Origin of the sequence: Enterococcus sp. UD-01, from assembly GCF_044909655.1 — a bacterium.
Classification (GTDB): domain Bacteria; phylum Bacillota; class Bacilli; order Lactobacillales; family Enterococcaceae; genus Enterococcus_L.
Genome location: NZ_JBIYEU010000002.1, coordinates 57,672 through 115,342 on the forward strand (window position 1 = coordinate 57,672; position 57,671 = coordinate 115,342).

Genomic DNA, 57,671 nt, shown 5'->3' on the forward strand with positions numbered 1-57,671 from the left:
GTATTATCAATTAACGGGTACAACTGAAGCAGATCTGCACAAACAATTTGAAGCAGAAGCAGAAGTCCGTACAAAAACAAATCTTGTGATTGAAGCAATTGCTAAAGCTGAAAACATTGAAGTTTCTGACGAAGAAATCGAAAAAGAAATTAACGATTTAGCAGCACAATACAACATGCCTGTAGAGCAAGTAAAACGTGCGTTAACAGAAGACATGTTAAAACATGACATCCGCATGAAAAAAGCAGTTGAATTGATTACCGAAACAGCGACTGAAAAATAATTAGATAGACTGTAAGAAGCATAGAGCGGGATTTTTCCGCTCTATTTTTGTGTACTCTACATAAAATAGAAGACTGGTGGAGAGCAAAAAAACTATTTTTTGAGTGCTTTTTTCTATTCTTCAATAAAAATACAAAAACGGTACTTCCTTTTATTCGTGCTGGTTACGCGCAAATAAAAGGAAGTACCGTTTTTCATCATTTTATCCTTTGTCAGTCATTTGTCGATCCAGCCACTGAACAAGTGATTGATAGACCTTCAATCCAGTGTCATTCGTTAAGTCGCTGTCAAAATCATGAGGCAGTTTTTCTACCTCTTCATAGGACGCATCAGCAAGCAGCTCACTAGCTTTTCTTGAAATAGCGACAGGAACATCCTGATCGGCGGCACTGTGAGTTAGAAAGGCAGGCGGCAAGCTTTTAAGCTCTGTTTCGGTAAGACTAAAGGTCGTTTTTTCATCGGGGGATTTTACCAAATAGCTTAGCCAATTACCGAATTGTCTGCCGGATAAATAAAGCGAAAAACGTTCATTAATGGAAATCGCTGTTGCCATCTTTTGACGAATCATCGCTTGAGCAGCCAATGGCGTAACCTTGGCAAATTGGTTATAATAACTACTAGGTTGATTGAACGCATCTGCAGTTAAATCATAGTAGCCATAAAAGCTGATTAAGCCTTTTTGTTCAGCCTTTGGACAACGGGCAGACAGCAAATAAGCCAGATAGCCACCGGCCGAACGTCCAAATAAAAAGTAATCAGGCTTTGATAAGCCCAGCTTTGTTTGATAATTTGCTAAAAACCAGTCGATCGCTTGTTCTAGGCATTCGTTGATTGTCGCTAATTTGGCTTCCGGTGCCAGTGGGTAATCAATTGTTAAGAGCTGGTAGCCGTTTTCTACAAGCAGTGTGCGGTATTTTTGCGGTAGATCATCACGGTCACCGTAAATTAAGCCGCCGCCGTGAAAATAAAGAATAGTTGCTTTGGCATTTTCAAGGGTTTCAGCAGCATAAAAAGTCATGGATAATTGTAGATCATTTAATTGGCTATAACAAAATTCTTGTTTTATCATGAAATGGCCTCCTTATTTTATAAGTGTAACAGACTCGTGCGATTTTGACATGAAAAGTGAAAAATAATGCCTGTCCGACAGGATTATTTCACTAACTTATTTCTTATTTTAACCTAAAAAGTTGGTACTATTATGTTTAAAGCGCACAAAGATGGCAGTTAATTTGTGAAATGTGGATAGTGTTTGAAAACGGGCAACCGCTTACAATGATTAAGATAACAAAAGAGGGAGATGTATCAAATGGATTTAAAAAAAGTTGTACAAGAAAATATCGATCTTTTATCTAGTATCGGTAATGATCCGACCGGAGGAATGACTCGTTTACTGTATTCTGATTCATGGTTGGAAGCACAAAAAGCGGTAAAGGAAAAACTAGAAGCTATCGGGATGACTACTTCATTTGATGAAATCGGCAACCTCTTTGGCAGAATCGAAGGAACAGAACAGCCGGAAGAAACTATTTTATCTGGTTCTCATATCGACACGGTTGTCAACGGCGGAACGCTGGACGGCCAATTTGGTGTGATCGCAGCTTACGTAGCGACTCAATATCTGTTGGAAACCCATGGTAAGCCAAAACGTTCTTTAGAAGTTATTTCAATGGCTGAAGAAGAAGGCAGCCGCTTCCCGACAGTATTCTGGGGCAGCAAAAACTTTGTCGGTGAAGCGAAAAAAGAAGACGTTATCGATATCGCGGACTTTGAAGGCTTAAAATTCGTTGAAGAAATGCGCCGTCACGGTTTTGATTTCAAAGCAGACGACAAAGCAGCACGCGACGACATCAAAGCCTTTGTAGAAATTCACATCGAACAAGGATCTGTTCTAGAAAAAGAAAAACTGCAAATCGGTGTCGTAAACAACATTGCCGGTCAAAGAAGATACACGATTGTCCTAAAAGGTGAAGCAAACCACGCAGGAACAACACCAATGGGCTACCGTAGAGATGCCGTATACGGCTTTGCTAAAATTTGTTCACAAGCCATTGATCGTGCTTTAGAAGTTGGCGATCCGCTTGTATTAACCTTTGGTAAAGTAGAACCAAAACCAAACACAGTAAACGTAGTACCAGGTGAAGTACTGTTCACAATGGACTGCCGTCACACAGACAGCGAAGAGCTAAAAGCTTTCACTAAGGAAATCGAAGATATGATGAGAAAAGTGGCAGCTGATCATGAGCTGGAAATCGATATTGACTTATGGATGGATGAAGCGCCGGTTCCGATGAACGAAGAAATTGTTTCAGCGATTGAAACAGCAGCCCAAGCTGAAAAAATGGCTTATAAAGTAATGCACAGCGGAGCAGGACATGATTCTCAAATTATCGCACCACATTTCCCAACTGCTATGATCTTTGTTCCAAGTATTGACGGAATCAGCCATAATCCGGCTGAAGCAACGGATATTGACGATTTAGTGAATGGCGTTAAAGTGTTGGCAAGTACCTTGTACGAATTAGCATACAAATAAGAAAGAAGGCAGTAAAATGGGTTACAAAAATAATCAAACAGGCTATCTTGACGGTTTATTATCTTCAAGAGCAGTGATCAAAAAAAATAATTATGCATTAATTCCACATGATGGATTGGTAAATAATGTGATTCCGGGCTTTGAAAATTGTGATTGTTCTATTTTAGGCTCAAAACAATTAGGCGCTAATTTTGTAGATTACATCATCACTATGCACAAAGACGGTAAAAATCAACGCGGCTTCGGCGGCGAAGGAATCGAAACAATCGTTTACGTTATTGATGGAAAATTAAAAGTAAGCGACGGTTCAGAAACGCACGAAGTAACCAAAGGTGGCTATGTTTATTTACCTGCCAGCACATTGATGTATTTAGAAAATGCTCAAGACGCTGACACAGAAATCTTCTTGTACAAAAAACGTTATCAACCGCTTGAAGGCTATGAAGCACATAAAGTGGTAGGAAACGTAAACGATATTCAACCAGTTGAATACGAAGGCATGAAGGATGTTTTGTTATGGGATTTCTTGCCGAAGGACTTAGGTTTTGACATGAATTTCCACATTCTTTCATTTGAACCAGGAGCAAGCCATGGCTACATTGAAACTCATTATCAAGAACATGGCGCTTACCTACTTTCAGGTCAAGGAATGTACAATTTAGATAATGAATGGATGCCGGTAGAAAAAGGAGATTACATTTTTATGAGCTCTTATGTACAGCAAGCAGCTTATGCTGTTGGACGTGATGAGCCGTTAATGTATGTTTATTCTAAAGATTGTAACCGTGATCCAGAAATTTAATTTGAAGAGGAAGTTTAAGAATGAATGAAACTGTTGTAGTGAAACCAGAAGAATTGCATGAATTGATTGAAAACAAATTAGTAAAAGCAGGGCTACACTCAGAACATGCAAATGAAGTGGCGACACATTTGGTTTTTGCAGATGCATGCGGTATCCATTCACATGGTGCTGTCAGAGTAGAATATTATGCGGAACAAATTGACAAAGGCGGCGTAACGCTTGATCCTAAGATTGAGTTTGAAGAAACCGGCCCAAGCTCCGGGATTGTCCACGGTAAAAACGGTGCTGGACAATACGTGGCAAACATCGGGCTTCAATACGCGATTGATATGGCGAAAAAATCTGGTGTGGCGGTTGTCGGTATCTCAAAAATTAGCCACAGTGGTGCACTGTCTTATTATGTAAAAAAAGCAGCGCAACAGGATTTAATCGCGATTGCAATGTGTCAATCTGATCCAATGGTTGTACCGTTTGGTGGGAAAGAAAATTATTTTGGAACGAATCCGATCGCTTTTTCAGCACCTAGAAAAGATCATGAGCCAGTTGTCTTCGATATGGCGACAACCGTTCAAGCATGGGGCAAAGTATTAGATGCACGTTCTAAAGACAAAGATATCCCGGACACCTGGGCAGTGGATAAGGATGGTAACCCTACAACAAATCCTCATAAGGTCAACGGCTTATTGCCGATTGCAGGACCTAAGGGCTATGGTTTAATGATGATGGTGGATATTTTATCCGGCATGCTGTTAGGCCTGCCGTTTGGTAAACACGTATCATCAATGTACGATGATATTACTAAAGGTCGTGACGTCGGTCAAATGTATATTTTGATTGATCCAAGTCGTTTCACTGATTTAGAAAGCTTTAAAGAATCTGTTGATACAATGGTTGCTGAGCTGCACGAAATCCCAGCGGCTGACGGATTCAAGCAAGTTTACTATCCAGGCGAAATCAATCAAATTAATTATGAAAAGTCGATGACTGATGGAATTGAAGTTGTTAAAAACATTTATGATTATCTAAAAAGCGATACCTTGCATTATGATCGCTATGAAAATACCAATGCATTTGGTGAAAAGAAATAAAGCAGAAAATCATTCGGGAATTGGCAAACAAAAAGTAAGCTCTTAACACTAATTAAAAGGAGGCGTTTCACAATGAGAGTAACGAAAAAAGATTTACATCAATTGATTAAAAACAAAATAGCGAAGGCCGGTTTATCAGATGAGCATGCAGAAATCGTCAGTGATGTGTTGACCTTTGCAGATGCAAGAGGCATTCATTCTCACGGCGCAATGCGTGTAGAATACTATTCTGAAAGAATTGCCAAAGGCGGAATCACTAGAGATCCGAAATTTTCATTTGAACAAACGGCACCAAGCTGCGGAATGTTTGAAGGCGATAATGGTTCCGGATTTGTCGCAGCAAAATTAGCGATGGATCATGCAATGGATATGGCAAAGAAAAATGGCGTAGCAATCGTTGGTGTACGCAACATCTCTCATAGTGGCGCGCTGGCTTATTATGTGGAAAGAGCCGCTAAAGAAGATTTAGTCGCTATTTCAGTTTGTCAATCTGATCCAATGGTCGTACCGTTTGGCGGAAGCGAACCCTATTTTGGTACAAATCCGATTGCTTTTGCAGCACCAAGTAACGATGATCGCATCATCACTTTTGATATGGCGACAACCGTTCAGGCATGGGGCAAAATTTTACATGCACGTTCTAAAAAAGAAGCTATTCCAGATTCATGGGCAGTAGATGAAAAGGGCAATCCAACCACTGATTCAATGGCGGTCAATGCCTTACTACCAATTGCAGGTCCTAAAGGCTATGGCTTAATGATGATGGTAGACGTTCTATCCGGCAGCTTGCTAGGCGTACCGTTTGGCAAACACGTTTCTTCGATGTATCATGATTTATCTAAGGGTCGGGAATTAGGCCAACTGCATATTGTAATTAATCCGGAATTCTTTATCGGTATTGATGCATTTAAGAAGAGTATTTCTACAATGCTTGATGAAATTAAAGAAATCCAGCCAAGTCCCGGCTTTACAGAAGTGAACTATCCGGGAGAACGTGGACGTGCCCGTGAAAAGAACTATGAAGAAAACGGAATTGAAATCGTGGACGATATCTATCAATATTTAATGAGTGATGATATTCATTATGATCGTTACGATCATAAAAATAAATTTGCGGAATAAATACACGCAAAAAAATAAATGGAGGAATTTCAATGCTGCATACAATTATTAAAGACAACAGCTATCAAGATTCAATCGTTTTAATGCTGTTGACCAATAAACTAAATACAATTGCCGGTGTGCATAACGTATCAGTAATGATGGGAACACCAGCAAACAAAGATATCTTCAAAACAGGCGGACTTTATACAGATGAGCTAGAAAAAGCATCATCTAACGATATGGTGATTGTCTTAGATATCGAAGACGATTCTTTAGTGGAAACAGTTTTAAAAGAAATCGATGTATTTTTAGAAGAACAAACCAAAGGCGGCGGCGATGCTTCTGGCGAAGAAGTCGTAAAAACATGGGACAAAGCCTTTGAACTTGGTAAAGACGCCGGTGTAGCTGTCTTTTCTATTCCAGGAACTCATGCAGCACTTGAAATTGAAAAAGCGTTGGACGAAGGCAAGCATGTATTTTGCTTTAGTGACAACGTAGCAATTGAAGATGAAAAACGTTTGAAAGAAAAAGCGCATGAAGCAGGGCTTCTATTAATGGGACCAGACTGTGGTACTGGAATTATCAACGGTATTCCTGTTGCCTTTACCAACGCGGTTCGTAAAGGTAAAATCGGCGTTGTCGGTGCTTCCGGAACGGGGATCCAAGAAGTAACCACGATTATCCACAAATTAGGCGGCGGTGTAACCAACGCAATTGGGACTGGCGGACGTGATTTGAAAGCTGAAATTGGCGGAATCACCTTAAAAGACAGCATCATGACTTTAGAAAAAGACCCGAACACAGAAGTGGTGGTCGTTATTTCTAAGCCACCTGCACCTGAAGTGCGCGATGAAGTCTTAAACTTATTAAGAAGTATTTCTAAACCAGCGGTAACCATTTTCCTAGGTGAAAAACCAACGGCTCATGAAGAAAATCTTTATCGTGCCTATACCTTGGAAGAAGCAGCGCAAATTGCTGTTCAGCTACTAAACCATGAAGAAGTGCATATGGTGGAAGAAACAGTAACTACACCTGAGCATTCTTTCAAACCAGAACAAAAATATGTTAAAGGCTTATATTCCGGCGGTACGTTGGCTTATGAAGCAGCTATGATGGTCAAAGAAGGCTTATCATTGACTGACGACGAGCATGCGCCAGAAGGCTTTATCTTAAAAAATCAAGGACATGAAATCATTGACTTAGGTGATGATGTCTATACTCAAGGCAAACCACATCCAATGATCGATCCGACAAAACGTAAAGAAATGCTGGAAGAAGTGGGTAAAGATCCTGAAACAGCTATCATTCTTTTAGACGTTGTTTTAGGTTATGGTTCTCACGCCAATATGGCACAAGAATTAGCGCCAACGATTAAAGAAATCAAAGCGGCAGCTAAAGCTGACGGTCGGGAATTATTCGTTATCGGAACAATTGTCGGAACAGACGAAGATCCACAGGATATTCATGAACAAGAAGCAATCATGAAAGACGCCGGCGTACTACTTTGTCAAAGTAATGCACAAGCTGTTCGTTTAGCTTTAGCAATCTTGGATCATCCATTAACGCAAGAAGCAAAAGCCATTGAAGCTACTCCAGAAGTAACGCCAGTTGCTATTGAGCCTACAGAAGAAATGTTGGCGTTATTAACCAACCAAGGCTTTATCAATATCGGTCTGCGCAGCTTCTCAGAAGCGATCATTAATCATGGCGGAAAAGTAGTTCAATACGATTGGCAGCCAGTTGCAGGCGGAAACATTACACTGCAAAAAGCATTACAATTCTTAAATAAAGTGGAATTAGGCAAATAAGAAAGGGTGACAAAAATGGCATATAAAACAATTGATGAAGCAAATCAAGCAGTAATAGCAAAAATTGTTGCTGGTTCTCCTTTTCTATTGGATGTAGTCCCAGCCAAATCAGTAATTAAAGAATTAAACGAAGGAAAGGTATTATTACATGCTGGCCCTCCGATCACTTACGATAAAATGGTAGACCCAATTCAAGGCGCTTGTGTGGGTGCAGCGTTATTTGAAGAATGGTGTGAAACAGAAGAAGAAGCAAGAAAAATGCTGGAATCCGGTGAAGTCAAACTAATTCCATGTCATCACGTAAATGCTGTTGGACCAATGGGCGGAATTACTTCTGCGAACATGGCTGTGTTAGTTGTAGAAAACAAAACAGACGGCAACCGTGCATATTGTACAATGAACGAAGGGATTGGTGCGGTATTACGTTTCGGCGCTTATTCTGAAGAAGTAATTACTCGTTTAAGATGGATGCGCGATACTTTGGCTCCTGTTTTAAGTGCAGCTTTAAAAACCAAAGAAGACGGCTTAAACGTGAATGTTTTAGTCGCAAAAGCCATTGCTATGGGTGATGAATTCCACCAACGTAATATTGCTGCATCATTAGCTTTCTTAAAAGAAATGGCACCAATTATTGTTGGACTAACAGAAATTGATCAGACAAAACGTGAAGAAGTGGTTCAATTCTTGGCTGACACAGATCAGTTCTTCTTAAACATCATGATGGCTTCTGCAAAATCTGTCATGGATGGCGCTAGACAAATTCAAGAAGGAACAGTTGTTACGGCAATGTGTCGAAATGGCTACGAATTCGGTATCCGTATTGCAGGTATGGGCGACGAATGGTTCACAGGTCCTGTAAATACACCTCAAGGACTGTACTTCTCAGGCTTTAGTGAAGCAGATGCTGCTACAGATATGGGTGACAGTGCTATTACTGAAACCTTTGGTGTCGGTGGTATGGCTATGATCGCTGCGCCAGCAGTTACTCGTTTCGTAGGTTCAGGCGGCTTTTACGATGCATTAAATACAAGTAACGAAATGACTGAAATCTGTATTGACTCCAACCCGAACTTCCCGGTACCAACTTGGGATTTCAAAGGGATCTGTCTAGGAATTGATGCTAGAAAAGTAGTTGAAACAGGCATCTTACCAGTCATCAACACTGGGATTGCCAATAAAAAAGCCGGCTTAGGTCAAATTGGTGCCGGTACGGTTACACCACCAATCGAATGTTTTGAAAAAGCTGTTTTAGCTTACGCGAAGAAATTAGGCTTTACAGAATAATAGACTCAATACAAAAGAAAGCGGTAGCTGGTGAGCAATTAAGCTCACCAGTCCCCCTTCTTTAAGATTCTTCCTTATAGATGATCCGACCTGAGAACACTCGAGGATCATTACTAAGCGAACTAAAAAGAAAAACTAAATCTCGTTAAAAGAACTACTTACTGACCGATTAAAGCTCTTTAAATAACCGATTTCAGTAGGCATTATTTGTTATGCTCTTATAACCTGAAAATGCTTATGAAAAGGAGTGCTTAAAACCAGATCAGGTCGTTAAAGACAAATCCAAGGAGGAATTATTATGGCAAATCGTGTTGTAATCGCATTGGGAGGCAATGCAATTTTAAGACCTAACCAAAAAGCGACACTTGAAGTACAGATGGATAACGTGAAAGTCAGTGCAGATTTAATTGCAAAAATTGAAGAGCTTGATTATGAAATCGTTTTGACGCACGGAAATGGCCCCCAAGTGGGAAATATTTTAAGACAAAACGAAGAAGCAAAAGACGTGGTACCTGCTTTACCGCTAGATGTTTGTAATGCGGAATCACAAGGCTTTATCGGCTACATGCTGGAACAATGCTTGAAAAATTCTTTGGAAACAAAAGGCTTAACCAGCAATGTTATCACGTTATTAACACAAACAGAAGTGTCACCAGAAGACACAGCGTTCGATCATCCGAATAAACCGATTGGTATTTTCTACTCTGAAGAAGAAGCCAAACAAATGGAAGCGGAAAAAAACTGGGTAATGATGGAGGATGCCGGCCGCGGCTACCGTCGGGTTGTACCTTCACCACAGCCAAAAGCAATTCACGGAGTAGAATCAATCGTTAATCTGCTAAATCAAAATACAATCGTCATTGCTGGTGGCGGTGGTGGGATCCCTGTCGTTCGTGGGGAAAATGGTTTATTAAGCGGTATTGAAGCCGTTATCGACAAAGACCGTACAGGGAAAAAATTAGCTGAACAAGTGGATGCGGATGTCTTTATGATGCTGACGGACGTAAGCAATGTTTACATTAATTACGGCAAAGAAAACCAAGAAAAACTTGAAACCATTTCTGTAAAAAAAGCACAGCAATATATGGACGAAGGACATTTTGCTGACGGCAGCATGGGTCCTAAAATGGAAGCCGCAATTGCTTTTGCGAAACAAGGAAAAACAGCGATTATCTGCTCACTAGAAGAAGCAGATCAAGCCTTATTAGGCCGAGCTGGAACACGAATTACAGGATAAAACAGACAAAAAGAAGAGAACGAAGTAAAACTATTTTTGGTTTTACTCCGTTCTTTTTTATGAACAAATGGTGGTCAAAAGTCAGGTACATCGGCAATTTCATAAAAACCGCCAATGCAAAAAGCGCATTTGTCGTTTTTTACTCCAATTGCTCGCACCTAAACAACTTTTGGTTCAACCTTTTTGTTAATGTTGATTTGAACGTTCTGAGAGTTCCAGAGCCAAGCGTAGATTTAAGCTGTTGGTTGGATCTTGGATATTTTTTCCCAGTAATTTTGCACAATGATCGATGCGGTACTTAATCGTATTACGGTGCAAATACATTTCCTTTGCCGTTTTTGAGATTTCACATTGAAAGCTTAAATAGCATTGTAAGGTTTTTCGTAGTTCTATATAAGAATCCTCCACTGGATAAGCCAGCTCTTTTAAGGTCGTTTCACAAAAATAGTGAATGTCCTCCAAATTCATCTTTTCAAAAAGACTCTTCATTCCCTTAGGATGGTAGTGGTGCGTCAGCGCTTCCTCGGTCAAGGTCTGCATTTCTTCATAAGCTGTTTTGGCTTCAATGAACGAATTAGCAATTTGTTCGGTCGTTTCATATAAATTACCAATAGCAAACGTTAACGTAATCGGCAGCTTGGCGGATAGCTCCTGAGAAACCTCCTCCAGAATTTTATCTAAATTATCCACCTTACTTTGAATTAAAATAGCAAAATGATTCGTGTTCTTGATTTCAAAAATACTGATATGCTTGATTCTAAGCGGCAAAGTTTCCTGCAGCCACTGGAGCGCAACGTTGCTTTCCTCCTGCTGATATTTAATTTTAGTGATCGTTGAAGAGGTTTGGCTGCAGGCAGCGTAAACAATTTGATAATGATTGCTTTTTTTCAGCCCATAATTTGCGCCTAAATCCAGCCAATCTCGCGGAGTCTGATGTGGTGTTTGCTGGTATTCGATCATTTGTCCCAGAAAATCACTCTTCAAAAAGCCCAAAGATTCTTGGATTTTTTGATTTTTATACAGCATAAATGATAGAACCAGACATGCCTGCTCAACCGCAAATTCCGACATTGGATAAGGCACCTGCTCAGGATTTAAAATCAACAAATAATGCGGAAAATAGCTGTTTACAGTAACAGTAAAGCCCGCTATCTGCAACGGCGTTTGATTTAAATCATCAATCACAAAAGAAACATTCTCATCTTCGCCCCAGTGTTCATACTTGCTGACCAGCTGTTCTACATAATACTCTGCAGGTTTTGAGGTTTGCGTAAAGTGTTTAGAATGTGCAATGACTTTACGGTAAGGACTCAATAAAATTACAGGAGAGTTAATCATTTTACCAAAATCTGCAATAAACCGTGCGACACTTACATCATGAATCAAAAGATCTGAAAAACGTTTTTGAATATCTAGAGCAAAGCTTAGCTGTTCAGTTTTTGTGTCCCAAAGATAATTCAATAGCTGATGCAACACAGCACCTAAAGGCTGTGTGCTAGGAATCTGAACAATCGGAAACTGCACCTTATTGGCATATTCGACCACGTCTGGATCAATCCGATCAATAAAGCGACCGACCTTAATCCCCATTCCACAAGCTTCTTGCTCCTTTAAAGAATCAATCAAAGGAATCAGCCCTTTTTGATTGTCTTTGTAAATCATCGCAGTGGTCAAAAGAAAAATCTTTTTAGGGATAAAATTGGCAACATCCGGCGTTTCTGAAATTTCGATGCTTTCAACTATAGTGTTTGCATGAGCAGGATGTGTTAATAATTTTAAATCTGAAAATCGGGGTATCTTTAATAAATCTTCTAAAGTTGTCAAAATGGAGCTCCTCCTAAACAAATAAAAAAGCGAAATATCATTAATTTGAACTCAGTCAATAGAAAGTACGTGAAAAGGTAAGTCCATCATTTACGACTTGCCGTTTTTTTGAAAATAAAAGTTATGCAGCTATTTGCACGCTAGCTCTATTGTATAGGATAGTCGATTTTGATTCAACAATGGCTTGTGCTGTGTGTCTAAAAAAAATAATATTTTGTTCTTAACAAACAATGACTTTTTGTGTTATAAAGGTACTATGGAAATAAAATGGAAAAGAGGAAAATATATGTTTTCAGAATTATCAATACCAAGCAGAACAATTATGACACCCGGACCCGTAGAAGCTCATCCGGCGGCTTTAAGAGCAATGTCAGCGTCAATTTTGGGTCAATTTGATCCCGCTTTCCTACAAATCATGGATGAAGTAAAGGAAATGATTAAAATTCCTTTCGGCACAAAAAATAAACAAGCCTTTGCCGTTGACGGTACTTCACGTTCTGGTTTGGAAGCTGCATTGATTGCTTTAATTGAACCAGGAGACAAAGTATTAATTCCGGTTTACGGCCGATTTGCTTATCTTTTGGGAGAAATTTGTGAACGTGCGCAGGCGGATATTCATTATTTGGAAAAAGAATGGGATGCACCTTTTGAACAAGAAGCTGTGATTAAAGCCATTGATGAATTTCAACCTAAAATTGTTGCGATGGTTCACGGCGAAACAGCCAACGGCCAAATGCAGCCTTTGGACAAAATCGGTCAGCATTGTCGTGCAAATAACATCTTTTTTGCCGTTGACATGGTGGCAACATACGGCGGCGTGCCGATTGAAGTGGATGCGTGGGGTGTAGATATTGCAGTTGCCGGCACTCAAAAATGTGTCAGCGTACCTTCAGGCTTATCTTTAATCACGTACAATGATCGTGTTGAAAAAGTACTCGATCAACGCTACCAAAAAGAGCTAGGCTTAAGCAAAGATATTCGTAATGAAAACCACATCAATAATAATTATCTTGATTTGAGCCAATTACAACGCTACTGGAGCGAAGAACGCATCAACCATCATACGGAAGCAACCAGCATGATTTACGGTCTGCATGAAGGGTTGAGAATGCTGATCAACGAAAGCATTGAAAACGTCTATGCCCGTCATGCTGAAAATGATCAAGCGATTGTTGCAGGCGTGAAAGCAATGGGCTTAGGCTTCTATGGTGATATGACCACTAAAATGCCGACTGTTACACCGGTAATGATTCCTGCAGGAATTGACGGCGAAGCGGTTCGTTCATTAATGCTGGACGAATTTGGCGTTGAGATTGCTTCATCCTTTGGTGCCTTACAAGGAAAAGTTTGGCGCATTGGAAATATGGGCTACAGCAGCCGTAAGTCAAATGTATTACATGTGCTTTCTGCGCTTGAAGGAGCGTTGATTTACTATGGCGCTGATATCAACAAAGGCGAAGCGGTTAAAGCAGCGTTAGCGGTTTATAAAAAATAGTTTTACGTCAATCAGTTTGTGTGACTGAATGTACCATTGTTCGGTTTGCACAAACTTTTTGACAAGTTTGTGAAAAATAATGATGCATGAAAGTTTGCTACCGCTTACAATTAATGCGAATAAGAAGTTGTTTTATTGGCTATTCGAGCACAAATTGCACAAACTCTTTGTGATTTTTGAAGAGCTATGTAAATAACAGTTGGAGGAAAAGACATGGATGCAAAAGTGAAGGGTACAGGAATGGATTATTGGAAAAAAATTATTATTTTATTATGTTCAGGATGGGTGACGATTTGGGTTTACCGTTCTGCATTAGCTCCTGCTTACCCGCAGATTAATGAATCACTTGGCGGTAATATCTCAGATACAGCGCTAGGTTCGATTTCAAGTTTTTACTTTTTTGGTTACGTAGCAATGCAAATCCCTGCTGGGTTTTTAGTTGATAAGATTGGAAAGAAAAAAGTATTGATTCCAGGATTTATTGTTTTTGGTATTGCCGCTTTCTTAATCTCACAAGCAACAAGCATTTCTATGATTTATCTTGGTAGTGTTTTAGCAGGTTTAGGTTGTGGTTCTTTTTACGGATCAGCTTACTCTTTGACTTCTCAAAACATTCCAAAAGACAAGAAGAGCTTCTCAACTGCGATTGTTAACAGCGGTTCAGCAGTTGGTTCAGGTTTAGGATTGATTTTATCAAGTTATTTAGTTGTTCAACAAAATCTACCTTGGCAAACAATGATGTACATTTCAGTTGTATTAATCATCTGTATGTTAGTAGCGTTTACAGCAATTATTCGTAACAACAAAGAAGATGCCGCATTCTTAGCGCAATCAGCAGCAGAAGAAGCAGCAAAAGAAGAAAAACCAGTTGTTAAAGAAAATGTTTCATTTAAGAAATTATTCTCACCAAAAATGTTATTTGCTTATATTTTATATTTTGCAACTTGTTACGCTTACTACATGACAGTTACTTGGTTGCCGAACTTCCTTGGTACTGAAAGAGGCTTTGAAGGAGCTGCAATTGGATTTTCTGCTTCTCTTGTAGCATTTGCTTCTATTCCTGGGGCATTGTTCTTCAGCCGTTTAGCGGATAAATTTATGCACAAAAAAGTACAATTTATCGTTGTTTTAGAATTCTTAGCTGCAGCAATGTTGTTATTGACGGTGCAAGCTTCAAATTCTACATTGTTATTAATTGGATTGATTTTATATGGATTTTTAGGTAAACTAGCTGTTGAACCAATTATCATTTCTTGGCTAGGTGAAAATGCGCCTAAAATCGGTATCGGTACAACTCTAGGGGTATTTAACTTCTTTGGAATGATGTCTTCTGTGATCGCGCCAGCTTTAACTGGTTCAATTTCCGATGCAACTGGTTCAAAAGTAATGGGCTTTTACATCGCTGTTATTTTACTAGTAGCAGGTACTGCATTATTCTTACTAGCAAACCTAGGCAAAAAGAAAGCAGAATCAACTGTTAAATAAATGTTTCATTCATGAGTAAAAATGATGTGTTTGACCTTTAAATAACTAAAAAGTTAGCGAAGATCAGACACGTCATTTTTTATAAAATTTTTTGGGGAAAAGGGTATAAAAAGTATGATTAAAAGTAAGCGTCAATTAAAAAAGGGAGAACAGAAATAAAAAGGCTGTCTTTATTTTCTTTTTTTATTGAAAGCGCTTAATAAGGAGGCGGAATAATGAAAAATACGGACTACCAGATTTCGGAGGAGGAACTAGAGCGCTACCACGATCGTGGGTATAATGAGGATCTGCTCCCAAAACCTGCATCCAAGCGAATGATGGGTGCAATGAATTATTTTACACTGTGGATGGGCTCGGTACATAATATACCGAATTACACAGCAGTCGGCGGCTTTTTATTTCTAGGCCTGTCGCCACTGAATATTATGTTAGCTTTAGTAATCAGTGCATTGGTAGTCGCGCTGTTTATGACCTTCAACGGCAGAGCTGGTTCGAAGTATGGTATCCCTTTTGCAATTCATCTGCGATCTACCTATGGCGATCTAGGGGCTAAGCTACCTGGCTTTCTTAGAGGCTGTGTGGCGGCCATTGCCTGGTTCGGATTGCAGAACTACACAGGCTCTTTAGCGTTACTCATTCTAATTGGTAAGATTTGGCCTGATTTCTTAACCATTGGAGGAACAACAAGATTCTTGGGTATTTCAATCCCGGGTTTACTTGCATTTACGATCTTTTGGCTAATCAATATGCTGATTGGCTTGGGCGGCGGTAAGATTTTAAATAAATTTACTGCGATTTTAAGTCCGCTAATCTATATTGTTTTCGGCGGGATGGCAATTTGGGCGATCAAGGTTTCTGGCGGTATCGGACCAATTTTAGCTTATGACGTTGCAGGAGCAACACATACCCATGCTCCCTTATTAGTATACTTTATGATTATTAACTCTGTCTTGGCTGTCTGGGCAGCGCCGGGTGCCAGTGTTTCTGATTTTACGCAAAATGCAAAATCAACTCGGGCACAAACAATTGGACAAACAGCCAGTCTACTAGTCGCTTATGGCATTTTCGCTTTTTCAAGTGTAGCGATTTTAATCGGCGGTTCGATTCATTATGGCATTGAAGAATGGAATATCCTGAATATTGTTGACCGTTGGGATAATTCATTTGCTATTATTGTGTCAATGCTAGTGTTCTTATTAACCACTGTATCTACAAATGCGACAGGAAATATTATTCCTGCTGCTTATCAGCTATGTGCATTATTCCCTAAAAAGCTTGACTACAAAAAAGGGGTATGGATTGCAGGTATTATTAGTTTTCTGATTATGCCATGGAAATTAATGGAAAATTCTGATAGTATTTTCTTATTCTTGAATACGATTGGCGCGGTTTTAGGTCCGGTTGCCGGTGTAATGATTGCCCATTATTATTTTGTACAAAAGCAATCGATTGATTTAGATCAGCTGTATATGGACCCAGCGGCGGATAATCAAAAAAATATTTACAAGGGTTTGAATAAGTCCGCCTATGCGGCAACAATTATTGCGTTAATCATTTGTTTAATCGGTAATTTTATTCCAGCATTGAGAGTGATTTCCGATGTGTCTTGGCTTGCCGGTTTTGCATCAGCGTTTTGTTTATATTTGGGCTTAAAAAAATTTTTATAAATTCATTGCAAAAATAGGAGGAACGAACATGAGTTATGATTTAGTAATCAAAAATGGATTAGTAATTTTGGAATCCGGTGAAGTCAAAACAGACATCGCAATTAAAGATGGTGTCATTGCTGCAATTGGAACAGATTTAGGCGATAGCGAAAAAGTCATTGACGCAGCTGGACTAGTTGTCAGCCCAGGAATGGTTGATGCCCATGTGCATATTACTGATCCTGGTGGCGGTTATCGTGACGAATGGGAAGGCTATGAAACAGGAACTGCTGCTTGTGCTAAAGGCGGCGTAACTTCCTTTATGGAAATGCCTTTAAATCAAGTACCTGCAACTGTAGACGGCAAGTCTCTTGAAGTGAAATATGAAGCAGGTAAAGGTAAGCTGAAATCTGACGTTGGTTCATTCGGCGGCTTAGTTCCTTATAACCTAGAAGGCGGTATTCAAGAATTAAATGACGGCGGCGTTGCAGCATACAAATGCTTTATGGCTACTTGTGGCGACAGAAGCATTGATGGCGACTTTATGAACGTAGATGATTATTCTCTTTATGAAGGAATGAAACAAATTGCTAAAACTGGTAAAGTGTTAGCTATCCATGCGGAAAACGCAGCGATTACCGATAAATTAGGTGAAATTGCTTATAAAAATGGCGAAACTACCTTAAAAGCTTATGTAGCATCTCGTCCAGTCTTTACTGAAGTTGAACCAATTCGTCGTGCGATTTTACTTGCTAAAGAAACTGGCTGTCGCATTCATATTTGCCACATCGCTTGTCCAGAAGGTGTTGCAGAAGTAACGAAAGCAAGAGAAGAAGGTGTAGATGTTACCTGCGAAACTTGTACACATTATCTATACTTTGACTTAGATGAATTAGATGCGATTGGACCAGTTGTAAAATGTTCACCGCCAATCCGCGACAAAGAAAACCAAAACGAAATGTGGAACAAGCTTTTAGCTGGTGAAATTGATTTTGTCACTTCTGATCATTCACCGTGTACGCCTGACTTGAAAGACAAAGAAAATGCCTTTGAAGCATGGGGCGGCATCTCCGGCGTTCAAAATAATGTAGATGTGCTTTATGACGAAGGGGTTCAAAAACGTGGTATGTCATTAAAACAATTTGCAGATATCATTGCAGCGAATCCAGCTGACCGTTATGATTTAAATCAAAAAGGCCGTATCAGCGTTGGGAAAGATGCAGACTTCGTATTCATTAAACCAAATGCACCTTATACACTAAAAGCAGAAGATTTAGAGTACCGCAACAAAATCAGCCCATATATCGGCCGTGAAATTGGTGCGCAAGTGGTTCAAACAATTTTAAGAGGAGAAGTGATTTACAGTCAAGAAGCTGGTGTCTCATCTGACTTTATTGGTGAGTTCATCAAAAAATAGCTCCTCGAAATCACTGTTACCAACAAACAAATAAATAAATAAATCAGGAAGCAATCAGACATAAGAATAGCGTTCTTTTCGTCTGGTTGCTTTTTCAATCGTTCTTATTTACGACTTTTTAATTGCTCAAGTGAAATGCTTCATTTGATAAAATCTGCTGAAGGTGATGTGATGAATATGGAAGAGGTAAAAAAAGTCGTTCCTTATTGGAAACAGATCATGTACATTTTAACAATCGGCTGGATCGTTATTTGGATATATCGCACCATTCTGACACCGATCTATCCAATAATCAGCGACTATTTTGGCGGAGCAACCAATGCTCAATTAGGAAATATCTCAAGTTTTTATTTTTTAGGCTATGTATGTATGCAAATTCCATCAGGCTTGCTGGTGGATCGATTAGGTAAGAAACAAATATTGATTCCTGGCTTCCTGTTATTTGGTGCAGGCGCCTTGATAGTAGGCATGGCTCAGAGCATCAGCATTGTTTTTATCGGGAGTGTTTTAGCCGGATTAGGCTGCGGTACCTATTATGGTGTGGCGTACTCTTTAACTGCAGAATATGTTCCAGCTTCAAAACGAAGTTTATCTACAGCAATTATTAACAGTGGAACAGCAATTGGCAGTGGGTTAGGGTTAGTTTCCTCCAGTTATTTAGTGGGCACGGGAAAGCTGCCTTGGCAGGCTTTGGTATTTGCAACGGTTGCTTTAATCTTATTAGCAATTCTTATGTTTTGGCGCTACATTAAAATGGAAAAACCAAAACAGTCAACAGCGGTGGTGAAAGAAAATCAACCAAAGCAGTCTTTATCATTGAAAGCATTGTTTAAACCAAGAATGATTTCTGCTTATATTTTGTACTTTTCTACGTTGTACACGTATTATTTAATTGATACCTGGCTACCAAATTTTTTAGAAACAGAAAAAGATTTTTCAGGAACATCTGTTGGCTTAGCTTCGTCATTGGTCTTTTTTACGGCCATTCCGGGCGCCTTATTCTTTAGCAGAATCGCAGATGAGCTGCCCAAGAAAAAGATTCAGTTGATCATTCTACTGGAAATTTTGGCGGCCGGCGTTTTATTTTTAACGATTACCACATCGAACCAAACACTTTTGGTCTTTGGAATTATGGCGTACGGCTTTTTTGGAAAATTGGCAGTTGAACCAATCATCATTTCTTGGCTGGGAGAAGGTGCTCCCAAAGGCGGCATTGCTACGATGTACGGCTTCTTTAACTTTTTTGGGATGTCGGCTTCGGTTATTGTTCCTTCTTTGACAGGAAAGATTTCGGATATTACAGGTTCTAAGCTATATGCTTTCTATTTGGCCATTATCATTATTGGTGTTGGCACGCTGTTGTTTTATTTGATTAATCGTGTATTTGTAAGACCAGAGGCAAAAAAATAAAACTACTTACAAGCTTCACTCTTTTTTCCTACTTGGTGAAAAGAGGAAGCTTTTTTAGTTGTACATAATATATAGAAATGAAAAAGATCTGTTTGGGAGTATATTAGATGAACTCTGGCTTTTTTTTCGTTATACTTATCTTAGGGAATGAGGTGAGTCAAATGAAAAAAACTGAAAAAATATACATGACGGCTCAACGAACAGGTTTTTCTTTAAAAGAATTGAAAGCTGAAATTGTGGATTGGCTGAGTTTTATCCGCATTTTAACAATTCCGGAAAATTGTTGGTTTAACGAAGAAAACATTGATTTCCTAGAAGTGTCTAAGCAGCTGCATGACTTGACAAAAAAAGAAGACATATGGATTAAAGTAAAAAGTCGGGATGGAGAGTTCCAGCTGCATATTGCTAATTTAAGTCTCTTTGAGCGTGCAATAGTTGAAAAAGAGCTTTTTTTGACTCATCAATTTATGATTGAAAACTATTTAGAAATGAAATTAAGCAGACATGGCGTGTACGGCTATATTCGTTCGCTGGATGAATTCTTATACAACAATGTAGAAAGAATTGAAAAGCGTGACTTTGAAGGCGCAGCTGAGATCAGCGCGTTGCCAAAGCGCTATAATGAGCAAAAAGAGATTATTATCGATTGTAATCAGTTAGCAGGATATGATGTTCATTTTAAAGGTTTGTGTTTAACCTCTTGCTGGAAAATGTATTATTCGAGTATCTATTTTCAGGTAATACCAAGAGCAATCTTTTTAGAAGTTCAACAGGTTGAAACCGTGAGAGAGCTGGACAATCACTTGATTGAAGTTACTCTTTTCAGCTCCCCGTTTAACTGGGATTTGCCGATCAATCAGAAATATCAGCGGCTTTTTAGAGATCAGATGGGTTTTGATCAGCTGGCTTGGACGAATGGGACTGGTGTATTACGTCCACCGTATATCGAGTATGCCTTTGTGAAAGACACGATCCAAACGGTACAATATCAGAATGAATATTTCCAGCCAGTTGAAAAAAAGGATGCTACGATGTTTGTCACAAGGAGTGAGGATTACTTAAATCAACGGTCAATAGTGAATCGCACAAGGGGAATATTAAATGCACAAGCGTATTTTCCTTGGATTGATGAAAAAAGTCGTAAAATGATGAATTATCGGGTACTGGATCCTGAAAAAGCGATTGATGGCGGACTTGGTGCTTATGAATTTTATATTCGTCAGTTTTTAGAGATTAATGTGTTGGATAAAAAGTATGAGGATTTTACTTCTGTTCTGCGCTTTTATTTACCTAAAGAAGCAATGAAGGATCTTCCGTTAGAGGCTTTATGGGATAAGTTATTTGATGTTAATATCAGTAATCTTAAGCAAAAGGAATCTTCCACGCGTTTTGATTTAAATAAAGCGAAGAATCATTTGCGGGTCGTTTTTTTGGATTATAGTCGTTTAGAAACAGTCAATCAGACCTTAGATAATAGTGAATAAGAGAAAAGCCCTGCAACTTTGAGTGACATTTCAAAGTTCAGGGCTTTTTCAGATAATCGTTGAGTCGATATCTATTACTAATTCTGCACCAGTAATAAAACTGGATTCATCACATGCAAGGTATATAATGCTGTTTGCTATGTTTTCCGGCTTGCCAAAAGATGCAAAAGGCACTGATTTTCGATAATGAGTACTCTTTTCCGGGAAAGCAAACTCTATTAAGGGTGTTTCAATTGTATTGGGACAAATTGAATTGATACGAACATTATTTACAGCAAAATCAATTGAAGTACGCTGAATAAGCGAACGAATTCTTTCTTGAGCAGCATTATATGGAGAAACGTTTTCTCCTTGATAACCTAAAATTGAAGCAACATGAACGATTGAGCCGCCGCCGTTTTTTAGCATAATTGGCAGGACTGCTTCTAAGCCGTAAACAATACTATTAATTTCATTCGCTTGAATAGAGAACCAATCTGCTGCTGTTGTGTCTAAAATTAATTTTGGAGAGGAGATTCCTGCGTTATTTACCATCACATCGATTGTTCCGTAGGTACGGGTGATCGTTGTAATTAGTTTTTTCCAACTGGACAAAGAGCTAGGATTATGAGTGATTGCTAAACCAGTGCCGCCGTTTTTAAGGATTTCAGCGAGGATAACTTCTGCTTTAAATTGTTGGCGCGCAGTACAAATAACCGTTGCACCTTCCTGTGCTGCAAAAAGAGCGGTTTTGTGGCCAATACTACTATTACTTTCAATAATCAATACCACTTTATTTGATAATTTTTTCATAAAAAAACCGCTATAATTAAAATTATAGTTATCCTTTCTGGTTTTTGAACAAAACCTGCTGTTTGTGAATGCTGGAATTTCACTGAACGCAGAACGAATTCAGATGAAAAACGTGATTTCTTAACTATAAGTTTAATATAGAATATTCATTTAAGCCACCAATAAGATTTGAAAATTAATTGTTTATTTAATAAAAATTTAGTCAGTTCAAATAAAAAAAGCAAAAAAAAACTGAAACAAAAGTAATAACTTTTATTTCAGCTTTTCTAATTGTGTTTGTGTTATTCAGCAATTGGTTTTTTTAAAAGTCCTAATACAAGCGCTGAAACAATCGTGCCAACGGCAATGAATAATAGATATAAAAGTGGATGAGTCAGTAATAAAGCTACGAAGATTCCACCATGAGGAGCTAATAGACGAATGCCAAAGCCGCCGACTAAACCGCCGGCCAACGCAGAACCGACGACAAAGCTTGGGATCGTACGAATCGGGTCAGCAGCTGCAAAGGGAATCGCACCTTCGGTAACAAAGGACAAGCCCATCACTAGATTAGTTAAGCCAGCATCTCTTTGTTCTTTTGTAAATTTATTTTTAAAAAGAAGGCTGGCAAGAAAAATTGCTAAAGGTGGCACCATACCGCCGGCCATAACTGAAGCCATAATAATACTCCCACCTTCTGTCACTGTTGCTGCAATAGAAGCTGTACCAAAAACATAAGCCGCTTTATTGATCGGTCCACCAAGGTCAATAGCCATCATTCCACCAAGTAATGCGCCTAAAAGTACCGCATTCGTTCCATCAAGACTTATTAGAAAATGGTTTAAGCCGTCGTTAATAATTTTCATTGGAACATTTATTAACAGCATAAGGCCACCTGTAATTAATAGACCAAAAACCGGATAGAAAAGAATAGTTTTAATTCCGTCTAAGGATTTAGGCAGACCTTTGAGAAGCTTTTTAAGGAAAACAATCACATATCCAGCAAGAAACCCACCAATCAATGCGCCTAGGAAACCTGCACCACCCGTATTTGCTAGCGCACCTGCGGCAAAACCGACAATTAAACCAGGACGATCAGCAATACTGGAAGCAATAAATCCGGCTAAAACAGGCAGCATAAATCCAAAAGCAGCAGTTCCAATTTGGTTAAACCAACTAGCAACTTGATTGTACGTACCAAGATGCTCTAAAGCGTTTTGGGGAACACCGATAAATTGGTCAATCATAAAGGAAAGGGCAATGGCAATTCCGCCGCCGATAACAAAAGGCAGCATGTGAGAAACACCGTTCATTAAATCTTTATAGATACGTGAGCCAATTGAACCGCTGGCGGCCGCTTCGTCTTTTGTAGTTTCGACTTCATTTCCATGAAAAATGGGTGCTTGTCCGCTGATTGCCAGATTAATGAGTTCTTCTGTTTTGCGAATACCATCGCTGACTGGACGATTCACTAATTCTTTTCCGTCAAACCGATTCATTTCTACCTTTTTATCTGCAGCGACAATGACGCCATCAGCCCGCGCAATATCATCTGCTGTTAGGCGATTTTTAATTCCTTCAGAACCATTCGTTTCCACTTTGATGTCAACGCCAAGCTCTTTGGCTTTTTTCTTTAAAGCATCCTCGGCCATATAGGTGTGTGCGATACCTGTAGGACAAGCTGTAACTGCTACAATGAATTTACGAGGATTGGCAGAGTCTGTTGCTAATTGGGCTTGTTCTTGCTGTTCCTCTGCTTTTTTGGCCGCTTCGGCTGTTTCAAACAACTGCTGGACTTGTTCGGGAGTGGCTGCTTCTTTTAATTTTGCAACAAAATCAGGGTCAATCAACAGACGAGAAAGTGCAGCCAAGGCTTGAAGGTGGGTGTCATTGGCGCCTTCTGGAGCAGCGATCATGAAAAATAGATAAGTGGGCTGACCATCCAAGGCTTCATAATCAACTCCGTGTGTACTTTTAGCAAATAAAACAGTCGCTTCTTTCACAGCACTATTTTTCGCATGAGGCATGGCAATTCCATCCCCTAAACCAGTGGATGTCTGTGCTTCACGTGCTAAAATTCCCTCTTTGTAAATATCAATATCTGAAATTCTACCACTGTCGTATATCTTTTGGACCATTTCATCAATGGCTCCTTTTTTATCGGTTGCTTGCAAATCCATGATCATTGCCTTTTTAATCAATAAATCATTAATATTCATTACAATTCCTCTTTTCTAAAGATTGATTCGTGCAGTTGGATATCAGTAAGGATCAACACTTTCTGCGAAAGTCTTGTACTGTTCATCATCAGTTCAATTCTTTCACTGTGATTCTCAGCAAAAGCGGAACAGGCTCGTTCAGCTCTGACAGAAAAATAGGAAATTGAGAAAAAGGCGCTCTTTGCCTTATTCGCAATTTATCTTTTTTCCCAAGAGTTAGCCTGTGCAGCTAGATATCAGTAATGATCAACACTTTCTGCGAAAGTCTTGTACTGTTCATCATCAGTTCAATTTCATTTCACTGTGATTCTCAGCAAGTCTTGTACTGTTCATCATCAGCTCAATTTCATTTCACTGTGATTCTCAGCAAGTCTTGTACTGTTCATCATCAGTTCAATTTCATTTCACTGTGATTCTCAGTAATTTCAATCGATTTTTTCAATAACCACTTCTTCAATTAGTTCTCGAATAAATGCTTCAGAAGCTAAATCATCTGAAAAGGCAGTTGCGCTGCCGCAGGCGACGCCCCATTTAAAGGCTTCGACAGGGTCTTTATGTGTTGAAAAGCGGCCTACAAAGCCAGCGATCATTGAATCACCTGCGCCAACAGAATTTTTTAGCGGACGTTTTAAAACATTTGAACGATAAACACCGTTATTTGTAAAAAGTAATGCACCGTCGCCTGCCATTGAAATAATGACATGTTGAGCTCCGTCTGTTAATAAACGTTTTCCAAAAGGAAGAATAGCTTCGATTGTTTGAAATTGGACATCAAATAATTCTTCCAGCTCATGATTATTTGGTTTAATCAATAATGGTTTTTGTGCTAAAGCGTTTCGCAAATCATTACCGGTTGTATCAATGACGAACTCTGCCTTTTTTTCCTTAATGATCTGAATTAATTCTTCATAAAAACCTGAACGCAGGGAAGCGGGGGTACTGCCGGATAAAACCACAATATCATTTGCCGAAATACTGCGTAACGTTTCTTTTAAACTCTCCATTTCTTCGATAGAAATCACAGGACCTAGACCATTGATTTCTGTTTCTTTGTCAGATTTGAGCTTAATGTTAATGCGAGTATCTGCTTGAACGGTAGTGAAGTTTGTGGTAATTTGTTCATTTTTTAACCAATCGGCAATAAAATTGCCGGTAAATCCTCCTAAAAAACCCAGCGCAGTAGATTCTGTCTGAATTCGGTTAAGGATACGGGAAACGTTGATCCCTTTGCCACCGGGCAATTTAAAATCATTTTTCATGCGATTTAGAGCACCTAGCTCAAGCTTGTCCACCTGAACGATATAGTCGATCGATGGATTCAGTGTCACGGTATAAATCATTTTGCAGCCTCCTTGATAACGGTTTTTTCTTGAAAAGGTTCCAATAATTCTTTGGTACAGGGACTGGTTAAAATAGTTGCTGTATTTAGTTCAGCGACTTTCGTAAACGTCACTGCATTTAATTTTGACGGATCAATCAATACATAGGCTTCTTCTGCCTGAGCCATTGCTAAACGTTTTAAGGCAGCTTCTTCAGGATCGGGGGTAGTAAAACCAAATTCAGTATGAGCTCCATTCATGCCCATAAAGGCTTTATTGAAACGATAGTGACTTAACTGCTCCATGCCAGTTGCGCCGATAATGGCTTTGGTAGAAAGCTTTAAAGAACCGCCTAAAATCATTGTAGCAACATTCATATCACCCAGCTTTGCAGCATGATGAACGGAATTGGTTACTACGGTAATTTCTTTGTCAGCTAAAAAAGGCAGTATTTCTAAAGTAGTTGAGCCGGCATCTAAATAAATAACGTCGCCATTTTGAATTTGCTCAGCTGCTAATGCGGCAATTACTTGTTTTTCTTGCGTGTTTTTGACTGTTTTTTCAGTCATGTTTTGTTCATAGTTTAAATCCAGTACTTTTTTTGCTCCACCGTGGACACGCTCCAGTAAGCCGGCATCTTCTAATTCCTGTAAATCACGTCTGATAGTTGATTCTGATGCATTTAATTTTGTAGATAAATCTTGGGATCGTACTACAGTTTGTTGATCCAATAAGTGCAAAATATGTTGATGTCTTTCTTCTGTAAGCATTTTCACACCTCTTTCACCGATAATAGTAACATATTGGAAAAAGTTAATCAATCAAAATCGTTCAAAAACGTTCTTTTCCGATCGTTTTTAAGCTAGGATTTTATCGTTTGACAAAGTTCTGACTTCTTGGCTTAATGAGTTTAGATGAAAAATTGGAGGTATGTACATGGAAAACCGAACCATATTGCAAAGTTTTGAATGGTATTTACCTGCTGATAGCCAGCATTGGCGACGTTTGACTCAATTAGCGGAACAATTAAAGGATAAAGGAATTACTGGTGTTTGGCTGCCGCCTGCTTATAAGGGGGCCGGTGGGAAGGAAGATGTCGGCTACGCCCCTTATGATTTATATGATTTGGGCGAATTTGACCAAAAAGGGACGATACCGACGAAGTACGGAACAAAAGAAGAGTATTTAGCCTGTATTCAGGCATTAAAAAAAGCTGGAATCGAAGTTTATGGAGATATTGTTTTTGATCATTTTATGGGAGCGGATGAGGAAGAAACGGTATCTGCGGTAAAATACCATCCGGAAAATCGCAACAAGGTCATTACTGGTAAAGAAGAAATTTTGGCATGGACTAAGTTCACTTTTCCCGGAAGAAATCAGAAATACAATGATTATGTTTGGTCATGGCGGAATTTTTCAGGTGTTGACTTTGATGATCGTCGCAAGGATCACGGCATCTTTAATTTTGCTGGTAAGGGCTGGGGTGAAGAGGTAGACAAGGAAAATGGCAATTACGATTACCTAATGGGCTGTAATTTGGACATGTCTTATCCAGAAACGGTGGAGCAGTTGGATAGGTGGGGCAAATGGTACCAGTCAATAACCGATATGGACGGATATCGTTTGGATGCAGTCAAGCATATTGAGTTTAATTATTTTCCCAAATGGCTGTTAAACCGCAGGGAAGAAAAAGGAAAGGAATTATTTGTCGTCGGGGAATATTGGAACAGTAGTTTGGATAAGCTGGTGAATTATATCGACAGTTCCGGCGCGATTATTTCTTTATTTGATGTACCGCTGCATTATCATCTTTGTGAGGCTGCCAACGCTGATGGTCATTACGATATGCGTGAAATATTTGAAGGTACACTGGTGAAAGAACGACCGGAGTGGGCGGTGACTTTTGTAGATAATCATGATACGCAAGAAGGTCAAAGTCTGGAATCATGGGTAGAAGGCTGGTTTAAGGTTCATGCCTATGCCCTCATTTTACTTAGAAAAACAGGAACGCCAGTCGTTTTTTGGGGCGATTTGTTTGGAATGCCGTCTCAAAATGTAGATGCAGTTGGTAATGGATTAGAGCTGTTACTAAAAATTCGTGAGCAGCTTTCATTTGGCGCTGAATTGGATTATTTCGATGATGCTGATGTAATCGGTTGGACTAGGACCGGAAGTTTCGAGCAAAAACAGTCCGGCTATGCAGTTGTGATGACCAATGCTTCAGCGGGAACGAAAAAAATGACTGTTAGTGCTTTTCATGCAGGTCAAACCTTTGTTGATGTATTAAGAAATAACGAGGCAAAAGTTACTTTGGATGAAACTGGTACGGGACTTTTTCCAGTTAACAAAAAAGAGATTTCTGTTTACGTGAATGAAGCTTACGCTGATCAGCTGAAAAAGCGCATAAGCGATAATAATTAATTTTTGAGGTCTTTACTTCTTCGAATAGAATTATTATACTAGTAATAAATTGTTTACTATAGTATATGACTATGGGGTGCGAACCCCAAGTGCCCATAAAATCACTGGGGGATTCGCACCAAAAATCAGCTGATTTTTGACGAAAAATGCTCTTTTTCTAATCCTATTCTAATTTTAGAGAAAGAACTAAGGAGATTTTAAGCAGATTTAGCTTAAAACTGCTTAAAAATCACGGTCTCACTCTGTTTAGAGTGAGTGGATTGAAATACCAGCCACTTGCTTAACCACATCCCCCTCATAGTCTCACTCTGTTTAGAGTGAGTGGATTGAAATTAAATTTTCCAGTCCGAAACGGATACATTTTTCAGTCTCACTCTGTTTAGAGTGAGTGGATTGAAATCTTTTTTTAATGACTCCCAGCCATCAGCGAAGAATGTCTCACTCTGTTTAGAGTGAGTGGATTGAAATACAACATGGAAAAAGACTCTAGTAATATTAAAGATAGTCTCACTCTGTTTAGAGTGAGTGGATTGAAATAATTACATACGGATTAAACACTTCCGGAACGATCAGTCTCACTCTGTTTAGAGTGAGTGGATTGAAATCAAACATCATCCGCTATTCCTTTAGCTCGATCAAAACGTCTCACTCTGTTTAGAGTGAGTGGATTGAAATTACATTCTGCAAAATTGTAGTTGATTCCTTCCCTAGTCTCACTCTGTTTAGAGTGAGTGGATTGAAATTCCATGGGCTGATTTTGGATCTGCTGCAATCCCTTCGTCTCACTCTGTTTAGAGTGAGTGGATTGAAATTGTTGGTAATCTCGGCAATATTTTTAGACGTCAAGTCTCACTCTGTTTAGAGTGAGTGGATTGAAATTTAATATCATGATCGTAAAGAATGCCGTTTGATAAAGTCTCACTCTGTTTAGAGTGAGTGGATTGAAATGTATTTGGTGAAGGTGGAGAAAACATGTACAATAAGTCTCACTCTGTTTAGAGTGAGTGGATTGAAATTTTTCCATCCTGCAGACCAAATGACTTAGCAAGTGAGTCTCACTCTGTTTAGAGTGAGTGGATTGAAATGGTCGCGATAGTCAAGTGGATCACGAGCTGCCAATTGTCTCACTCTGTTTAGAGTGAGTGGATTGAAATCAAGTTTCAAATGGATATCGATATCGTCCGTTAAATCAAGTCTCACTCTGTTTAGAGTGAGTGGATTGAAATTTTCAATACCTCCTGATCCCAATCAAAGAGTTTGTGTCTCACTCTGTTTAGAGTGAGTGGATTGAAATTTGCCTTCGCGAAACTCTTGCATGATTTTTAAAGTCTCACTCTGTTTAGAGTGAGTGGATTGAAATCATTTTATTGTACTGATAATAGGTATCTATGATAAGGTCTCACTCTGTTTAGAGTGAGTGGATTGAAATCGTGTAGTTCCCACGATCTATGCGGGCACGATGTAGGTCTCACTCTGTTTAGAGTGAGTGGATTGAAATGGGTCGTCGCCAACTAGCAAAATGGCATTACCGTCAGGTCTCACTCTGTTTAGAGTGAGTGGATTGAAATTATTTTTTTGATAACGCCGTCTTGCTTAAAAGTAAGGTCTCACTCTGTTTAGAGTGAGTGGATTGAAATTCCCAAGTGAATTTTCCGGCACCATTAATCACATTTGTCTCACTCTGTTTAGAGTGAGTGGATTGAAATCACTTGCGCTCGTGGATATCTTTAGTTGTTTTGGTCTCACTCTGTTTAGAGTGAGTGGATTGAAATCGGGACGGCTACAAATGCACTATCTGTGGTAAACCTGTCTCACTCTGTTTAGAGTGAGTGGATTGAAATACTCCATTATCGGAATAACCTAAACCGTTTAAGGTCTCACTCTGTTTAGAGTGAGTGGATTGAAATGTGATCTACAAGCACTACAGCGATGAATTCATCATGTCTCACTCTGTTTAGAGTGAGTGGATTGAAATGCATGATATGCTGATCCAAACCTTTAAACGTGTAAGTCTCACTCTGTTTAGAGTGAGTGGATTGAAATCTTTGCCGTATTTTAGATCAGTGATAAACACCCGAGTCTCACTCTGTTTAGAGTGAGTGGATTGAAATCGATCTCACAGCGACGATTCGGCCGAGTGGCGTTTGTCTCACTCTGTTTAGAGTGAGTGGATTGAAATAAAATTTATGTCTAGCTCTTTGATGCTTTGGTATAGGTCTCACTCTGTTTAGAGTGAGTGGATTGAAATCGTTGAAACTTTGGAATAACTATCAAAGTCATTCTGGTCTCACTCTGTTTAGAGTGAGTGGATTGAAATATACTCTACAGGATCATACCACCGCTGAAAAACCGTCTCACTCTGTTTAGAGTGAGTGGATTGAAATTTTTGAAAGGAGAAATCAATGAAAAGATATTTGAGTCTCACTCTGTTTAGAGTGAGTGGATTGAAATATGTGCTTATTCCTTTTTCTTGACTATTTTTAGAATGTCTCACTCTGTTTAGAGTGAGTGGATTGAAATTCTTGAAGCATTGTTGGAAAAGCCAGAGTATTCTACGTCTCACTCTGTTTAGAGTGAGTGGATTGAAATCTGAGTGATAAGTGGAATACAATCAAAGAAAATGGTCTCACTCTGTTTAGAGTGAGTGGATTGAAATGGAGATGATTGACAACAAAGGCGGCGTTGAGATCGTCTCACTCTGTTTAGAGTGAGTGGATTGAAATTGTTGTGGCAAACGTTTAATATCTCTTAAAGCATGTCTCACTCTGTCTAGAGTGAGTGGATTGAAATTAATACATTAAAAGATTATCCTATGATGTGGTATGTCTCACTCTGTCTAGAGTGAGTGGATTGAAATAACGTAATGCTGCTAGGTGCTAAACCTTGGAAAGTCTCACTCTGTCTAGAGTGAGTGGATTGAAATTCCCAGTCCAACGGTTAATTGATTTTGAGCAATTTTGTCTCACTCTGTCTAGAGTGAGCGTATTGAAATAGAGCTCATAAAGCTAATGCACTATACCATAGCTCATCCATTATTGGATGAGTTTTTTTATCGTCAATTCTTTTCTGATTCTTAGAAACTATTCCCCGTACATCAGTTCAGCTTTTCTTATTTTTTTGGTATAATAGATAAGATTGAAAGAAGAGAGAGGACGTTGAGGATGGCACAAGTAAACGCCTTAATTCAAGGTATGAACCCAAAGCAAAAAGAAGCTGTTCTGCACACGGAAGGACCTTTATTGGTTATGGCAGGCGCTGGAAGTGGCAAGACTAGAGTTTTGACCCACAGAATTGCTTATTTAATAGAAGAAAAAGATGTGAACCCATGGAATATTCTGGCTATCACATTTACGAATAAAGCAGCAAAAGAAATGAAGGAACGGGTTGGTAAGCTATTAAAAGCTGGCGGCAATGATGTCTGGGTTTCCACCTTTCACTCGATGTGTGTGCGGATTTTGCGCCGTGATGTTGATCAGATCGGATATAATCGGAATTTTACAATCATTGATACGTCCGAGCAACGGACATTGATGAAACGAATTTTAAATGAACTCAATATTGATGTGAAAAAATATGATCCTCGTTCTATTTTAGGGACAATCAGCAATGCTAAAAATGAGCTGCAAACTCCCGAAAAAGTCGCTGAGTTACAGGGAACTCCCTATGAAGAGGTTGTAGCAAAATGTTACAAGCTTTATCAAAAAGAATTAAGAAATAACCAATGTATGGATTTTGATGATTTAATTATGAACACGATTCGTTTGTTTAATGAACATCCAGATTCACTTGAGTATTATCAAAATAAATTTCACTACATTCACGTAGACGAATACCAAGATACCAACCATGCACAATATACTTTGGTGAACATGCTGGCTGCACGCTTTAAAAACCTATGTGTAGTGGGTGATGCGGATCAAAGTATTTACGGCTGGCGTGGCGCCGATATGCAAAATATTCTGGATTTTGAAAAGGATTATCCGGATGCTTCCGTTATTTTACTGGAGCAAAATTATCGCTCAACGAAAAAAATTCTGGATGCAGCGAACAGTGTCATTAAAAACAACCGCAATCGTCGAGACAAGCAATTATGGACAGAAAATATCGATGGCGAAAAGATTATTTATTACCGCGGTGACAACGAGCGCGATGAAACACAATTCATTGTCGGTCAAATTCAAAAAGAAATGCGTGACCGTGACCGGATTTATGGTGATTTTGCTGTATTGTACCGGACGAATGCTCAGTCGCGGGTTATGGAAGAAATGCTGTTAAAATCAAATATTCCGTATACCATGGTCGGTGGGCATAAGTTCTACGATCGTAAGGAAATTAAAGATATTCTTGGCTATTTGAACATCATTTCCAATCCAATGGACTCATTGAGCTTTGAGCGAGTGGTCAATGAACCCAAACGTGGCATCGGCAAAAGCTCAGTTGAGAAGTTAAGAAGCTTTGCTCAAATGCATGACTGGTCGCTATTAGAAGCTTCACAAAATGTGGAGTTGGCCAATATTTCCGGTAAGGCTGGCAAAGAGTTGGGGAATTTTGGCATGATGATTCAGGATTTAGCGCAAATGATTCCTTATTTAACGATTACGGAATTAGTTAAGGAAGTCTTGGAACGCAGCGGTTATCGTGAAGAATTAATTCGCCAAAATAATTTGGAATCGCAGGCTCGTTTGGAAAACTTGGATGAGTTTTTAACTGTAACTCAGGAATTTGACAAACGCTACGAGCAGCAGGATGAAGAAGAAGCGGATGCACCGGATGAAAAGCTGGCGGTATTTTTAAATGATTTAGCATTAGTATCTGATTTAGATAATGTTGAAGAAAGCTCTTCGCAAGTGACCTTGATGACCTTACATGCGGCTAAAGGGCTAGAATTTCCAGTGGTTTTCTTAATTGGCATGGAAGAAGGCGTCTTTCCCTTATCACGGGCGATGCTGGAAGAAAGTGAATTGGAAGAAGAACGGCGCTTGGCTTATGTGGGGATTACTCGGGCAGAAGAAGTATTATATATCTCCAATGCCTTTTCAAGAACACTTTATGGTAAAACGCAATATAATCGTCCAAGTCGTTTCTTGGATGAAATTGACGAAGAGCTGTTAAACATTGAAGGCTCCATAGCTGCTCCGAAACCAAGCAGAACTTTTGAGCCAAAGGTCTTTAAAACTGCATACAAACAACCGACGAAGCAGCCAGTAACAGATAAAGTGTTAAGTGGCGGTGAAGCGGAAACGTGGCAAGCAGGAGATAAGGTAAAACATAAAGCGTGGGGCACAGGAACGGTCGTCCGGGTTGGCGGAACAGCCAAGGACTTGGAATTAGACGTTGCATTCCCGGAAAAAGGCATCAAACGCTTATTAGCAGCATTTGCTCCGATTGAAAAACTATAGGAGGGGTTCATTATGGCAGATAAGCCATTAACATTAGCTGAAGCAACCGATAGAGCAAAGGCATTAAGACAACAATTGAATCAATATTCCCATGAATATTACGTACAGGATAAGCCTTCTGTAGAAGATTATGTGTATGATCGCCTGTACAAAGAATTAGTAGACATAGAAACAGAATTTCCCGATTTGATCACAGCAGATTCGCCGACTCAGCGCGTGGGCGGTAAAATATTACAAGGCTTTGAAAAAGTTACACATGATATTCAAATGTACAGCTTAAATGATGGGTTCAGTAAGGAAGATATTTATGATTTTGATGAACGTGTTCGTAAATTAGCCGGCGGACCGGTAACGTATTGCTGTGAGCTGAAGATTGACGGACTGGCGATATCGTTAAAATATGAAAACGGCAAATTTGTGCAGGGCGCAACGCGCGGAGACGGTACTGTGGGTGAAAATATTACCGAGAATCTAAAAACGGTTAAGTCCATCCCGTTGGAATTAAAAAAGCCGATTTCAATCGAAGTTCGCGGCGAATGCTATATGCCCAAGCAGTCCTTTGTTAATTTGAACAAAGAACGAGAAGAAGCCGGACAAGATGTCTTTGCTAATCCGCGGAATGCAGCTGCAGGCAGCTTACGACAGCTGGATACAAGTATTGTGTCTAAACGAAACCTGAATACTTTTCTTTATACGGTTGCTGATTTTGGACCAATGACTGCGCAAACCCAATTTGATGCATTAAATGAATTATCTGAGATTGGCCTTAGAACAAATCCGGAAAAAACATTATGCCAATCCATTGATGAGGTTTGGGCTTATATTGAAGAGTATCATGAAAAAAGAGTTGACTTGCCTTATGAAATTGACGGAATCGTGATTAAGGTCAATGAATTCTCGGTTCAGGATGAATTAGGCTTTACGGTCAAAGCACCTCGCTGGGCCATCGCTTACAAGTTTCCGCCGGAAGAGGCGCAAACAGTTGTTGAAGCCATTGAGTGGACGATTGGACGGACCGGTGTAGTCACACCAACGGCAGTGATGCAGCCAGTGCGTGTAGCAGGTTCTACCGTTAGTCGGGCAAGTCTGCACAATGCGGATTTTATTGCCATGAAAGATATCCGTTTGAATGATACGGTGATTATTTATAAAGCTGGCGATATCATTCCGGAAGTGGCTCAAGTCTTGACGGAAAAAAGGGCGGCGGACAGTCAGCCTTATGAAATTCCAACCCATTGTCCAGTGTGTGACAGTGAGCTGGTTCATTTGGATGAAGAGGTTGCGCTGCGCTGCATCAATCCAAAATGCCCGGCTCAAATTAAAGAAGGACTCAATCATTTTGTTTCTCGAAATGCCATGAACATTGACGGCTTAGGTCCGCGGGTTCTTGAACAAATGTACGACAAACACTTAGTGGCGGATGTTGCTGATTTGTATTTTTTGACTGAAGAACAATTAATGACATTGGATAAAATTAAAGAAAAATCAGCCAACAATATCTTTAAAGCAATTGCAGCCAGCAGAGATAATTCAGTAGAACGTTTGATTTTCGGTTTGGGGATTCGTCATGTAGGCGCGAAAGCAGCTAAGATTTTAGCAGAGCATTTCGGCACTTTAGAGGCAGTAAGTCACGCGACGAAAGAAGAAGTTGTTGCGCTGGATTCAATTGGTGAAACGATTGCGGACAGCTTAGTGACGTACTTCGAAAATGAAGAAGTTCACCAGCTGCTGGATGAATTAAAAAAAGCAGGTGTGAACTTTGACTACAAAGGAATTCGTTCTTCCCAATTGGCAGCTGTTGAATCCCCTTTTAAAGACAAAACAGTCGTCTTGACCGGGAAATTAACACATTATACACGTGAAGAAGCAAAAGAAAAGATTGAAAATCTGGGCGGCAAAGTAACCGGCAGCGTTTCAAAGAAAACCGATATTGTAGTTGCAGGCGAAGAAGCCGGCAGCAAGCTGACGAAAGCGCAGGATTTAGGCATTGCGGTTTGGGATGAGCAGGAGATGGTTTCCGCCATTGATGAGAGCCATACTACGAATTCAGCAGAACAATAAGCAGTGGATTGTATTTTTTTACAATTTCCATTCAATTTATTCAATATCTATCATAAATTCTCTACAATTTATGATAGAATAAGAAAAAAAGCTGTTTGCCTACAATCTGTGCCAACAGTTTAATAATGAATTAGTGAACACAAGTGAAGCTGTTGTTTTGGTGACGTTAGTTGAAATCAGCAAAACAAACAGCTTGACTCTGTGCTTCTGTAAGAAAGAAGGGTATCCATGGCAATTAGTGAAGAACAAGCAAAACATGTAGCAAAATTATCCAAGCTGTCTTTTTCAGATGGAGAATTAAAAGACTTTACTGAGCAATTAGGGAAAATCATTGATATGGTTGAACTATTGGAAGAAGTCGATACACAAGGCGTACCGTTTACTTCAAATGTCGCTCAATCAATTAACGTGATGAGAGAAGACGTAGCAACGCCAGGAATGGATCGCGACGAATTAATGAAAAACGTACCGGAATCAGAAAATGGCTACATTAAAGTACCGGCGATTATTGATAATGGGGAGGCTGGTGCCTAATGGAAAAATTATACGACAAGTCACTGACGGAACTCCATGATTTACTTGCTTCAAAAGAAATCACAGCGACGGATTTAACTCATGCAACATTGGATCGCATCAAAGAGACGGAAGACCAAATTGGCTCATTCATTACAATTAGCGATGAAAAAGCGTTGGAATTGGCGAAAGCGATTGACTTAAAAGGAATTACTGAAAGCAATCCGTTGGCTGGTATTCCGATTGGAATTAAAGACAATATCGTAACAAAAGATATTTTAACGACTGCCGCTTCAAAAATGCTTCATAATTTTAATCCGATTTATGATGCAACAGTAATGGACAAAGTCTATCAGGCAGATATGATTCCTGTCGGCAAGTTAAATATGGATGAATTTGCTATGGGTGCAAGTACCGAAACGTCTTATTTTAAACAAACGAAAAACGCTTGGGATCAAACGAAAGTTCCAGGTGGTTCTTCTGGTGGTTCGGCAGCGGCAGTTGCCGCGGGACAAGTTCCTGTTTCTTTGGGAAGCGACACCGGCGGCAGTATTCGCCAGCCTGCTTCTTTTAACGGAATTGTTGGCATGAAGCCTACTTATGGCCGGGTGTCACGTTTTGGTTTGATTGCCTTTTCTTCAAGCTTGGATCAAATTGGACCAATGACTAGAAATGTTCAGGATAACGCGCTGGCGTTGAATGCCATTAGCGGCTTTGATGCCAAAGACGGTACCTCTGCGGGCGCTTCTGTACCTGATTTTACTGCTGGTTTAACTGGCGATATTAAGGGAATGAAAGTCGCTTTACCAAAAGAATATCTTGGTGAAGGAATCGATGCAGGCGTGCGCGAGGCGATTTTAAAAGCAGCAGAAACCTTTAAAGCTCTAGGTGCTACTGTTGAAGAAGTCAGTCTGCCGCATTCAAAATATGGCGTAGCCGTGTACTATATCATTGCCTCATCAGAAGCCAGCTCAAATCTCCAACGTTTTGACGGCATCCGTTATGGCTATCGTTCTGAAAATATCAACAACTTAGAGGATGTCTACGTAAATTCACGCTCAGAAGGCTTTGGTCTTGAAGTGAAGCGCCGGATTATGCTGGGCACATTCTCACTAAGTGCAGGCTATTATGATGCCTACTTCAAAAAAGCAGGACAAGTTAGAACCTTAATTAAACAAGATTTCGATCAAGTCTTTAAAGACTATGACCTGATTATTGGTCCAGCTTCACCGACGGTTGCTTACGGTTTAGGTGAAAATATCAACGATCCGATTACCATGTACTTGAATGACATCCTAACAATTCCAGTAAACCTAGCAGGCTTGCCGGGAATGTCTGTTCCGGCAGGATTTTCAGAAGGTTTGCCGGTAGGACTGCAAATTATCGGGAAACCATTTGATGAAAGTACGATGTACAAAGCCGCTTATGCTTTTGAGCAAGCGACAGATTTCCATACGAAAAAACCTGTGATCTTAGGGGGGAATGACTAATGAACTTTGAAACTGTCATCGGACTTGAGGTCCACGTTGAATTAAATACAAATTCTAAAATCTTCTCACCAGCGCCTGCGCATTTTGGTGCAGGTCCTAACAGTAATACGAATGTCATTGACTGGGGCTATCCTGGTGTTTTACCGGTTATCAATAAACAAGCACTTGAATTTGGGATGAAAGCCGCTTTAGCGTTAAATTGTGAGATTTCCAAAGATACACATTTTGACCGTAAAAATTATTTCTATCCGGATAATCCAAAAGCTTACCAAATTTCGCAATTCGATCAGCCAATCGGTCATGACGGCTGGATTGACATTGAAGTGGATGGACAAACGAAACGAATTCGCATCGAGCGCGTGCATTTAGAAGAGGATGCCGGCAAAAATATTCACGGTGACGGCGGCTATTCTTACGTTGATTTAAACCGTCAAGGTACGCCATTGATTGAGATCGTATCAGAAGCGGATATGCGTTCGCCAGAAGAAGCATATGCGTATCTTGAAGCATTGCGTTCTATCATTCTATTTACTGGTGTTTCAGATGTGAAAATGGAAGAAGGCTCCATGCGCTGTGATGCCAATATTTCGCTTCGTCCTTACGGTCAGGAAGAATTTGGCACGAAAGCAGAATTGAAAAACTTGAATTCACTAAACTTTGTGAAAAAGGGCTTAGCTTTCGAAGAAAAACGTCAAGCGAAGGTTTTGCTTTCCGGCGGTGAAATTCAACAAGAAACACGTCGCTTTGATGAAGCAACAAATAAGACCTTATTAATGCGTGTCAAAGAAGGCTCAAGTGATTACCGCTACTTCCCGGAACCGGATGTTCCTCGTTTTGCCATTGATGATGAATGGATCGAGCAAGTCCGCCAAAGCTTACCGGAAATGCCGGCATCACGCCGTGCGCGTTACATTAAAGAATTAGGCTTGCCTGAATACGATGCGATGGTCTTAACCTTAACCAAAGAAATGTCCGATTTCTTCGAAGCAACCTTAGCGGAAGGTGCCGATGCGAAGCAAGCGTCAAACTGGTTAATGGGTGAAGTTTCAGCCTATCTAAACAGTGAAAAAATGGAGCTGCCTGACACGAAATTAACACCAGCGAACTTAGCGGGTATGATTACTTTAATCGCTGATGGAACAATTAGTTCTAAAATCGCTAAAAAAGTCTTTAAAGAGTTGATCGAAAATGGTGGCGACGCAAAAGCAGTCGTTGAAGCAAAAGGGTTGGTTCAATTATCTGATCCGGCGCAATTATTGCCAATCATCAATGAAGTGTTGGACAACAATCAACAGTCGGTTGACGACTTTAAAAACGGAAAAGATCGTGCAGTTGGTTATTTAGTTGGCCAAATCATGAAAGCAACCAAAGGACAAGCGAATCCGGGCGTTGTGAATAAGCTATTACAAGAAGAATTAGCAAAACGCTAGAAAGCGGCAGATGACCTATGAAAAAAGCAAGAGTGATCTATAATCCCACTTCAGGAAAAGAACTGGTGAAAAAAAATTTAGCTGACATTCTCTCAATTTTGGAAGAATGCGGCTATGAAGCCAGTGCCTTTGCAACAACACCTGAAGAAGGCTCAGCAAAAAATGAAGCAAGTCGAGCTGCCAAAATGGGTTTTGATTTAATCGTTGCGGCTGGAGGGGACGGAACCATTAACGAAGTCGTTAATGGTATCGCACCGCTCAAGAAACGGCCGAAGATGGCGATTATTCCTGCTGGTACAACCAATGATTACGCTCGGGCCTTAAAAATCCCTCGAGATAACATCATAAAAGCAGCAGAAGTTATCAAAAAAAATCAAACAGTCAAAATGGACATTGGTAAAGCAAACAAAACCTATTTCATTAATATTGCAGCTGGCGGACATCTAACGGAATTGACGTATGAAGTTCCTTCAGAATTAAAGAGTATTTTCGGTTACTTGGCGTACTTAGCCAAGGGAGCGGAAATGCTGCCACGGGTGAAGCCAATCAAGGTGCGAATGGAATACGATGAAGGCGTTTATGAAGGCAATGCATCGATGTTTTTCTTAGGACTAACGAATTCTGTCGGCGGTTTTGAAAAAATTGCTCCAGATGCAAAACTGGATGACGGAAAATTTTCATTGATCATTGTAAAAACTGCCAATGTATTTGAAATTCTCCATTTAGCTGCCTTGATGTTAAATGGCGGGAAGCATGTGGAAGATTCAAGGTTAATCTATACAAAAACAAGTCATTTACATGCAGAAACATTGGAAACAAATAGTCCGATGATGATTAATTTGGATGGAGAATATGGCGGCGATGCGCCAATGAAATTTACCAATCTACACCAGCATATCGAAATGTATGCTAATGCGGACGCTATTCCAGCGAATGCAATTATGGGTTCTATATTAGATGAATATAATGAAGAAACAAAATCTGCAGAGGATGAAGATGAATATTTAGAAACAAGCCGAGAGTTTGTTAAAGAAGTCGAACGTTTGACGGAAGAAGACATTGATGGCGATGGTAAAATCGGCAGCAATCAGAAGTAAATCAGTTCTGTCATTCATCAGCCTGTGGGGATAATTTAAATTGAATGTGCGCTGCGAGCTGATAATTAGTTTTGCAGCGTACTTTTTTATTAGGAAAAGCAACTCGCGGTTGCTTTTCCGCCTGTTTTTCATTAGAATGAGTGAAGTGTATAAAAGAAGGAGCGACTTATGAATAATTTTCCTGTGAAAAAAAATGAAACGATCGAAGTTGAGATTATCGACTTGACCCATGAAGGAATGGGAGTAGCCAAGATTGACGGTTATCCGCTGTTTATCGAAAACGCCTTGCCGGGTGAAAAGATGGAAATCAAAGTCCTAAAGGTCGGTAAAAGCTTTGGTTACGGTAAAGTCTTAACGATTTTAAAATCCAGCGAAGATCGCGTGCCGGTTAAAGATGCGAAGTTTATGCAAGTCGGAATTAGTCCCCTGCAGCATTTAGCATACGGTGCCCAATTGAATTTTAAAACAAACCAAGTAAAAAATGTCATGCAGCGTGTAGCAAAATTGCCGGATGTGCCGGTTTTAGATACTTTAGGTATGAAAAATCCTTGGGGTTATCGCAATAAAGCACAAATTCCTGTACGTAAAATAGACAATCAGCTGCAAACCGGCTTCTTTAGAAAAAATAGCCATGACTTAATTCCTTTAGAGCATTTCTATATTCAAGATCCAAAAATAGATGAAGCTGTAATTAAAATCCGCGATATTATGCGCCGCTACAGTATTAAACCTTATAACGAATCTGATAATACCGGGAATTTGCGCCATATTGTTGTTCGCCGCGGCTATCATACTGGTCAAATGATGGTAGTATTGATTACCAGAACGCCAAAATTATTCCCAACCGCTAAAATTATTCCGGATATTTTAGAAGCATTGCCAGAAGTTGTCAGCATTGTGCAAAATGTCAATCCCAAAAGAACCAATGTCATTTTTGGAGAAGAAACGATTCTTTTACACGGAGAAGATCAAATTATTGATACGATCTTTGACTTGAAATTTGAAATTTCTTCACGTTCATTCTATCAAGTGAACCCGCAGCAAACCGAAGTGATGTATAACAAGGTAAAGGAATACGCTGCTTTAACAGGCAATGAAATCGTTGTAGATGCGTATTGCGGAATCGGAACAATTGGTTTAACCTTGGCGAAGGATGCGAAGCAGGTCTATGGCGTGGAAGTCATTGAAGCCGCTGTAAAAAATGCCGAAAGTAATGCCAAGCTTAATAATATCACCAATGCAACTTTTACTGCTGGTCTGGCTGAAGAGGTATTGCCGCGCTTAATTGAAAATGATATTCTGCCGGATGTGGTTGTCGTTGATCCGCCGCGCAAAGGACTAGAAGCAAGTTTAGTGGATACTCTGATTGACACTAAGCCACAGCGAATTGTATATGTAAGCTGCAATCCGGCAACCTTAGCACGTGATTTAGCCTTACTTACGGCAGGCGGCTATGAAGTAAAAGAAGTACAGCCAGTGGATAATTTCCCGCAAACGACACATATTGAATCCGTGACTTTGTTGCAACGAGCATAAGTTTTGAAATAAGAGGTTTCAAGGATACATCCATTTAAATGAGAACACAAAAAGTGAATAGTAAAGATTGAGGTAGATGGTCTCTATCCACTCGTTTGAATTAGGCGTTTTTTTAAAAGGAAGCGCCTTTTTTTGTACACAAATTCAAAATAAGCAGTAAAGTAAAAAAATTGCGTATCATCAAGGTTTTTATGACTTTATGTAAGGAGGAGGTAGGCTACGCAGCATCAAAAGTAGCTAACCCTAATTCTCTTCAATGATCAATCGGTGATTAATCCGTTATTCGGCTGGTATGAATTCGGTATTAAACCGGACTCATACCAGTCAATTTTACTTTAATTGATCCAACATTAAAGAAAATACTTCGTGCTTTTATGATTTTTTATTATCAAATACAAACGCTATATCAGTGAGTGCTGTGTTAATCGATGCAACTAGTTCATTCGCTGTTTCTTTACATCCATGATTGCACCAGATAATCAAAGAAGTTACGAGAGTTGAAGTAAGTATCGCAAAATGATAATCCGTAAGTTTATTGCTAAGTCCGACGAATTGAGTAGTAGTTTTTATTTGTTTTAGATGTTTTTTATGACAATTATAGATGATTTCAGTTTTATGAAGATCTTCAATAAGCTTCAATAAAGCTATATTGTCCATCCATTTTGTGAAAAACTTTAATTGGATCTCATGGAGAGTGCAGCCAGTAACCGATTCAGAAAATTCATCTGCCAGCAGTTCACATTTATAAGTAATAATATCTTCTAAACGATCAAACAGTCGATAAAAAGTTGCCCGACTTACTGTAGATTCATAACATAGTTCTGTAATGGTCATCTCCGTAAAAGGATGGACTTCAAGACACTTGTCAAATGCTTGTAAAATTAGTTTTAAAGAATTTCTTGATCGTTTATCTTCTTTGATATGATACATTTTGCACCTCTTTGTTTTAGATGTTATGAAACGATTGTTTTATATCTTTTCTCATGATAAGCTGTGGTTCATAGCAAGTCAATGATAAAAAAATTTATTTTTAACCTAATCAAGGAGGCCTATATTTATGAGAAGAGTTCCACTTTATGAAGGTGCAGAAAAGAAGAGCTATTATAAATTTCTAGAAGAAATTGAAACAGTGCCAGCTAAGGAGGTTCAGAGAATAAAAGCGTTAAAGGGTAATCCAGAGGTCGCACCAAGCTTTGCCGATAGAGCCATCATTCAAACAGCAGGTTATGAACCAGTTTCGGAAGGAGTCTATCTGATGGAGGATGGCACACTTTTTTTAAGTGCCGTTACGCCTTGTCCGGATATTACAGGAGAAATGCTTGAATGGTGGATGATCTGGCATCAGCTTGACCCACTTCGTTACGCGCTTTGGAATCCAGAAGATCATTTTAACATAAAGATATCCGAAAAAGATCGCGCTAGATTTTTAGATGAAAAGATACCCATCAGAGAACGTATTTGGGGAACAACCAGTTTTATTACAGAGACTTGGAATGGGGAAGCTAAGCCTATGGAAGGGGTATTAAAATTTGTATCTCCCGATTCAGTAGGTCTTAAAAACGAGTTACTTGGTACACCGAAATGTAAGGCAATGGTTGTAGCAAATAATACGACAAAAATTGGACCGATTAATTATCCAGTGATGATGTGTGAATTTATTAGAGAGAATTCGCAAGGAAAGAATGAGTGGGTAGTGACAGCTTGGATGGGACACGGTGTAAAAGATGGAAAAGATCTGCAAATGAAACTACCAAAGCTAGTACTTAAGAAAATAGCAGCCGAAATGCCAACTATGTTCATTGTCCATAATCACAAGGAAGTGAGTCATTTGAATAAGATCTTACCTGAGTTATACGAGGACCAGAAGAATAATTGGTTAGAATAACTACTGAAAGCTATGGGAGAAAGAGTATCTCTGGTTTTGGTTATTAAAAATATTGTTAATTTGACCTAATGTGTAGAGTTAAGAGTTCCTTTTTAGCCTCGAAAGCAATCTATTATGTAATAGGATTGGCTGTCAGTTATAGGAAGAGTTCAGTTTGAAAAGATAGTAAAAAAGGAGTAGGTGCTTGCATTCTACTCCTTTTTTTGTTTTTAGCAGAGTCAATAAGTGAATTTTAATCCGATGCTCAATAGTTAGTTGAAAAAGAAGATGAAATAAGTCAATGGAAGCTGGTGCAGAAAAATTTTCCATCAAAGCTCCTCTTTATACAATGCTGCAACTAGTTAAATTCGCTGATCTTTGATGAGAGGCACAAAAATGCCTCTCATTTTTTGTGTTGAACAAATATATAGTTTTGCCAGTAATTATGGAAAAATAGAAGCAAGAGGTGAGAAACGTGAAAAAAATAAAGATTACGCAGCAAATGTATAACACAGGAGCCTTAGCAATTGTACGAACGGAGAATTTTGAAAGGGCTTGCGAAATTGCTGACGGTTGTATTGCCGGTGGTATTCCAGTCATGGAAATGAGCTATACCTTAAATAGTGCCGGTAGTATGATTAAGCAACTGAGAGCCCGTTATGGCGATCGGCTGATTGTTGGCGCTGGCACAGTATTAGATGGAGAAACAGCTAGACATGCAATCTTACAGGATGCACAATTCATTATTGCACCCAATTATGATGAGGCTGTTGCCAAAATATGTAATCGCTATCAAATTCCCTATGCACCTGGCTGTACGTCATTTTCTGAAGCTGTAACGGCTTTAAGCAGCGGTGCGACATTCATCAAAGCATTTCCAATTTCGGATTTTTATGGTCAAAAGCTAGTATCGGTATTTAAAACACCGCTGCCGGAACTGCCTATCTTAGCAAGCGGAGGAATTCAATTAGACAATCTGGCCGACTGGTGTGCCAGAGGAGTTGATATTTGCGGCTTTGGTTCTCTATTAACGAAGGGTACATCAGCAGATATTCGGAACAATGCACGGCAGATTAGAAAAATTATTGATGAAACTCGCGCAGAGTTTAACTAAAAATAACTGAAAAGAGGAACTAAAATGATTGCATTAACTCGTGTAGATTTTCGTTTAATCCATGGACAGGTTATCACACGTTGGCTGAAACAATGTGATATTAATGAAATTGTAACCGTTGACACGGCTTTAAGTACCGATTCCTTTATGCAGGAAGTCTTTAAAATGGCAGCACCCAAAGGGGTAAAAATTCGGATATTAGCTGTCGATGCTGCAGTAGCAGCACAGGCCAACGGCGAGTTTGATAAAAATCGGATTTTGTTGTTATTTAAAAATGTTCAAGAGCTTTCAAAAGCCATCAAACAAGGTTTGGTACTCGAAGAAATTCAAATCGGCGGCTTAGGCGGAGCTCCGGGAAGAAAAGCAGTAAACAACGCTATTACCTTAGATCAGACAGATGCCGATCTTTTAGTAGCAATTCAAAAGCAGGGAATTAATATTTATTTTCAGACAACACCGGATTATCCATCAGAGTCATTGGAGAAAGCCGTGGCAAAACTATAATTAGGAGGAGATGAAATGGTTTTAAAAGCAATTTTAGTAGGACTAACGTATTGGATTGCAATGGGGCGGGCACAGTATTATTTCTCATTTGCATTTCGTAAGCCGGTTGTTTTGGGTGTAATTATTGGTTGGATTTTTGGTGATGTAAAAGCCGGACTACTTTATGGGGCAACAATTCAGTTATTGTATATGGGAGGTATTGAGGCTGGCGGTAATATTCCCAGTGATCAGGCTTTGGCTGCTTGTATTGCGATTCCGGCTGCGTTGCAAAGTGGATTGGATGCCAATACTGCAGTAGCTTTAGCAGTGCCTTTTGGTGTATTAGGAGTATTAATAAATAATGTACGGCGCACAATTAATTCTTTTTATAACACTTGGGCAGATCGTTTCGTTGAAGAAGGCAAATATGACCAATTATCTATCTTTTCATTCACGCTGCCATGGCTGACAAATGGCGTCTTGTATTTTACTCCGGTGTTTATTGCAACCTTGTTTGGCGCAAATGTAGTGCAGGCATTTATTAATGTTATTCCAGAATGGCTGATGAACGGGTTGTCTAATGCAGGCGCAATGCTGCCGGCTTTGGGTTTTGCTTTAACACTTGTAGTAATGGGGAAAAAGCAGTATCTGCCGTTTTTCGTTTTAGGCTTTTTCTTATATTCTGTGATGGGCTTTTCAATGCTGACCGGAGCTGTTTTCGCTTTATGTATCGCCATGATTACATCTTTATTTAAACAAAACACAGATGAGGAGGAATATGCATGAACGAAGGAGCGGTAAACGATAAAAAAATTACGCGGCTGGACTTATTAAAAGCTTGGTGGAAGTGGTGTCTGGCAGTCGAAGTGCCGGTTAGTTTTGACCGCATGCAGGCTTTGGCCTTCAGCTATTCATTAAATAAAATTTTGCGCAAGGTTTACGCTGATGACCCTGAAGAATTGCAAGCTGCAATGAAGCGCCATGTCCAAATGTTTAACACAAACTGCGATTGGGGCAGTGTTATACACGGAATCGTCATTTCCTTGGAAGAACAACGGGCTAACGGAAATGAAGAAATCACACCAGAGATCATTGAATCGTTAAAAATCGGCTTAATGGGTCCGCTTGCCGGGATTGGTGATAGCGTAGATCAAGGAATTGTCGCGACGATTCCATTGGCAATTTTTGTGCCAATGGCTTTAAATGGATCAGTGATTGCAGCGTTTATTCCCGGTATTATTTATTTAATCTGGTCGTTTGGCTGGTCGTGGTTTCTGTTTAACAAAGGCTATGCTGTCGGTAAAAATTCTGTGTTGACCATTTTAAATTCTGGACGTATCAAAAAGGTGATTGATATTGCCAGCATTGTTGGGTTGTTTATGATCGGCTGCTTGTCTGCAGCTTATGTTAAATTTTCTACGATTCTTGAATTTGTCAGTGATACCGATACAGTCAAGGTTCAGGATCTATTAAATGATATGCTGCCGAATTTACTACCTTTTGTACTGGTGATGGCAATGTATTATTACATTGTTAAAAAAGGACCGAAATATCTGCAAATCATTATTGTAACGATGATCTTTGCTATTTTGCTCACTTTCTTGGGCATTATTTAAAGGAGTGGACGAACAATGAAAATTTTAATCACCCCCCGAGGCTTTGCTAACTACGGACAGCCAGAATTGAAAAAGTTGCAGAACGTAGGCTTTGAAGTTGATTACAACGATACAGGTCAGGCGTACGCTCCCGAGGTTTTCTTAGCAAAAGCTCAAAATGCAGCGGCTATTATCGTAGGTGTAGATCTTATTGATCGAACTGTAATTGATGCTTGCCCTGATTTGCAGGTAATCTGTAAATTTGGTGTAGGCACCGACAATATCGATGTAGAATACTGTCGGGAAAAGGGAATTCTTGTAGAACGAACACTGGGGACGAATACCGCTGCTGTTGCTGAGCACGTAATGGCATTGATGTTTGCTGCAGCAAAGAATATTGTATCCACGGCAAATGAAGTAAAAGGTGGCGGCTGGCAAAAACCAACAGGGCAGGAATTAGCTTGTAAAACATTGGGAATTATCGGTTTTGGAGCAATCGGAAAACAGTTAGCCGATCTTGCTCACGGCATGAAGATGACGGTTCTGGTGAATGATATGCTGCCGCTTCATAAGGAACTATTAAACGCACATCACTGCCATCAAGCTTCTTTTGAGCAAGTGCTGCAGCAAGCCGATTATCTCTCTTTACATCTACCATTAACGACCAGCACACAGCATTTAATCGGAGCTACCGAGTTAAAGCAGATGAAAAAAACCGCTTGTTTAATTAATACAGCAAGAGGCGGCATTGTTGATGAAGCTGCACTATACCAAGCTTTGACGAATCAGGAAATCAGAGCGGCTTGCTTCGATGTCTTTTCAAGTGAACCGCCCCAAAAAAATGAACCTTTGCTAAAGCTAAATAATTTTTTACTGACACCGCATACTGCGGCAAGAACAGCTGAATCTGAAAAACGAACCTGTACAAAAGCTACGGAAATAATTATAAAGCAGTTGGAAAGGAACTTAAAATGAAAATCAATATAATAGTAGCAACCCATGGTTTTTTTGGTCAGGAATTAGTAAAGTCGGCAGAAATGATTGTGGGCAGCACTGAAAATGTCTACCATTTGTCGCTAACGCCGGAAAAATCCTTTGAAGTATTTATGCAGGAAGCACAAGAGTTGCTGGAGCAGCTTACAGGACCTGTCCTTGTTTTAGTCGATTTATTTGGCGGCACGCCCTCAAATGTTCTGACCGTACTTACTAAAAAATATCAACACCAAGTTCTTACAGGCATTAATCTGCCAATGTTTATTGATTTATATTTAAAAGCAACCGCACTAAGCTCTATAAACGAAATTGAAACAATCCTAAATGAAGTAAGTGAAAATGCGCAGGCAGCAATTGTCCGCACCAATGATCACTTAACAGAAAGTTGAGGCAAAACTATGCTGGAAGGAATAATTACACCAATTGTTACCCCGTTTAATCATGATGATGCTCAAACCATCAACTATGAAGCAGCAGGACAGTTAATTGATTATCTCATTGAACATGGCGTAAAAGGGATCTTTCCCCTAGGAAGCAACGGCGAATTTCATGTTCTTTCCTATCAGGAAAAAGTAGATTTTATGCGTTATGTTGTAAAAAAGGTCAATAAACGAGTACCGGTATATGTAGGCACCGGGGCGTGTTCGTTGAATGAAGCACTTGCGTTATCAAAGGAAGCAGAGCAAGCTGGAGCCGACGCTTTGTCAGTCATTACGCCTTATTTTATTCAGCCGTCAGAAGCAGAACTGATTGCTTATTTTACAACGATCGCTCAACACGTAGCGATTCCAATTATATTGTACAATATCCCCAAAAACACTGGCTGCTTGATTACGCCTGCTGTAATAAAAGCCCTGCGCCCTATTGAAAATATTATAGGGATCAAAGACAGCAGCGGAGATGAAGAATTATTAAAAGCGTATATCGAGTGTACAAAAGATAGTCAAATAAAAGTATTAGTAGGCTCGGATTCTAAAATTTCTGTTGGGTATGAACTAGGTGCAGTAGGGGCAATTGCCGGAACTAGCAATTTAATTGTTGATATTGTGGTTTCCTTGGATCAAGCACTACGAGCAGGAAACACAGAACTTGCCCAAAAAAAACAAGCAGAAATTGAACCTTTAAGAGCTGCTTTGAAATTAGGCACTGTGCCTTCTATTTTGAAACGTGCACTGGAGTTAGCTGATATTGCTTCGGTTGGATCTGCCAGAAGACCTGTACTTCCGACCAGTGAAAAAACCGATACCCGAATTATTGAAATGTTGAAATTTTATTTCTAAATTATAGCTGCTGGCGATCAAGTTTGATCTAAAAATGATGGTAAAATTATCATACGATCATAAGAATTAAGGTGAAGCTATGAAACTTGGACAAATATTTAATGAATTTATTACAGTAGTAAAAGACGATAAAAATTATACGATTGGTCTTTTGAATACTGACGGAAAAGTACTTTTCAGCAGCGATCCGTCAAAAATTAGTCAGCGTTTTCGGCTTGACTGTTTCTCTGAAAGCGACCGTTTGTATCCAATTCAGGTAAAAAATCAGGACTTCGGCTATCTTTGGGTACATAGTTTAGAAAGAGGCGGCGAGATGGTCGGCAATCTTTTAGCTCAATCTCTTAAAAATAGACTGACGTATGAGCTGGCCGATGAGCTTTTGCAAATGAATACCAGTCTGGAGCATCAGCTGATTCAATTACTAATCAATAAAGAAAAATTCGATTTTGAAGAGATCATTGATTTGATGCAGGAATTAAAAATTGATACGAAAGCACCAAAAGTATCTATTCTAATTATTAATCCTCAAGGGTTTGCGGAAGAAAGCTTAACACGTTTAAAATATCGAATGGAAAACAGAGGCAGCTTTCAGTCGCGTATTGATCACCAAAGTATTCTATTGTTTAAAACTGTTTCACCTGAAATAAAACCTGATCACATGCAGCTACACCTTGCAGAATTTATCTCTGAATTACAGGATTGGGGCTTGACAGACTGCTATTTTTATGTAGGCATGCTGCAGGGCAACCCGCGTTTGTACTATAAAAGCTATGAGAGCTGCTTGTGGCTGAAGCACAATGTTCAAATGAAGCTGGATAAACCGTTATTTTTTGCTGATCATATTTTTGATTATTTTATTTCCAAATGGATTTCAGATGAAGAACTACAAGCCTTTGATTATTATCGCAAAAGCAGCAGGCAATTAACGAATACCGGTGAAATGATCAAAATAGCTGAGCAGCTATTTCGCAATGACTATAATATTACGCAAACAGCGGAAGCGTTATTCCTGCACAAAAATACACTCGTGTATAAAATTAAAAAATACGAAGAGGTATTCGGTTTGGATATTCGCAGCAGTTTTCAAGATAAAATTGTCTTTTATTTAATTGCCAGTTTGTTGAAGGTCGATAAAAAGCGCAAGGAAGCAGGTGGTCAGTCATGAGTCTTAAAATTAAGCTAGTAAGAATTGATAATCGACTGTTGCATGCGACCGTTGCACTAAATTGGAATAGTTTCGTTAATTCCAGCCATATTATTGTAGTAGATCCTGAATATGAAAATGATGCCTTTATGGCTAAGGTCTTGCAGCTGTCATTGCCGCCTAAGACCAAAATCAATATTGTTTCAATTGATTCGCTTAAGCAGTTTATTCGACAGGCAGAAAACGAAGATGAAAAATACCAAGTTATTATTTTATTTAAAAAGCTGTCTGTTTTGTATCAGGCATTTCAGGAAAAAGTACAATTTCAAGAAGTACAGTTTCCTTATCCAGCTAGTCGCCTGATGCTCAAAAGCATAAACAGCTATTTTTCTAAAACTGAAATTGCTCAAATACGCATCATGCAACAAGCGGGCATTAAGTTTTATTTTCAAACCACACCAATGGATTCTAAAGATTACAATGCATTTAATGAAGTGAAATAAAAGAGGTGAATCGTTCATGCTTAAAAGCTACAAGAAAATTATCGCACAAGAGCTTCAAGAGACACTTTCAGAGCTGGATGAACAACGATTGAAGGCTGTTTGTACATTGATTTTAAAAACAGAAGCCGCTGGCGGCCGCGTACATCTTACAGGTATAGGAAAACCCTCCTACATTGCCGGGTATGCTGCTTCCCTGTTTTCATCAATCGGAATTCCGGCATATTTCTTAGATGGAACAGAAGCCGTTCATGGGTCAAGTGGTCAGGTTCAGGCAGAAGATCTGGTCATTGCGATTTCCAACAGCGGCGAAACAACGGAACTATTAGCAGCTGTTAGTACTTTAAAGAAAAATGGCGCACAGATTGTCGTGCTCAGCCGCAGTCATCATTCATCATTAGCTATGCTGGCGGAAATCAGCTTAACAGCAGCAGTTGATTTAGAAGGCGATAATCTAAATAAACCACCGCGTGCATCCATTGTTGCTGAGCTAATCTATTTGCAGGCACTTTCCATTTTGTTGCAGGAAGCAAAAGGTCTTACTTTGGATACTTATTTAGCTTGGCATCCCGGCGGAACTATCGGTCAAGCTCTTGAAACCTCGTCTTAAAACAAAACAGAACCCGGACAAGTCTTACTCTTGCTCCTGGTTCTGTTTTTTGTTTAAGTGGTAAACTTCTTGAAAATGCAGGACGGCACCGATCAGATTCGCATCCTTTTTAAAGTGGCAGATTTCAATTTTGGGCATTTGAGTAGCTGCTTCCTTTTTATACAAGGGTTTAAACAGACTGAATTTATTTTGCGTGCTTAGCTGTTGCCGAATTTGTTCATTAAGCTTGGGTAAAAGCTCAGGATTCGTGCTAATGCCGCCGCCTAAGCCAATGATTTCCGGGCTATAAGCTTCATTTAAAACAATCATGATTTCAGCTAACGCTTCATACATTCGCTCTATTTCCTGCAAAGCAACAGTGTTGCCTTGTTTCGCTAATTCGAATACATCTTTTCCGTCGAGTGTTCGCGGCCATTTAAAATTTTTTAAAGCCACTGTACGGCCAAGCTGAACAGGCGAGACTTTTGAATTTTTCATCACCTTGATTTTATCTGCCACAAATTTTTCAAAGGTATCAATCTTTTCAGCAGAATCCTTTAAAATCTTGCCTTCTTTGACAACTGCCAGTCCGACACCTGAACCAATTATCGTAAATAAGGCATTCTGGTAGTGGCGTCCAACGCCTAAAGTCATTTCCGCTAAAGCAGCGCTATCAGCATCGTTTTGCAAAGTAACCGGCAAACCAAGCTGTGCCGCAAATTCCTGTTGAAATTCCCCTACATGCAAAAATGGAACATAGCTCATCCCATGAACGATTCCAGTCGTTTCATCCGGTTCCCCCGGACAGCTGACTGCAATCCCGCCAATTGCTAAAGCAGCAAACTCTTCACACAGCTGTTGAATAGCGGTATAAAATTGTTTTCTGGTTAAGGGCGTAGGAAAGCTACTCTGATGAGAGAGTGCTTCATTTTGCCAAATGCCGTATTTAACAGCGGAGCCGCCGATATCTAAAGCTAAAAGGACTGGTGTGTGCTGCATTCTTTTATACCTCTTTCTTTTGAAAAATAAAAAAATTTTTACAGGAAATCACTTGACTTGAAGTGAACTTCAAGCGTTACACTAAATGTAGCAGTTCGTAATCATTTATACAAGGAGGAATTAAGATGAATTATGTTAAGTTTGGTAATACAGGCATGGATGTATCGCCTTTATGCTTGGGTGCAATGGGCTTTGGTGACCCGAACAGCGGCTTTCATAAGTGGGTGCTGGAAGAAACAGAAAGCAAAAAGGTCATAAAAAAGGCCTTAGAGCTGGGCATTAATTTTTTTGATACTGCTAATGTCTATTCTTACGGCGCAAGTGAAAAGATCCTAGGAAAAGCCTTAAATGAATATGCAAAACGCGATGAGATTGTTGTCGCGACGAAGTTATATACTAAAATGAAAAAAGCGCCGAACAGCGGCGGCTTGTCCCGTAAAGAAATTTTCCACCAAATCGATGAAAGCCTAGCACGATTAGAAATGGATTATGTTGACTTATACATCGTTCATCGCTGGGATTACAACACCCCAATTGAGGAAACGATGGAAGCTTTGCATGATATCGTTAAATCCGGCAAAGTTCGCTACATTGGTGCTTCAGCGATGTATGCCTGGCAATTTGCCAAAGCACAGGCAGTCGCTGAAAAACATGGCTGGACGAAATTCGTTTCTATGCAAAACCACTTAAATCTTTTGTATCGAGAAGAGGAACGGGAAATGCTGCCGCTTTGTGAAGATCAAAAAATCGCAGTTACACCGTACAGCCCCTTGGCCGCAGGTCGTTTGACCCGTGACTGGGAAGCGACAACTAAACGCTTTTTAACAGACACAACGGCGCAGTCAAAATATGATAGTACGGAAGAGCAGGACAAAATAATTGTACAGCGTGTTGCAGAGCTGGCTGAAAAACGTGGAGTAAAGCGGGCGCAGATTGCTTTAGCTTGGCTGCTGCAAAAACAGCCTGTGGTAGCGCCGATCATCGGCGCCACTAAGGAAAGTCATTTGTTGGATGCGCTACCGGCACTGGAGCTGCAATTATCTACGGAAGAGGTCGCTTACTTGGAAGAGTCCTATTTGCCGCACAAAGTGGTTGGCGCCATCTAAGACGATCCGGCTTTCCTTTTTCCTAAGCTTCATATTATAATGAAAGAAAACTAGAAGAGGATGCCAATGGAACTACGTTTATTACGCTACTTTTGGACAGTAGCAGAAGAAAAGAATTTTTCCAGAGCCGCTCAGCTTTTACGAATTACTCAGCCAACCTTAAGCCGACAAATCAAAGAGTTGGAAGAAGAATTAGGCACGCCGCTTTTAGTGCGGTCAAACCGTGAACTGGAGCTGACAGAAGCAGGTCATTTTCTAAAAGAACGAGCGGCGGAAATTTTAACGTTGACTGAAAATACAGAGCGCAGCTTTCGACAGCAGCAAGAGGGTTCGCTTAGCGGTCACTTTTCCATCGGCTGTGTCGAGGCAGATAACTCTGACACCTTGGCCATGATGCTGGAGGAATTGGTCAGTGATTACCCGCAGGTGACCTTTAACATCGTTTCCGGTACGAGTGATGATATCCGTGATCGTCTGGAAAAAGGGCTGGTGGATCTAGCTCTTTTATTAGAGCCGGTAGCTATCGAAGGTTTGGAAACACTTGTTTTACCGCGAGTGGAAAAGTGGGGACTGCTGGTAGCCGCAGATTCATTTTTAGCGCAAAATAAAACCATTCAAGCGAATGAGTTGAAAGGGATTCCCTTACTAAGTTCCGGACGACCGGAGCTTCAGCAAATGCTGGAACAGTGGCTAGGGTATTCCTTTGCCGATTTAAACATTATAGGAACCTACAATCTGATCTTTAATGTTTTCGCACTAGTTGAAAACCGAGTAGGCTCAGCTTTAACGATCGAAGGAGTAGTAGCTAATCGGCGGTTGAATAATGTTAAATTCATCCCGCTAGAGCCGGCAATTGAAAGAAATTGCTTACTCGTCTGGAAGAAAACCAGAATTCAGACGCCGGTAGTTAAAGAATTCATTCGCCGCTTTAAAGAGGCTTTTAAAGCATAGAAGCTGCCTTTCAAAGGTACTGGACGAATACGAGGGATCGCTGTATCATTTAATTAAAGAAATGATACAGCGATTTATTTATAAAAAATGGGTTAAGGAACTGTGCGAGAAGGAGTGAAAAAGTGAAAAAAACATTTTATCTTATGCGTCATGGTCAAACACTTTTTAATGTAAGAAAAAAAATTCAAGGAGCTTGTGATTCACCTTTAACCGAAGCGGGTATTCAGCAAGCCAAAATTGCGGGTGACTATTTTAAAAATATTCCGCTGGATCATGCCTATAGCTCCACCTCTGAAAGAAGCAGCGATACCTTAGAGCTGGTACTGCAAAATAGCTTGCCTTATACACGTCTAAAAGGCTTAAAAGAAATGAACTTTGGAATGTTTGAAGGAGAGAGTGAGGATTTAAATCCCAGTGATAAAAGCACTTTTTTCTTAAATTACGGCGGTGAATCCCGTGAGCAAGTACGAAAGCGAATGACAGCTACCTGTACTGAAATTATGGAAAAAGAAGATCATCAAGAAGTGCTGGCTGTTTCTCATGCAGGCGCTTGTCTTCATTTTTTATCTGTGTGGCAGGATCCAAGTGATGTACTACGTAAAGGCGTAACCAACTGCTGCATTTTCAAATACAGCTATGATGCGAATCAAAAAAGCTTCGAGTTGGTCGATGTGATTCGGCCTAATTTTAAATAAGAATATAGTAGTAAAAGTATAATGAAGAAAGGAAAGAAGGAAAGCGATGAACATCAGCAAAGCAAGCGAAGAAACGCAAGTATCCGCAGATACTATACGCTATTATGAACGAATTGGTTTAATTCCCCCCGTTCAACGCAATGAAAACGGCGTGCGTAATTTTACAGAAGAAGATTTAAATTGGATTACCTTCAGTAGACATATGCGCAGCGCAGGTCTGTCAATTGAATCTTTAATTGATTATTTGACTCTTTTTCGAGAAGGGGATCAAACAATTCCGGCGCGAATGGAATTATTAAAAGAACAGAAGAAATTGCTGGAAGACAAAATTGCAGCAATGCAGGGTGTCTTGGAGCGTTTAGACTATAAAATTGAAAATTACGATAACCACATGGTACCGAAAGAAAAACAATTAAAAAACTTTGATTAATAACTAAAAAAGCTGAACATTTACTCTCATAAGTGAACGTTCAGCTTTTTACTCGTTTAATGTACATAAAAAACGAAGAACACCAGGATATTTTTCACCTAAAGAAAAAACCGTAAAGCCTGACTTTTGATAGAATCCTAGACTTTCCTGATCGGTTTCCGCTATAAAGGTGTCGGCAGGATATTCTGATCGAGCGGCCTTTAATAAAGATGACGCAATGTTTTGCCGCTCCAGCTTGGGATCAATCGCAATGGCTTGAATAATATGCTCTGACTGAAGATTTTCCAAGATAAGAATCCCGACCAGCTGACTATTTATAAATGAACCATAACTTTGACAAGCTTTGTTTTGCGAGAACAAGGTGATTTTTTCGATAAGCTTCTGCGGTTCATTAGGATAAACAAAACAACGAGATAATAAGTCAAGTGCTCGTTTTTCTAGTAATAGGTTCTTCACTTCTTTTATCAAAAACAGCCCTCCCACAATTCGCTCTCTACTTTTATTAAACCACAGTTTATGCAACTATCCCATAAGGAATGTAATTAAATCAGTAAAAAGACAAATAAGAAAGTAATCAATGATCTGATAGAACGATAATAAATATATATGATAAAAAAACAATAATAAAATTAACTGGAAGCAAATGAATGGATGTTAGTATGAAAAATCAGAACATAGCAGCAATCCGAAAAGAACTTTTTTGAAACAACAAATTAAAAAGAACAGAGAAAAAAAAGGAACTTTCTTTTTTCTCCGTTCTTTTTATTATGAGCAACATAAGACCAAAAAGGATTTTAAGTAAAACCTGTTATTTTATCATATTGAATAAATTTGTCAAAAGTGTATGAAATCCACATATTTTTTTGATTATGCACGAAAATTTTGCTGATAAGTAGCAAAAATGACAAGAGTAAATGTCATTAAGTGTAGCCGTCTATTCATAAATATAGTAATTTTCTTTTAATTATTTGTAAAAAAATTATATTTTACGAAGAAAAAATACGTGAAATTGGATTTTCTATACGTGAAATACATTTATTTTTTTGAAAAATTCAGTAATCTAAGAAAGGAAAGAAGTTCATCATATTTTCAGTAAAAATTTAAATAGATATAACCATTAAATAATAGTTATCATTGAAAAGAATATATACTGAAGCATTATGACAAAACTTCTATTCAGCAGTAGCGGCATGTTGAAAAGGCAAGTTCGTTGCTAAAATATAATTTAAGGAGAGTTTGAATGAAATCAATTAATTTGAAAAAGTGTGCAAAATACGGATTATTAGTTTTAGCTATTGGGGTTTTGGGTGTTAACTTTTCTAATTTGACAGGCGCAAAATACAAAACAGAATCACAAGCAGTAACAGATACAGCTAGAGTTGCCAAATGGATAAGTGGAACAACGGTTAGTTTGGACCTATTCAAAGATTCTTATGCTGCAACAGACACAGCTTTGAGTGGAAAAGATGCAGTTAAAAGTGCCGATTCTACGAAAGTGATTGCACCAGGAACAACTGGAACTTATGATTTTTCTCCTGCTCTTAGTGGTGATGCTCCAGAAGTTGCATATAAATTTAAATTTACTGCAGCGGGCGCTTATACAGGCAATTGGAATGTAAACTCAACAGCTTATGAACCATTAAAATTCACTTTATCAACTGTTAATGGCAGTACTGTAACAAAACTTGTTGAAGACGTTACACTTTCAGCTTTGGTCACTAAGATAAATGAAGTTGGTGCTGACACAGTGATTGAAGCAGGATCATTACCATCAACCACAACAAAATACAGAATTACATGGAACTGGCCTTTCTCTGTTAACGATGCGACAGACATAAAAGATACTGCGCTTGCAGACAAGTTAATCAGTGAGGACTTAACAGTTGATCTATCTGTAACTATTGGCGTAGAACAAGTCGACTAATTTTATTGAAAAGATCTAAAACAATCGAAAAATCTATTATTAAATAAAGAAAGGAAAACGAAATGAAAAAAATTATTCTTAGTATAAAACTATTTTTTCCATTTATTCTTTTCTCTTTCTTGTTTCTAATTTTAGCTCCTATGGAAGGCTCGGCAAAAGATCAAGGCTTTTTTATCGGTAAAAATCAAAACAACCAGCTGTTAATTGATTCAACTCCGATTACGATCTTCTCAACAAAAGATAAGATCATTTATCCGGGGAGTCAAGGGAGCAGCAAATTTATCGTAAAAAATAATAATCAAGAAACAATTCATTATGAATTAATTTTAACGACCTCCTCGTCTAAAAATATTACTTTGCCCTTAAAGTACGTATTAAGTTCCAATGGGAATGATTGGACGGTTGCTGCAGATGCTTCTGCAAAAGCCGGACAATCGTTGTCCATTGAACAAGTGATTCTTCCCGGTAAAACTGAAGAATATACACTTTCATGGCAATGGGAAAGCAATGATACACGAGATCAGAAAATACAGGCGTTGACTCTAGACAAAGCCTTATATGAAAGTCTTCACTTTAAATTAATCGTTGAAGAAAGCAATGCACCGATTCCATCTACTGATAGTTCTAGCAGTTCAAATGCTACGACAACTACTAATGATACCACCACTAGCCCAAGCAATTCTTCAAGTACGACAAGTGATGGAATTTCAGGAGCGAGTGAGACGAATGAATCAACAGCGAATAATCAAAACGATTCAAGCAGGGACAGTAGTCAAGCCGGTAGTGTAACGAATCCGTCAAGTACGAATAAAACAACCTTTATAAAAGCCAAGGTTTTACCATTAA

At 39.4% G+C, this 57,671-nt stretch carries 48 protein-coding genes and 1 CRISPR repeat array (2 of these 49 cut by a window edge); of the genes, 39 read left to right on the forward strand and 9 right to left on the reverse strand.

Going from position 1 to position 57,671, the window contains the following annotated elements; genetic code table 11:
* On the forward strand, positions 1–283 hold the final stretch of the coding sequence (gene tig, locus ABH902_RS02675; RefSeq protein WP_404588998.1) for a trigger factor. The gene continues 1,001 nt to the left of window position 1, outside the view; 283 of the gene's 1,284 nt are visible here — the last part of the coding sequence; its start codon lies off the left edge, out of view; its stop codon occupies positions 281–283.
* Between the two features lie 201 nt (positions 284–484).
* Here tig and ABH902_RS02680 read toward each other — a convergent pair whose 3' ends face one another.
* The gene (locus ABH902_RS02680; RefSeq protein WP_404588999.1) at positions 485–1,351 is read right to left on the reverse strand and encodes an alpha/beta hydrolase; all 867 of its coding nucleotides are present in this window, start codon (positions 1,349–1,351) and stop codon (positions 485–487) included.
* Between the two features lie 240 nt (positions 1,352–1,591).
* Here ABH902_RS02680 and allC point away from each other — a divergent pair, with 240 nt between their 5' ends.
* The 7 genes from allC (at position 1,592) to arcC (ending at position 10,141) form a co-directional block, all read left to right on the forward strand.
* Entirely contained in the window at positions 1,592–2,818 is a 1,227-nt protein-coding gene (gene allC, locus ABH902_RS02685; RefSeq protein ID WP_404589000.1) for an allantoate deiminase, read from the forward strand.
* 16 nt (positions 2,819–2,834) lie between these two features.
* Entirely contained in the window at positions 2,835–3,620 is a 786-nt protein-coding gene (gene allE / locus ABH902_RS02690) for a (S)-ureidoglycine aminohydrolase (protein ID WP_404589001.1), read from the forward strand.
* A gap of 20 nt (positions 3,621–3,640) precedes the next feature.
* Positions 3,641–4,708 (forward strand): ureidoglycolate dehydrogenase, encoded by a 1,068-nt coding sequence (gene allD, locus ABH902_RS02695; RefSeq protein ID WP_404589002.1) that lies wholly within the window; start codon positions 3,641–3,643, stop codon positions 4,706–4,708.
* A 72-nt stretch (positions 4,709–4,780) separates the two neighbouring features.
* Positions 4,781–5,830, forward strand: coding sequence for an ureidoglycolate dehydrogenase (gene allD, locus ABH902_RS02700; protein ID WP_404589003.1), 1,050 nt, complete (start codon positions 4,781–4,783; stop codon positions 5,828–5,830).
* A gap of 32 nt (positions 5,831–5,862) precedes the next feature.
* The gene (gene fdrA, locus ABH902_RS02705) at positions 5,863–7,620 is read left to right on the forward strand and encodes an acyl-CoA synthetase FdrA (RefSeq protein ID WP_404589004.1); all 1,758 of its coding nucleotides are present in this window, start codon (positions 5,863–5,865) and stop codon (positions 7,618–7,620) included.
* 15 nt (positions 7,621–7,635) lie between these two features.
* Positions 7,636–8,904, forward strand: a complete 1,269-nt coding sequence (locus ABH902_RS02710) for a DUF1116 domain-containing protein (protein WP_404589005.1) — start codon at positions 7,636–7,638, stop codon at positions 8,902–8,904.
* Between the two features lie 298 nt (positions 8,905–9,202).
* Positions 9,203–10,141 carry a carbamate kinase gene (arcC, locus tag ABH902_RS02715; protein ID WP_404589007.1) on the forward strand — a complete coding sequence of 313 codons (939 nt, stop codon included), beginning with the start codon at positions 9,203–9,205 and terminating at the stop codon, positions 10,139–10,141.
* A gap of 186 nt (positions 10,142–10,327) precedes the next feature.
* Here the strand turns inward: arcC and ABH902_RS02720 are convergent, their stop codons facing one another.
* Positions 10,328–11,965, reverse strand: a complete 1,638-nt coding sequence (locus ABH902_RS02720) for a PucR family transcriptional regulator (RefSeq protein ID WP_404589008.1) — start codon at positions 11,963–11,965, stop codon at positions 10,328–10,330.
* A 286-nt stretch (positions 11,966–12,251) separates the two neighbouring features.
* On the opposite strand from ABH902_RS02720, the gene ABH902_RS02725 reads away from it, so the two are divergent.
* From ABH902_RS02725 to ABH902_RS02750, 6 genes are all read left to right on the forward strand, one after another.
* Positions 12,252–13,460, forward strand: coding sequence for a pyridoxal-phosphate-dependent aminotransferase family protein (locus ABH902_RS02725; protein ID WP_404589010.1), 1,209 nt, complete (start codon positions 12,252–12,254; stop codon positions 13,458–13,460).
* A gap of 213 nt (positions 13,461–13,673) precedes the next feature.
* Positions 13,674–14,945, forward strand: coding sequence for an MFS transporter (locus ABH902_RS02730; RefSeq protein ID WP_404589011.1), 1,272 nt, complete (start codon positions 13,674–13,676; stop codon positions 14,943–14,945).
* A 215-nt stretch (positions 14,946–15,160) separates the two neighbouring features.
* Positions 15,161–16,612: a putative allantoin permease gene (locus ABH902_RS02735; RefSeq protein WP_404589012.1), complete on the forward strand. Its 1,452-nt coding sequence runs from the start codon at positions 15,161–15,163 to the stop codon at positions 16,610–16,612.
* 28 nt (positions 16,613–16,640) lie between these two features.
* Positions 16,641–18,008 (forward strand): allantoinase AllB, encoded by a 1,368-nt coding sequence (gene allB, locus ABH902_RS02740; protein ID WP_404589013.1) that lies wholly within the window; start codon positions 16,641–16,643, stop codon positions 18,006–18,008.
* 171 nt (positions 18,009–18,179) lie between these two features.
* Entirely contained in the window at positions 18,180–19,418 is a 1,239-nt protein-coding gene (locus ABH902_RS02745; protein WP_404589014.1) for an MFS transporter, read from the forward strand.
* A gap of 161 nt (positions 19,419–19,579) precedes the next feature.
* Positions 19,580–20,902 (forward strand): hypothetical protein, encoded by a 1,323-nt coding sequence (locus ABH902_RS02750; RefSeq protein ID WP_404589015.1) that lies wholly within the window; start codon positions 19,580–19,582, stop codon positions 20,900–20,902.
* A 48-nt stretch (positions 20,903–20,950) separates the two neighbouring features.
* Here ABH902_RS02750 and ABH902_RS02755 read toward each other — a convergent pair whose 3' ends face one another.
* From ABH902_RS02755 to ABH902_RS02770, 4 genes are all read right to left on the reverse strand, one after another.
* On the reverse strand, positions 20,951–21,694 hold the full coding sequence (locus ABH902_RS02755) for an SDR family NAD(P)-dependent oxidoreductase (protein ID WP_404589016.1): 744 nt from the start codon (positions 21,692–21,694) through the stop codon (positions 20,951–20,953).
* Positions 21,695–21,975: 281 nt separating this feature from the next.
* Positions 21,976–23,892: a fructose-specific PTS transporter subunit EIIC gene (locus tag ABH902_RS02760; RefSeq protein WP_404589017.1), complete on the reverse strand. Its 1,917-nt coding sequence runs from the start codon at positions 23,890–23,892 to the stop codon at positions 21,976–21,978.
* 425 nt (positions 23,893–24,317) lie between these two features.
* On the reverse strand, positions 24,318–25,232 hold the full coding sequence (gene pfkB, locus ABH902_RS02765; protein ID WP_404589019.1) for a 1-phosphofructokinase: 915 nt from the start codon (positions 25,230–25,232) through the stop codon (positions 24,318–24,320).
* Positions 25,229–25,981: a DeoR/GlpR family DNA-binding transcription regulator gene (locus ABH902_RS02770; protein WP_404589021.1), complete on the reverse strand. Its 753-nt coding sequence runs from the start codon at positions 25,979–25,981 to the stop codon at positions 25,229–25,231. The genes pfkB and ABH902_RS02770 overlap by 4 nt, the downstream gene beginning before the upstream one ends.
* Positions 25,982–26,147: 166 nt before the next feature.
* Between ABH902_RS02770 and ABH902_RS02775 the strand changes: the two genes are divergently transcribed.
* The 8 genes from ABH902_RS02775 (at position 26,148) to rlmD (ending at position 41,158) form a co-directional block, all read left to right on the forward strand.
* Positions 26,148–27,632, forward strand: a complete 1,485-nt coding sequence (locus ABH902_RS02775; RefSeq protein WP_404589022.1) for an alpha-amylase — start codon at positions 26,148–26,150, stop codon at positions 27,630–27,632.
* 234 nt (positions 27,633–27,866) lie between these two features.
* Positions 27,867–30,624: a CRISPR direct-repeat array (repeat unit 33 nt; unit sequence GTCTCACTCTGTTTAGAGTGAGTGGATTGAAAT).
* 169 nt (positions 30,625–30,793) lie between these two features.
* A complete protein-coding gene (pcrA, locus tag ABH902_RS02780; protein ID WP_404589023.1) occupies positions 30,794–33,031 on the forward strand; it encodes a DNA helicase PcrA in 2,238 nt (745 codons plus the stop codon).
* A 12-nt stretch (positions 33,032–33,043) separates the two neighbouring features.
* Positions 33,044–35,092 carry an NAD-dependent DNA ligase LigA gene (gene ligA / locus ABH902_RS02785; protein WP_404589024.1) on the forward strand — a complete coding sequence of 683 codons (2,049 nt, stop codon included), beginning with the start codon at positions 33,044–33,046 and terminating at the stop codon, positions 35,090–35,092.
* 228 nt (positions 35,093–35,320) lie between these two features.
* Positions 35,321–35,626, forward strand: coding sequence for an Asp-tRNA(Asn)/Glu-tRNA(Gln) amidotransferase subunit GatC (gene gatC, locus ABH902_RS02790; RefSeq protein WP_154778131.1), 306 nt, complete (start codon positions 35,321–35,323; stop codon positions 35,624–35,626).
* Positions 35,626–37,095, forward strand: coding sequence for an Asp-tRNA(Asn)/Glu-tRNA(Gln) amidotransferase subunit GatA (gene gatA / locus ABH902_RS02795; RefSeq protein ID WP_404589026.1), 1,470 nt, complete (start codon positions 35,626–35,628; stop codon positions 37,093–37,095). The genes gatC and gatA overlap by 1 nt, the downstream gene beginning before the upstream one ends.
* Positions 37,095–38,525: an Asp-tRNA(Asn)/Glu-tRNA(Gln) amidotransferase subunit GatB gene (gatB, locus tag ABH902_RS02800; RefSeq protein ID WP_404589027.1), complete on the forward strand. Its 1,431-nt coding sequence runs from the start codon at positions 37,095–37,097 to the stop codon at positions 38,523–38,525. Before gatA ends, gatB begins: the two co-directional genes overlap by 1 nt.
* Positions 38,526–38,542: 17 nt before the next feature.
* Complete coding sequence (locus tag ABH902_RS02805) at positions 38,543–39,622, forward strand: diacylglycerol kinase (RefSeq protein WP_404589029.1); 1,080 nt, start codon at positions 38,543–38,545, stop codon at positions 39,620–39,622.
* A gap of 168 nt (positions 39,623–39,790) precedes the next feature.
* Positions 39,791–41,158 carry a 23S rRNA (uracil(1939)-C(5))-methyltransferase RlmD gene (rlmD, locus tag ABH902_RS02810; RefSeq protein WP_404589031.1) on the forward strand — a complete coding sequence of 456 codons (1,368 nt, stop codon included), beginning with the start codon at positions 39,791–39,793 and terminating at the stop codon, positions 41,156–41,158.
* A 372-nt stretch (positions 41,159–41,530) separates the two neighbouring features.
* Here the strand turns inward: rlmD and ABH902_RS02815 are convergent, their stop codons facing one another.
* A complete protein-coding gene (locus tag ABH902_RS02815; RefSeq protein ID WP_404589032.1) occupies positions 41,531–42,088 on the reverse strand; it encodes a TetR/AcrR family transcriptional regulator in 558 nt (185 codons plus the stop codon).
* Between the two features lie 127 nt (positions 42,089–42,215).
* Between ABH902_RS02815 and ABH902_RS02820 the strand changes: the two genes are divergently transcribed.
* From ABH902_RS02820 to ABH902_RS02870, 11 genes are all read left to right on the forward strand, one after another.
* Positions 42,216–43,043, forward strand: a complete 828-nt coding sequence (locus ABH902_RS02820) for a DAPG hydrolase family protein (RefSeq protein ID WP_404589034.1) — start codon at positions 42,216–42,218, stop codon at positions 43,041–43,043.
* Positions 43,044–43,497: 454 nt separating this feature from the next.
* Complete coding sequence (locus ABH902_RS02825) at positions 43,498–44,136, forward strand: ketohydroxyglutarate aldolase (protein WP_404589035.1); 639 nt, start codon at positions 43,498–43,500, stop codon at positions 44,134–44,136.
* Between the two features lie 24 nt (positions 44,137–44,160).
* Positions 44,161–44,640, forward strand: a complete 480-nt coding sequence (locus ABH902_RS02830; protein ID WP_404589037.1) for a PTS system mannose/fructose/N-acetylgalactosamine-transporter subunit IIB — start codon at positions 44,161–44,163, stop codon at positions 44,638–44,640.
* 15 nt (positions 44,641–44,655) lie between these two features.
* Positions 44,656–45,405 carry a PTS mannose/fructose/sorbose/N-acetylgalactosamine transporter subunit IIC gene (locus ABH902_RS02835; RefSeq protein WP_404589038.1) on the forward strand — a complete coding sequence of 250 codons (750 nt, stop codon included), beginning with the start codon at positions 44,656–44,658 and terminating at the stop codon, positions 45,403–45,405.
* Positions 45,402–46,235 carry a PTS system mannose/fructose/sorbose family transporter subunit IID gene (locus ABH902_RS02840; protein WP_404589040.1) on the forward strand — a complete coding sequence of 278 codons (834 nt, stop codon included), beginning with the start codon at positions 45,402–45,404 and terminating at the stop codon, positions 46,233–46,235. Before ABH902_RS02835 ends, ABH902_RS02840 begins: the two co-directional genes overlap by 4 nt.
* 15 nt (positions 46,236–46,250) lie before the next feature.
* The gene (locus ABH902_RS02845) at positions 46,251–47,189 is read left to right on the forward strand and encodes a phosphoglycerate dehydrogenase (RefSeq protein WP_404589042.1); all 939 of its coding nucleotides are present in this window, start codon (positions 46,251–46,253) and stop codon (positions 47,187–47,189) included.
* Positions 47,186–47,596, forward strand: coding sequence for a PTS sugar transporter subunit IIA (locus ABH902_RS02850; protein WP_404589043.1), 411 nt, complete (start codon positions 47,186–47,188; stop codon positions 47,594–47,596). Before ABH902_RS02845 ends, ABH902_RS02850 begins: the two co-directional genes overlap by 4 nt.
* Before the next feature lie 9 nt (positions 47,597–47,605).
* Positions 47,606–48,487: a dihydrodipicolinate synthase family protein gene (locus ABH902_RS02855; RefSeq protein ID WP_404589044.1), complete on the forward strand. Its 882-nt coding sequence runs from the start codon at positions 47,606–47,608 to the stop codon at positions 48,485–48,487.
* Between the two features lie 79 nt (positions 48,488–48,566).
* On the forward strand, positions 48,567–49,652 hold the full coding sequence (locus ABH902_RS02860; protein ID WP_404589045.1) for a PucR family transcriptional regulator: 1,086 nt from the start codon (positions 48,567–48,569) through the stop codon (positions 49,650–49,652).
* Positions 49,649–50,134, forward strand: a complete 486-nt coding sequence (locus tag ABH902_RS02865) for a PTS sugar transporter subunit IIB (RefSeq protein ID WP_404589047.1) — start codon at positions 49,649–49,651, stop codon at positions 50,132–50,134. Before ABH902_RS02860 ends, ABH902_RS02865 begins: the two co-directional genes overlap by 4 nt.
* Positions 50,135–50,150: 16 nt before the next feature.
* Complete coding sequence (locus tag ABH902_RS02870) at positions 50,151–50,741, forward strand: SIS domain-containing protein (protein WP_404589048.1); 591 nt, start codon at positions 50,151–50,153, stop codon at positions 50,739–50,741.
* A 24-nt stretch (positions 50,742–50,765) separates the two neighbouring features.
* Here the strand turns inward: ABH902_RS02870 and ABH902_RS02875 are convergent, their stop codons facing one another.
* Entirely contained in the window at positions 50,766–51,719 is a 954-nt protein-coding gene (locus tag ABH902_RS02875) for an ROK family protein (protein WP_404589050.1), read from the reverse strand.
* 125 nt (positions 51,720–51,844) lie between these two features.
* On the opposite strand from ABH902_RS02875, the gene ABH902_RS02880 reads away from it, so the two are divergent.
* From ABH902_RS02880 to ABH902_RS02895, 4 genes are all read left to right on the forward strand, one after another.
* Positions 51,845–52,825, forward strand: coding sequence for an aldo/keto reductase (locus ABH902_RS02880; protein WP_404589051.1), 981 nt, complete (start codon positions 51,845–51,847; stop codon positions 52,823–52,825).
* Positions 52,826–52,891: 66 nt separating this feature from the next.
* A complete protein-coding gene (locus tag ABH902_RS02885; RefSeq protein ID WP_404589053.1) occupies positions 52,892–53,776 on the forward strand; it encodes a LysR family transcriptional regulator in 885 nt (294 codons plus the stop codon).
* Between the two features lie 122 nt (positions 53,777–53,898).
* Complete coding sequence (locus tag ABH902_RS02890) at positions 53,899–54,471, forward strand: histidine phosphatase family protein (RefSeq protein WP_404589054.1); 573 nt, start codon at positions 53,899–53,901, stop codon at positions 54,469–54,471.
* A 46-nt stretch (positions 54,472–54,517) separates the two neighbouring features.
* Complete coding sequence (locus ABH902_RS02895; RefSeq protein WP_404589056.1) at positions 54,518–54,901, forward strand: MerR family transcriptional regulator; 384 nt, start codon at positions 54,518–54,520, stop codon at positions 54,899–54,901.
* Between the two features lie 48 nt (positions 54,902–54,949).
* On the opposite strand, the gene ABH902_RS02900 is transcribed toward ABH902_RS02895, so the two are convergent.
* Positions 54,950–55,369, reverse strand: a complete 420-nt coding sequence (locus ABH902_RS02900) for a GNAT family N-acetyltransferase (protein WP_404589057.1) — start codon at positions 55,367–55,369, stop codon at positions 54,950–54,952.
* A 772-nt stretch (positions 55,370–56,141) separates the two neighbouring features.
* Here ABH902_RS02900 and ABH902_RS02905 point away from each other — a divergent pair.
* Entirely contained in the window at positions 56,142–56,825 is a 684-nt protein-coding gene (locus ABH902_RS02905; RefSeq protein ID WP_404589058.1) for a hypothetical protein, read from the forward strand.
* Between the two features lie 62 nt (positions 56,826–56,887).
* A protein-coding gene (locus ABH902_RS02910) for a hypothetical protein (RefSeq protein WP_404589059.1) crosses the window boundary here: on the forward strand, positions 56,888–57,671 show its 5' portion. It continues 95 nt past the right edge of the window; 784 of the gene's 879 nt are visible here — the first part of the coding sequence; the start codon lies at positions 56,888–56,890; the stop codon falls past the right edge of the window.

Bases quoted from the DNA above. Each gene is read 5' to 3' on its own strand.
- ABH902_RS02680 (WP_404588999.1), bottom strand. From the start codon at position 1,351: ATGATAAAACAAGAATTTTGTTATAGCCAATTAAATGATCTACAATTA.
- allC (WP_404589000.1), top strand. From the start codon at position 1,592: ATGGATTTAAAAAAAGTTGTACAAGAAAATATCGATCTTTTATCTAGT.
- allE (WP_404589001.1), top strand. From the start codon at position 2,835: ATGGGTTACAAAAATAATCAAACAGGCTATCTTGACGGTTTATTATCT.
- allD (WP_404589002.1), top strand. From the start codon at position 3,641: ATGAATGAAACTGTTGTAGTGAAACCAGAAGAATTGCATGAATTGATT.
- allD (WP_404589003.1), top strand. From the start codon at position 4,781: ATGAGAGTAACGAAAAAAGATTTACATCAATTGATTAAAAACAAAATA.
- fdrA (WP_404589004.1), top strand. From the start codon at position 5,863: ATGCTGCATACAATTATTAAAGACAACAGCTATCAAGATTCAATCGTT.
- ABH902_RS02710 (WP_404589005.1), top strand. From the start codon at position 7,636: ATGGCATATAAAACAATTGATGAAGCAAATCAAGCAGTAATAGCAAAA.
- arcC (WP_404589007.1), top strand. From the start codon at position 9,203: ATGGCAAATCGTGTTGTAATCGCATTGGGAGGCAATGCAATTTTAAGA.
- ABH902_RS02725 (WP_404589010.1), top strand. From the start codon at position 12,252: ATGTTTTCAGAATTATCAATACCAAGCAGAACAATTATGACACCCGGA.
- ABH902_RS02730 (WP_404589011.1), top strand. From the start codon at position 13,674: ATGGATGCAAAAGTGAAGGGTACAGGAATGGATTATTGGAAAAAAATT.
- ABH902_RS02735 (WP_404589012.1), top strand. From the start codon at position 15,161: ATGAAAAATACGGACTACCAGATTTCGGAGGAGGAACTAGAGCGCTAC.
- allB (WP_404589013.1), top strand. From the start codon at position 16,641: ATGAGTTATGATTTAGTAATCAAAAATGGATTAGTAATTTTGGAATCC.
- ABH902_RS02745 (WP_404589014.1), top strand. From the start codon at position 18,180: ATGAATATGGAAGAGGTAAAAAAAGTCGTTCCTTATTGGAAACAGATC.
- ABH902_RS02750 (WP_404589015.1), top strand. From the start codon at position 19,580: ATGAAAAAAACTGAAAAAATATACATGACGGCTCAACGAACAGGTTTT.
- ABH902_RS02755 (WP_404589016.1), bottom strand. From the start codon at position 21,694: ATGAAAAAATTATCAAATAAAGTGGTATTGATTATTGAAAGTAATAGT.
- ABH902_RS02760 (WP_404589017.1), bottom strand. From the start codon at position 23,892: ATGAATATTAATGATTTATTGATTAAAAAGGCAATGATCATGGATTTG.
- pfkB (WP_404589019.1), bottom strand. From the start codon at position 25,232: ATGATTTATACCGTGACACTGAATCCATCGATCGACTATATCGTTCAG.
- ABH902_RS02770 (WP_404589021.1), bottom strand. From the start codon at position 25,981: ATGCTTACAGAAGAAAGACATCAACATATTTTGCACTTATTGGATCAA.
- ABH902_RS02775 (WP_404589022.1), top strand. From the start codon at position 26,148: ATGGAAAACCGAACCATATTGCAAAGTTTTGAATGGTATTTACCTGCT.
- pcrA (WP_404589023.1), top strand. From the start codon at position 30,794: ATGGCACAAGTAAACGCCTTAATTCAAGGTATGAACCCAAAGCAAAAA.
- ligA (WP_404589024.1), top strand. From the start codon at position 33,044: ATGGCAGATAAGCCATTAACATTAGCTGAAGCAACCGATAGAGCAAAG.
- gatC (WP_154778131.1), top strand. From the start codon at position 35,321: ATGGCAATTAGTGAAGAACAAGCAAAACATGTAGCAAAATTATCCAAG.
- gatA (WP_404589026.1), top strand. From the start codon at position 35,626: ATGGAAAAATTATACGACAAGTCACTGACGGAACTCCATGATTTACTT.
- gatB (WP_404589027.1), top strand. From the start codon at position 37,095: ATGAACTTTGAAACTGTCATCGGACTTGAGGTCCACGTTGAATTAAAT.
- ABH902_RS02805 (WP_404589029.1), top strand. From the start codon at position 38,543: ATGAAAAAAGCAAGAGTGATCTATAATCCCACTTCAGGAAAAGAACTG.
- rlmD (WP_404589031.1), top strand. From the start codon at position 39,791: ATGAATAATTTTCCTGTGAAAAAAAATGAAACGATCGAAGTTGAGATT.
- ABH902_RS02815 (WP_404589032.1), bottom strand. From the start codon at position 42,088: ATGTATCATATCAAAGAAGATAAACGATCAAGAAATTCTTTAAAACTA.
- ABH902_RS02820 (WP_404589034.1), top strand. From the start codon at position 42,216: ATGAGAAGAGTTCCACTTTATGAAGGTGCAGAAAAGAAGAGCTATTAT.
- ABH902_RS02830 (WP_404589037.1), top strand. From the start codon at position 44,161: ATGATTGCATTAACTCGTGTAGATTTTCGTTTAATCCATGGACAGGTT.
- ABH902_RS02835 (WP_404589038.1), top strand. From the start codon at position 44,656: ATGGTTTTAAAAGCAATTTTAGTAGGACTAACGTATTGGATTGCAATG.
- ABH902_RS02840 (WP_404589040.1), top strand. From the start codon at position 45,402: ATGAACGAAGGAGCGGTAAACGATAAAAAAATTACGCGGCTGGACTTA.
- ABH902_RS02845 (WP_404589042.1), top strand. From the start codon at position 46,251: ATGAAAATTTTAATCACCCCCCGAGGCTTTGCTAACTACGGACAGCCA.
- ABH902_RS02850 (WP_404589043.1), top strand. From the start codon at position 47,186: ATGAAAATCAATATAATAGTAGCAACCCATGGTTTTTTTGGTCAGGAA.
- ABH902_RS02855 (WP_404589044.1), top strand. From the start codon at position 47,606: ATGCTGGAAGGAATAATTACACCAATTGTTACCCCGTTTAATCATGAT.
- ABH902_RS02860 (WP_404589045.1), top strand. From the start codon at position 48,567: ATGAAACTTGGACAAATATTTAATGAATTTATTACAGTAGTAAAAGAC.
- ABH902_RS02865 (WP_404589047.1), top strand. From the start codon at position 49,649: ATGAGTCTTAAAATTAAGCTAGTAAGAATTGATAATCGACTGTTGCAT.
- ABH902_RS02870 (WP_404589048.1), top strand. From the start codon at position 50,151: ATGCTTAAAAGCTACAAGAAAATTATCGCACAAGAGCTTCAAGAGACA.
- ABH902_RS02875 (WP_404589050.1), bottom strand. From the start codon at position 51,719: ATGCAGCACACACCAGTCCTTTTAGCTTTAGATATCGGCGGCTCCGCT.
- ABH902_RS02880 (WP_404589051.1), top strand. From the start codon at position 51,845: ATGAATTATGTTAAGTTTGGTAATACAGGCATGGATGTATCGCCTTTA.
- ABH902_RS02885 (WP_404589053.1), top strand. From the start codon at position 52,892: ATGGAACTACGTTTATTACGCTACTTTTGGACAGTAGCAGAAGAAAAG.
- ABH902_RS02895 (WP_404589056.1), top strand. From the start codon at position 54,518: ATGAACATCAGCAAAGCAAGCGAAGAAACGCAAGTATCCGCAGATACT.
- ABH902_RS02905 (WP_404589058.1), top strand. From the start codon at position 56,142: ATGAAATCAATTAATTTGAAAAAGTGTGCAAAATACGGATTATTAGTT.